Source organism: Pseudosulfitobacter koreensis (assembly GCF_024733015.1).
Lineage (GTDB): Bacteria > Pseudomonadota > Alphaproteobacteria > Rhodobacterales > Rhodobacteraceae > Pseudosulfitobacter > Pseudosulfitobacter koreensis.
This window is the reverse complement of sequence record NZ_JANKJG010000008.1, coordinates 113,743-168,974: the sequence shown is the minus strand read 5'-3', so window position 1 is coordinate 168,974 and position 55,232 is coordinate 113,743. Positions and strand designations below refer to the sequence as shown.

Sequence of the window (55,232 nt, the reverse complement as noted above, 5' to 3'; positions counted from 1 at the left end):
CGGAATGGCGATCAGGGGACGCGCGTTCTTGTCGGCACCGGGCAGGGGGATCGACCGGAACAGCGCCTGTGTATAGGGGTGCTGCATCTCGTCGAACACATCCTCGATGCTGCCGCGCTCTACCGCTTCGCCCGAATACATCACGCAGATGCGGTCGCAGGTTTCCAGAACAAGCCCAAGGTTGTGGCTGATGAACAACATGGAGGTGCCGTATTTCTTGCCCAGATCCTTGACCAACTCGACCACCGCCGCCTCGACGGTGACATCCAGCGCGGTCGTGGGCTCGTCGAGGATCAGCAGCGACGGCTCGGACATCAGCGCCATCGCGATCACGATGCGCTGTTGCTGTCCTCCTGACAACTGGTGGGGATAGGCATCCAGAATACGCTTGGGGTCGGGCAGCTTCACGTCGGTGACCACTTGCAATGCGCGCGCGTGGGCCTCTTTCTCACTCATGCCCGCGTGGATCATCGGCACTTCCATCAACTGCCGCCCGACCTTCATCGCAGGGTTCAACGAGGCCATCGGCTCCTGATAGATCATCGCGATTTCCGACCCGCGAATGTCGCGCAGCTCGTCCTGGGTCATCGCCCCCAGATCGCGGCCCTTGAACTTGATCGACCCGCCCACGACGCGCCCGTTGACGCCCAAGTCCTGCATCACCCCCAAGGCCACCGTGGATTTGCCGCAACCGCTTTCGCCCACCAGCCCCACGGCCTCGCCGGGTTGTATGCTGACCGAAAAATCCATGACCGCAGGAATTTCCCGCAGCCGTGTGAAAAACGAAATCGACAGCTTGTCGATCTCCAGAATGGGGCCGTCATAGGCGTCCTTGACCATCATCGCTCTCCCTTGCCGCAGCGCCCATTGGGCTTCTTTTGGCTATAAATATCCCGGGGGCTCCGGGGGCAGAGCCCCCGAAACGCCGTCCCTCGTCAGTCGCGCAAGGATTCCTCGCGCAGCCCGTCGGCCAGCAGGTTCAACCCCAGCACCAGCGTCATCAGCGCGAATGCCGGCACCATCGCCGCATGCGGGTAAAGTGACAGCAACCGCCGTCCCGAGTTGATCGTGGTGCCCCAGTCAGGGCTTTCGCTTTCCAGTCCCAGCCCGAAAAAGCCCAGCGTGCCCAGCAGGATGGTGCTGTATCCGATCCGCAGACAGAAATCGACGATCAGCGGCCCGCGGGCGTTGGGCAGGATCTCCCACAGCATGATGTACCAGGGTCCCTCGCCACGGGTCTGCGCCGCCGCCACATAGTCGCGTGTCTTGATGTCCAGTGCCAGGCCCCGCACGATCCGAAACACTGTCGGCGCGTTGACGAAGACCACCGCGACAAAGACCGTCAGCAACCCGCTGTCCATGTCGATCCAGTCCGCAAACTCCGGTAGGCCGGGGATGCGGTAGCTGTCATTGGCCACGATGGCCCCGTCGTTCGATATCAGCGACAGATAGCCCCAGATCAACACGCCCAAGACCACGATCAGCAGCGGTGTGCGCAGCGACGGCTGCGTGTAATAGCGCGAATTCAGCAGCACTGCGCAGAACACGATGGGAAACGAGAACAGCACGGCCGCCATATAGTTGGGAATGCCGGTCATCACGATTTCGGGCGTGACCAGCAGGTAGAACAGCAAGATCACCGGAAACGCCAGGATCAGGTTGGCCAGAAACGACAGGAACGTGTCCAGCCGCCCGCTGTAATAGCCTGCGGGCAGGCCCAGCGTGATCCCGACCATGAAAGCGAACAGCGTCGCGAAGGGTGCGATCTTGACCACGATCCACGCGCCCTTGATCAGCCGCGAGAAGACGTCGCGTGCCAGGTTGTCGCCACCCAGCAGGAACCACTGGTAATCGTCCGGCTCGGCTCCGCGCAGGGGTGTGCCGGGCAACGCGTTTTTCATCCCCGAAAACTGGCTGAGCGGATCATGGGTAATCAGCATGTCGAACGCCCCGCCCATGACGCCCGCGAACACCCAGAACATCACCAGACCAAAGCCGATCATGCCTATGGTGCTGTCGAACAGCTTGCCATAAAGCCCCAACTTGCGCTTGAAGGTGATCGACACCGCAAAGGTCGCGATCAGCGCGATCCACACCGGCAGCATGTTGCGCGCAAGCCCCCCGATGATGCCCGCCCCGGTGCCCATAGCGATGCCGCCCACCACGTAAAGCAGCACGACCACCACCAGCGCCAGAAAGCTGTAGTATCGCGCCTGCGCCGTCATGCCGGTCATGCCCAAGGGCGCCATCAGCGTGCCATCGGCGTTCACACCTAATGGCCCGGTGTCGCGGGCAAAGATCGACACCGCGATGCTGGCGATGACCGATAGGATCAGCGCCGCCGCGACTGCGAAAAAGACCACGTTCAGCCCGCTCAGGGCGCCTGTCCAGGTCAGTTGTTCCATCTAGCAGACCTCCCTTATGATATGCGGATGCGCGGGTTCAGGATGACATAGCCGATGTCCGAGATCAGCTGCGTCATCAGCACCACGATCACCGACACGACCGACACCGCCAGCAGCAGTTCGATATCGTTATTGCCCGCCGCCTGCACCAGAACCCAGCCGAACCCCTTGTAGTTGAACAGGGTTTCCACGATCACCACACCGTTCAGCAGCCAGGGGATCTGCAGCATGATCACCGTGAAAGGTGCGATCAGCGCGTTGCGCAGCGCGTGTTTCAGCACGATGTTGCGAAAGCTGACGCCCTTGAGCCGCGCGGTGCGGATATATTGCGCAGTCATCACCTCGGTCATCGACGCGCGGGTCATGCGGGCGATATAGCCCATGCCGTAAAGTGCGATTGTCAGCACCGGCAGGGTGAAATTCTCGAAGGTCGCGTTTTCCATCGCCGATGTCGCCGACCCCTTGAACCACTTCAGCCCAAAGGCGGAGGAGGAAAACACCGCGATGAAGATCACGCCCGACACATATTCAGGCGTCGCCGTCGTCGCGATCGAGAATGTCGACAGCGAGCGGTCCAACGGCGAGCCCTCGCGCATGCCCGCCAGCACCCCGATCAGCAGCGCAGAGGGCACCATGACCAGCAGAACGAACCCCATCAGCTTGCCCGTCTTGCCCAGACGTTCCAGCACGATGCCGCCCACGTCGTCCTTGAACACCGTGGATTGGCCCCAATTGCCTTGCAGCACCCCGCAAAAGGTGCGGCGGTCTTCGGGTGGCGTGCCTTCGGCAAAACAGCGCCCGGTGACGGTGCCGTCGGGCGCTTCGGTCACCCAGCCCGGAACCACGCCCAGCCAGCGGCCGAATTTCACCGGCATCGGGTCGAGATAGCCGCGTTTTTCCAGATAGCTCGCGACAGCCTCGTCTGACATGCGAAAATTGCCTTGGGTCTTGGCCAGTTTTTCGAGGTTCGGATAGAGGTTGGTCAGAAAGAACACGATAAAGGTCAGGCACAAGGCCGTCACGATCATCACGCCCAGACGTCTGAGTATAAATAGTCCCATGCATGCCCCTGTCGGTAGGCTGAAGCGGGTTGATCCCGCCGGTGATTTCGAGCGGCCTTGGCGGCGCGGCCCGGTTCAATTGTTGTGGAATGGTCGCGATGACCTTTTGTGCGCCAGATGGGTGGCGATCCTGCTCCCCTGTTCGATTGCCCCGCCGAGCGTCGGATTGCTGGCCGGTGATATACCCTGAGAACGAAGTGGCGCAGAGTAGGCGAAATGCAAACTTGTTGTCCTATCAGGCAATACTGCGGCCTGCGCGTCAACGCATGGTTTGGGAAATCACGTCACGAAAACGACATTTCCAGCATCTGAAAGCGACATGGGCGCAGGGAATCGGCACAACATCACCTCGCCTCAGTGCCCGCGCGCGATGCCTGCCTTGCGCAACTGGCTGGGGGTCTTGCCGGTTTGCGTCTGGATATAGCGGGTGAAATAGGCCGCACTGCCAAAGCCCAAGTGCCGCGCGATGTCCTGCATCGGCACGTCGGTGTCGACCAGTGCGGTGCGCGCGGCGTGCAGGATGCGCTGGCTCAGGATGTCGGCGGCGGTGTGGCCCGTGGCCGCCTTGCAGGCGCGGGCCAGATGGGTGCCGGTCACGCCCAGTTCCTCGGCGTGTTCGGACGCCGACATGCCGTTTGCATGATGGTGCGCGACGCGTGCGCAGAACCGCGCCGACAGCCGCGCGGCACCGTTCATCTTTTGCGGTAGGTGCGCGTCTTCGGCCATCTGGCGGCGCAACCAGACCGAGACCAGCGCCATGTACCCGTCCAGCGCATCCTGCGTCAGGCTGCGCTGTGCTGCGGCTTCGCGGCCGGCGGCGTCCAGAAATCCCGTCAGCTCTGCAATCGGTCCGGCCTCGCGCATGCGCAACTGGCGCGGGGTCTGGGGCAGGCGCACGTCGGTGCCGTCGGGGATGGTGGCGACCATCCCGATGCTCTGGCGGCTCAGTTCCAGCGCGAACAGATCGCCCGCAGGCACGAAGATCGCATTGTGCGCGCCCACGCCGCGCCGCGTGCCGTTCAGCAGCAGCCGCCCCTGACCGCGTGTGGTCCAGAGCAAAAGGTGATAGGGCAGATCATGCGCCAGCGTCCAGCGCCAGTCTTGCGCGCCGCCGGTCGGGGTGATCGTGTTGATGCGTATGGCGCCCAATGTCATAAGGCGACCAAAGCGTAATTATCTTATAATTGCAATAACTCAGGCGCATATCCCCAGAAGCCCGGTAACAATATGGTGATATTGCAACCTTGTTCGTCACGCCGATGGGTCGATCCAATGCCATTTCGCCATTTTCGACCGCTGCCAGGTGCGCTGACGCTTGGCATATTGGCGCGTGGCGATCACCGCAGCCTTTCGGGCAGCGTCCAGCGTGATTTCGCCCCTGGCATGGGCCATCAGTTCCGGCACACCGATTGCGCGGCAACTGGGCAGATCCGGGTCATAGCGGTCGCGCATCGCCGCAATCTCGTCCAGCGCGCCGTGCTCCAGCATCATGTCGAAACGCTGCCCGATCCGCGCGTTCAGCCAGTCGGGCGAACTGCCAAGTGCAATGCAGGTGGCAGCGCCCACAGGCAACAGCGGCGGCGGCGTGTCGTCGTGCCAGTCGGCCAGCCCGCGCCCGGTTCCGTGCAGCACCTCCCAGGCGCGCTGCACGCGGGCGCGGTTGTTGGTGTCGATCCGTGCGGTGGTCGTTGGATCAAGCGCCGCCAGCAAATCGGGCAGGGGGATCCCATCCGCGGTCTTGCGCAGATCGTCGGGCGTGTGCGGGATGTCCGCCAGCCCCTTGGTCAGCGCAGTGAAATAGAGCCCCGTACCGCCCACGACAATCGGACGTTCGGGGCCCTCAAGCAGCGGTGCAACCTCGCGCAGCCAGTGACCGGCGGAATAGGCCGCATCATAAGCCACGTGCCCGTAGAGCAGATGCGGCGCGCGGGCCAGATCGGCGGCACCGGGGCGCGCCGTCACCACCTGCCAGCAATCATAGACTTGGCTTGCATCGGCGTTCACGATCACGCCGCCCTGCGCCTCGGCGATGGCCAGCGCCAGCCCCGATTTCCCGCTCGCGGTCGGCCCTGAAATCAGCACGGGTCGGCCCGGATCCACGGCAGACAGATCAAGTGGCCCCAAAGCGTCCATTTATTGCCGATACCCTTGCGCTGTGCATTGAACTGAGCCGGGTTTTAGGACAGTTTGCGGGCGAACAAAACTGCCCAAAAGCCGGAGAACCCAATGAGCGACGCGATCCAACCTGCCTCGGACGTCACTTTCAAACGTGTGATGCTGAAAATTTCGGGTGAGGCGCTGATGGGCGATCAGGGCTTTGGCCTGCATCCGCCCACCGTCGAACGCATCGCCCGCGAGGTGCAGTCGGTGCACGCCCTTGGCGTCGAGATCTGCATGGTCATCGGCGGCGGTAACATCTTTCGCGGCCTCCAAGGCTCGGCGCAGGGGATGGAGCGGACCACCGCCGACTACATGGGAATGCTGGCCACGGTGATGAACGCGCTGGCAATGCAATCATCGCTTGAGGGTCTGGGCATCCACACGCGGGTGATTTCGGCGATCACCATGAACGAGGTGGCTGAACCCTACATCCGCCGCCGCGCCGTGCGCCATCTTGAGAAAAAGCGGGTCTGCATCTTTGCCGCGGGCACCGGCAACCCCTATTTCACCACCGATACCGCCGCGACCCTGCGCGCCAACGAGATGTCCTGCGAGGCGATCTTCAAGGGCACCAAGGTCGACGGCGTCTATGACAAGGACCCGGCCAAACACGCGGATGCCAAACGTTACGACAGGGTCAGCTTTGACGACGTGCTGCAAAAACGGCTGGGCGTGATGGACGCCTCTGCCATCGCACTGGCGCGCGACAACAACCTGCCGATCATCGTTTTTTCACTGGACGAACCGGGCGGGTTCAAGGGCATTCTTGCGGGCAAGGGCACCTATACCCGCGTGCATGGTTGACCCGTTACTGCCCGTCAAAAGCGAAACCCCACTGGCCTTCGGGCGCTGAGTTGATCTATACCCGCACCACGCCCGCGGAAGGGCGCGCGCGACCAATAAGGGGAAAACCTCATGTCCGATGACTTTATGCTGGATACCGACGATCTGAAACGGCGCATGGATGGCGCGATTTCGTCGCTGAAAACTGAATTCGCCTCGTTGCGCACGGGCCGTGGGTCGGCGTCGATGCTGGAGCCCGTGATGGTCGAGGCCTATGGCCAGCGCACGCCGATCAACCAGGTCGGCACCGTCAACGTGCCAGAGCCGCGTATGGTCACGATCAACGTGTGGGACAAATCCATGGTCAACGCCGTGGAAAAAGCCATTCGCGAAAGCGGTCTGGGCATCAACCCGCAACTGAACGGCACGATCATCATGCTGCCGATCCCCGAGCTGAACGAAGAGCGCCGCCGCGATCTGTCGAAGGTGGCGGGTCAATACGCCGAACACGCCCGCGTCAGCATCCGCAACGTGCGCCGCGACGGCATGGACCAGATCAAGAAGGGCAAGGCCGACGGGCTGTCCGAAGACGACCAGAAGCTTTGGGAAAGCGAAGTGCAGGACATGACCAACAGCTATATCAAACAGATCGATGACGCGCTGGAGAACAAGCAAGCGGAAATCATGCAGGTCTGATCGGCCTTATTGCCGGGTCGGGGTCTATTTGCACCCCGGCGACCAGTCTCGATCCCGTATTGAAGACCCCTTATTGAACCCCAAGGAGCATTGCCATCTCTGACCCCGTTTCAACCGGCCCGCGCCATGTTGCCATCATCATGGACGGCAATGGACGCTGGGCGACCCAGCGCGGGCGTCCGCGCCTATTCGGGCACCGGGCCGGGGCCAGACGGGTGCGCGAAGTCGTGGAAAGCTGTCCCGATGTCGGGGTCGAGTATCTGACGATCTTTGCCTTCTCGACCGAAAACTGGCGTCGGACACAGGTGGAAGTCGCGGGCCTGATGAGCCTGTTTCGCATGTATATCAGCCGTGAGGCGCGCGCGTTGGACCAGTTCGGGGTGCGGGTGCGTTTCATCGGTGACCGGGTGCGGCTGGATGCCAAGCTGGTCACTCTGATGGACGATCTGGAAAAGCTGACCTGCAACAACACTGCCGTGCATCTGACCATCGCTTTGAACTATGGCAGCCGGGACGAAGTGGCCCGCGCCACCAAGCGGCTGGCACGTGACGTTGCGGCAGGCAATCTGGACCCCGACGACGTAAACGAGGAAACCTTGCCCAAGTACCTTGATACCTGCGTGCTGCCCGACCCGGATCTGGTGATCCGAACCTCGGGCGAGGCGCGGATATCGAACTTTTTGCTGTGGCAGTCGGCCTATGCAGAATATGAATTCATCGACACGTTGTGGCCGGATTTCACCAAAGAGGAATTCGCGCAGCTTTGTGCGTCTTACGGAGGCCGCGACCGTCGGTTCGGAGGTGTGAAGACATGAACACAAGCGATACAAAGTGGTCCGACCTGGCCGTGCGCATGGGGTCGGCTTCGGTGATGATCATCGTGGGCCTGGCCGGCGTGGCCATTGGCGGACATCCATTCAACGTGCTGGTCGCACTGATCTGCGGGCTGTGCGTTTGGGAACTGGTGCGGATGCTGGCGCCCCGCGCGCCTGCCGTCGCGCTGCAACTGGCGCTGCTATCTGGCGTTGCCCTGCTGGTGTCGGCCTATCTGCCGGCGGGCTGGGCGCTGCCGATCCTGTTGGCCCCGATGATGGTCGGCTTTGGCCAGTTGTCGCAGCACCGCACAATCTTCATGTCCTACGCGGTTCTGGTGCAGCTTGCGGGCTTCGGCATCATGCAGCTCCGCGATGAACTGGGCTTCGGCTGGATGCTATGGCTGGTCGTGGTCGTGGTGGTCACCGACGTGGTGGGCTATTTCGCCGGTCGCCTGATCGGCGGGCCCAAGTTCTGGCCACGCGTCAGCCCCAAAAAGACATGGTCGGGCACCGCTGCAGGCTGGATCGGCGCAGGTGTCGTCGGTTGGATCACCGCCATCCTGACCGGGGCGACCAGCGAAATGATCGGTATTTCCATCGCCATTTCAATGGCCTCGCAGATGGGTGACATCGCCGAAAGCGCGATCAAGCGGCACACCGGCGTCAAGGACAGCAGCACGCTGATCCCCGGTCACGGCGGCATGCTGGACCGGTTCGACGGCATGATGGGGGCCTCGGTGTTTCTGTTGATCGTCGGGCAGATCATTGGCTTTCCGCCCGGACTGGTCTGACCTGCCATGGCGCGCAGGCGCATCAGCATTCTGGGGGCCACGGGGTCCATCGGGCAGAACACCATTGATCTGATCAAGCGGGATCTGCCAGCCTATGAGGTCATCGCCCTGACCGGCGCGGGCAATATCGCGCAACTGGCCGCCGATGCGCGTGTTCTGAATGCGCAGGTGGCCGTGACCGCGGACGAAAGCCGTCTGGACGATCTGCGCGATGCGCTTGCCGGATCGGGCATTGCCGCTGCGGCGGGGCAGGCGGCCCTGTCCGAGGCTGCCGCGCGTCCCGCAGATTGGGTGATGTCGGCCATCGTCGGTGCCGCAGGGTTGGCACCGGGCATCGTGGCGCTGCAACAGGGGGCGACGCTGGCGCTGGCCAATAAGGAATCACTGGTCTGTGCGGGGTCGCTGATCCTGGAAACCGCCCGCCAGCACAATGCGCGCCTTTTGCCCGTAGACAGCGAACACAGTGCCATCTTCCAGGCGCTGGTGGGCGAGGATATGGCGGCGGTCGAGCGCATCGTGATTACCGCATCAGGCGGGGCATTTCGCGACTGGCCGCTGGACGATCTGCCGAACGCGACACTGGCGCAGGCGTCGAGCCATCCCAACTGGGACATGGGGCAGCGGATCACCATTGATTCCGCCTCGATGTTCAACAAGGCGCTGGAAGTCATTGAGACGCGGGAATATTTCGGCGTTTCACCTGACAAGATCGAAGTGCTGGTTCACCCGGAATCGATGATCCACGCGCTTGTCGGATTTCATGACGGCGCGCTGATGGCCCACGTCGGCCCGCCCGACATGCGCCACGCCATCGGCTATGCGCTGCACTGGCCCGAACGCCGGGTGCTGCCCGTCGAACGGCTGGACCTTGCGGCCATCGGCAGCCTGACATTCCGTGCGCCTGACATGGCCCGCTGGCCCGCACTGCGGCTGGCCCGCGAGGTGATGGCGCGCGGCGGTCTGGCGGGCGCGGTGTTCAACGCCGCCAAGGAAACCGCGCTGGACGGGTTTATCGCGGGGAACCTCGCTTTTACCGCCATGGCCGAGATTGTCGAAGAGGTTCTGACGCAGATGGACGCGTCGGGTGGTCACATTGACGCCTCGATGACACTTGATAACGTCGCAGCCGCTGACCATCTGGCACGCATGGCCGCGCGCGACATCATAGAAAAAAGAGCAGGGTAGAGATTTGGACATCATTGGATTGCTTCCGCAGGTCGGTGGCCTGCTCTGGACCGTCGCCGCATTCATTCTGGCGTTGAGTGTCATCGTGACGATCCATGAATACGGCCACTACATCGTCGGACGCTGGAGCGGCATTCATGCCGACGTGTTCTCGCTGGGGTTCGGGCCGGTGCTTTACAAACGCACCGACAAGCGCGGCACGCAGTGGCAGATCGCGGCGCTGCCCTTTGGCGGTTATGTGAAGTTTGCCGGTGACGCGAATGCGGCCTCGGGCAAAGACGTCGATGCGATGGAGGCTGCAGGCACAGATGCCGCAGCGCTGCGCCGCACCATGCACGGCGCGCCCCTGTGGGCGCGGGCGGCCACAGTCGCGGCGGGCCCTGTGTTCAATTTCGTGTTTTCGATCCTGGTCTTTGCCGTGATCCTGCTGACGGCAGGCGTGGCCCGCGACCCGCTGACCGTGGGCGAATTGCGCCCGTTGCCCGCCGAGATGAACCAGCTGCAGACCGGCGACACGGTGCTGGAGATCGCAGGCGAACCTGTGCCGTCGATCGAGGACGAAGCCTATAGTGCGTTTCTTCAGAACCTGCCAAAGACCGAGGTGCTGGACTACCGCGTGGTGCGTGACGGCACCGAAATGGACGTGCAGGGGCCCTATATTTTTCCGCCGCTGATCGTCGCCCTCAGCCCGCGCAGTGCGGCGGTGGCTGCCGATCTTGAGGTCGGCGACGTGATCGTCGGCGTGGACGGCACGCCCATCGTGGCCTTCGACCAGTTGAAAATAGTGGTCGAGGCGTCGGACGGTGCCCCCGTGGCGCTGCGCGTCTGGCGCGACGGCGAAGTTCTGGACAAGACACTGACCGCCAAGCGTATCGACGAGCCGCACCCCGACGGTGGCTTTGTCACCTATTGGCGCATCGGCATCCAGGGCGGCATGGCGTTCGAGTTGGGCACCGAAGCGCGGGGTGTCGGCGAAGCGTTCAGCGGTGCGGTGGGCCAGACCTGGCAGATCATCACCGGATCGCTTTCGGGTCTGGGTCACATGATCACCGGAGCGATCAGCACCTGCAACCTTTCGGGACCTATCGGCATCGCCCAGACGTCGGGCACGCTGGCCAGTCAGGGCGCGGAATCATTCGTGTGGTTCATCGCCGTGCTCAGCACCGCCGTGGGTCTGCTGAACCTGTTTCCGATCCCGGCACTGGATGGCGGTCACCTGGTGTTCTACGCCTACGAGGCGGTGATGAAACGCCCGCCCAGCGATGGCGCTTTGCGGATCCTGATGGGGATCGGCCTGACATTGGTGCTGACGCTGATGATTTTCGCCCTTGGAAACGACGTGTTCTGTCCCTGAGCCCTTGGGAAGGCGGCGATTGCCGCATTCTCGCCACAATTGAACAAACTGCCGCCTCATTCCTTGCGTAGGCCAGATCGCGGACAAGGGGATATGGATTATGCAAACTCTTCATTCTGGGTACAAAGGCCTGAGCCTTCTGATGCTTTTGAACTGGGATCGCGCGCTTTATCTGGCGACGATCGCGGGGTCTTTGTGGCTGGGCGCCTTCATCGGCAGCCTGTAAGGGGCGGCCCTTGGGCCAAACGACATTACAACCTGTAACAGCTCGCCGTTCGCGGCGAGCTTTGTCGTTTTGACAAGGCTCTGCATCTTGGGTACTCAGAAGACCAATGGGTGTCTAAAAGAATGGGTCAAAACCATGAGACTGGGGTTAGAGGGCGGTGCTGCCAAGCGACATAGTCGTGTATCCATCGCCACGGGGCTTTTGCGAGCCTTCGTTTTTTTTGCAGCGATAGCAGCAACATATACAATTGGCACGACACAAGCGCAGGCACAGTCCTATCGCTTTGACAGTGTGGTCATCGAAGGCAACGCAAGGATCGGCCAGTCCGCCATCCTGAGCCAGGCCGGAATCGGACGCGGCCAGACATTGACGGCAGGACAGTTGAACGACGCCTACCAGCGGCTTTTGTCCAGCGGTCTGTTCGAGAGCGTCGAGATCAACCCACAAGGGAGCACCTTGCGGATCACCGTGGTGGAACTGCCGACCATCAACCGCATCAGTTTCGAGGGCAACCGCCGGATCAAGGACGACGCGTTGACCGCGTTGGTCAGCTCGTCCGAGCGCCGGGTGTTCAACCCCAGCCTTGCCGAAAAGGACGCCGCCGCCATCGCGGAGGCCTATTCCAACGATGGTCGTCTGGCCGCACGCGTCACGCCCCGCGTGATCAAGCGCCGCGACAACCGCGTCGATCTGGTGTTCGAGATCTTCGAAGGCGATGTGGTCGAGATCGAGCGTCTGAGCTTTGTCGGCAACCGCGTCTTTTCCGACCGCCGTTTGCGCCGCGTACTTGGCACCAAGCAGGCAGGCATTTTCCGTTCGCTGATCAAGGCCGACACATTCGTCGCTGACCGGATCGAGTTCGACAAGCAGATGCTGCGTGATTTCTACCTGTCGCGCGGCTATGTCGATTTCCGCATCAACTCGGTCAACGCCGAGCTGACGCGCGAACGCGACGGCTATTTCCTGGTGTTCAACGTGCAGGAAGGCCAACAGTTCAAGTTCGGCCAGATCACCACCGTCAGCGAAATGCCGGGCGTCGATGCCGACGCTTATCAGGCGGTGACGAAAATTCGTCCCGGCGTGGTCTATTCGCCCGCGCTGGTCGAGCAGGAAATCTCGCGCATGGAAGCGCTGGCGATCCGCAACACCGTCGATTTCATGCGGGTCGAGCCGCGCATCACCCGCAATGACCGCGATCTGACTCTGGACGTGGAATTTGTCATCAGCCGTGGCCCGCGCGTCTTTGTCGAGCGTATCGACATCGAAGGCAACACCACCACGCTGGACCGTGTTCTGCGCCGCCAGTTCCCGGTGGCCGAAGGCGACCCCTTCAACCCGCGCGAGATCCGTGAAAGCGCGGAACGCATCCGCGCGCTGGACTTCTTCGAGAGCGCCGAAGTCAACGCCCGCGAAGGCTCCAGCCCTGAGCAGGTCATCGTCGATGTCGATGTGGTCGAAAAGCCCACAGGCTCGCTGAGCTTTGGCGGTACGTTCTCGTCCGCGAACGGCTTCGGTCTGGCAGTGTCCTTTGTCGAGCGCAACTTTGTCGGTCGGGGCCAATCCCTTTCGCTGGAATTCTCGACAGCGGAAGAGGCCGAAGCTTATGGCCTGACGTTCCGCGAACCGGCCCTTCTGGGACGCGATCTGGCCTTCGGGCTCAAGCTGCAATACGGCTCGACCAACAGCAGCTTTACCTCCTACGACACCGAGCAGTACATCATTGAGCCCTCCTTGGGCTTTCCGGTCAGCGAAAATGGCCGTCTGCAGGTGCGCTATACCGCCGAAAGCATCGAGATGGAGGAGCGTACACCGCCCGAAAACGGTGCGATCATCACCAACGAGATTGCCGCGGGTGCGCAAATGCGGTCTTCGGTGGGCTATACCTACACCTATGACACCCGCCTGTCGGGTCTGGACCCGACGGCCGGCGTGTTGCTGCAGTTCGGTCAGGACTTTGCAGGGCTTGGCGGCGACAGCGAATTTATCCGCACCACCGCCAAGATCGTTGGTCAGAAACGTATCCTGAACGACGAGGTGACGCTGACTGCCACGCTGGAAGGTGGCGCGCTCAGCTGGCTTGGTGGCACGAACCGCGCGGTTGACCGCTTTATCCTCGGCCCAAGCATTCTGCGCGGGTTCGAGCCGGGCGGCATCGGTCCGCGCGACCAAAGCGGTGGGTTCGACAACGCGCTTGGCGGCAACCTCTATCTTGCGGCGCGTTTCGAGGCGGAATTCCCGCTGGGTTTGCCGGAAGAATACGGCATCCGCGGCGCGGTCTTCTACGACGTTGGCAACCTGTGGGATCTCAGCGATGTGGATCTGAGCGGGGGCAATGTCGTCGGCGAAGACGGCTCTTTCCGCCACGTGATCGGTGTCTCGATCCTGTGGGACACGCCGGTCGGACCTTTGCGTTTCAACTTTACCGACGCGATCAAGAAGGAATCCTTTGACCGCGAGCAAAGCTTTGACCTGACCCTCTCGACCACGTTCTGAGGACCTTGATGCGACGTCTTTCGCGCATCTCTCTGACCCTGCTGGCATCGCTGCTGGCAGGGTCTTTTGTTGCCGCCCAGCAACAGCCCGGCCCACAGCAGCCGGGTCCACAACAGCGCGGTGTCGTACAATCGCCGATCCTGACCGTGGACACCGACAGGCTATACTCGCAAAGCGCCTTTGGCCTGCGTGTCGCGCGCGAGATCGAAGAACGTGGCGCGGCACTGGCCACCGAGAACCGCAGCATCGAGGCGGAGCTGGCCGCCGAGGAGCAGGAACTGACTGACAGGCGCAAGACGATGGAACCCGATGCATTCCGCGTTCTGGCCGACGCCTTCGACGAAAAGGTGCAACAGACGCGTCGCGCCCAGGAGGCCAAGGGGCGCGAGCTGTCACAGCTGCTGGAGAAAGAGCAGATTACCTTTCTGAACGCAGCGGCACCGGTGCTGGAAACGCTTATGCGCGAGTCCAACGCCGCGGTTATCCTTGAACGCAGCAACGTGTTTCTCAGCGCCAATGCCATCGACATCACCGAGGCCGCGATCACGCGGATCGACACGGCTCTGGGCGACGGGGCAGACTAGCCGCCGCATCCCGGCTTGCTTGCCCCGTCACACCGGGCTTGGTAGGTAACGGGCCTGATACACCATAGAAAGAACAGCCTATGACATCCGAGCTTCTGAGTGCCGACATCCATCTGATCCAGCGCATCCTGCCGCACCGCTATCCGTTCCTTCTGGTGGACAAGGTGGTCGACATCGACGGCTATCAGACCGCGCGCGGCATCAAGAACGTGACGATGAACGAGCCGCACTTTCAAGGCCATTTTCCGGGCAAGCCGATCATGCCGGGTGTCACCATCGTCGAGGCGATGGCGCAGACCGCCGCCGTTATGGTCGGCACCGCGCTGAACATGGCAGACCGCAACATGCTGGTCTATTTCATGGCGATCGAAGGCTGCAAGTTCCGCCGCATGGTCATTCCGGGTGATGTTCTGGAACTGAAGCTGCAAACGGTGCGCGGCAAGCCCGGCGGCAAGGTCTGGAAATTCTCGGGCGTGGCCGAAGTCGACGGCGAGATGGCCTGCGAAGCGTCCTTCACCGCTATGATGGATCTGCCGAAAGATGTGGTGGCCAAGGACGCCGAGGCATGAGCGGCATCCACCCCTCTGCCGTGATCGAGGACGGCGCGCAGATCGACCCCAGCGCCACGGTCGGCCCCTTCTGCCTGATCGGTCCCGAGGTCGTTCTGGGCCCCGATGTCGAACTGAAAAGCCACGTGGTCGTGACCGGGCGCACCACGGTGGGCGAAGGCACGGTGATCTTTTCCTTCGCGGTGATCGGCGAAATTCCGCAGGATCTGAAGTTCAAGGGGGAAACCTCTGCCCTGGAAATCGGCAAGCGCAACCGTATCCGTGAACACGTCACGATGAACGGCGGCACCGAGGGTGGCGGCGGCGTAACGCGCGTGGGCGACGACGGGCTGTTCATGGCAGGCTGCCACATCGCCCATGACGCGCGTGTCGGCAACCGTGTGATCGTGGTCAACAGCGCCGCCGTCGCAGGGCATTGCGTGCTGGAAGATGACGTGATCATCGGCGGTCTTGCGGGCATCCACCAGTTCGTACGCATCGGGCAGGGCGCGATCATCGGCGCTGTCACGATGGTGACCAACGACGTCATCCCCTACGGTCTGGTACAGGCACCGCGCGGCGATCTGGACGGGCTCAACCTGGTCGGGCTGAAACGTCGGGGCGTGAAACGCGCCGATATCACCGCGCTGCGTGCCGCGTTCCAGATGCTGGCACAAGGCGAGGGCACGTTCCACGACCGCGCCGAACGTCTGGGGATGGAAACCGAAAGCGATTACGTCAAACAGATCGTCGATTTCATCCTCGGCGAATCCGACCGCTCGTTCCTGACGCCGAAGTAAGACCATGACGCTGGCGTTGATCGCGGGAACCGGGCAGATGCCCAAGGTGGTGGCAGAGGCGCAGGAGATCCCGCCGCTGGTCTGCATGCTTGAGGGCAACGCGCCGGACGGGCTGGTGCCGGACGTGACATTCCGTCTGGAAACGCTGGGCTCTCTGCTGGTCGATCTGGGCACGCGCGGCGTGACGGATGTGTGTTTTGTCGGCGGGATCGCGCGGCCTGAACTGGACCCAGGTGCGCTCGACGCCGAGACAGCGCCGCTGGTGCCGCTGTTCCAGCAGGCGCTGAAGCAGGGCGATGACGGCGCGCTGCGCATCGTGCTGGATATTTTCGAAAAGACCGGATTTGCCGTCCGCGGGGTCGAAGATCTGGTGCCCGCGCTGTTGGCCGAGGGGGGCGTTTATTCCCAAGCCTGGCCAGACGCACAGATGCGTCGCGATGCCGAAGTCGGAGCCGAGCATATCGCACTGGAGGGCGCGCGCGACATCGGGCAGGCCTGTGTCGTGGCCGGGGGCCGCGTGATCGGGATGGAAGACGCCGCAGGCACCGATGCGCTGATTGCGCGGATGGCCGACAGATCGAACGACGCCCGTGCAATCCTGTTCAAGGCCCCCAAACCGGGTCAGGAACGCCGCATCGACCTGCCCACCATCGGCCCCGACACCGTGGAAGCCGCCGCCAAGGCCGGTTTCGCCGGTATCGTCATCGACGCGGGCGACGTGCTGGTGCTGAACCGCGCACAGTGCGTTGAACTGGCCGACAGGCACGGGCTGGTCCTGTGGGCGCGGACGGGCGACTGATGCGGGTGTTCATCATCGCGGGCGAGCCATCGGGCGACAAGCTGGGCGGCGCGCTGATGGCGGGGCTTAAGACCCTGGTGCCGGACGTCACGTTCGACGGCATCGGCGGGGACGAGATGCAGGCCCAGGGCCTGACAAGCCGTTTTGACATGTCCGAGCTCAGCATCATGGGCATCATGGAGGTGCTGCCCAAGTATCGCCACCTGAAACGCCGCATCGCCCAGACCGCGCAGGCGGTTACCGATACGGCACCGGATGTGATGATCACCATCGACAGCCCCGATTTCTGCCTGCGCGTCGCACGTCTGGTCAAGGCGTCTGGCACCACCCGCACCGTGCATTACGTCGCCCCGACGGTATGGGCATGGCGGCCCAAGCGCGCCGTTCACATGGCGCAGGTGATCGACCACGTGCTGGCCCTGTTCCCGTTCGAGCCGCCCTATATGCAGGCTGCCGGGATGGACTGCGACTTTGTCGGGCACCCGGTGGTGTCCGAACCGCAGCCCACCGCCGAAGAGGTCGCGCGCTTTCGTGTGCAATACGGGATGGAGGCGGCCGATCCGCTGCTGCTGGTCCTGCCCGGATCGCGCCGGGGCGAGGTCGCGCGTCTGGCCCCGCGTCTGGGGGCCGCGTTAAAGCCGGTACTGCAAGCACACCCCAAGCTGCGCGTGGTGGTGCCCGCCGCGGCCCCCGTGGCGGGGATGGTGATCGACGCGGTGGCGGGCTGGCCGCTGGTGCCCAAGGTGCTGGACCCGCGCGGGCTGGACGTGGAAACGGCAGCTTCCGCCAAACGCGTGGCCTTTGCCGCGGCGGACGCGGCGCTGGCCGCATCGGGCACCGTGGCGCTGGAACTGGCGGCGGCAGACACGCCGATGGTCAGCGCCTATGACATGAACTGGCTCAGCCGCCGCATCGTGCAGCGGATGATGCAGATAGATACCGCCAATTTGATCAATATCGTTTCTGAAACCCGCACTGTCCCTGAGTTCATCGGGGCAAACTGCCGGTCCGATCTGATCGCAAGGGGAGTGCTGGACCTGCTCAATGACCTCGAGCCCCAGCGCGCGGCGATGCAGACCACGATGGATTTGCTGGGCCGCCAGGGCGAAGACCCCGGTTTGCGCGCCGCGCGGGCAGTGCTCGCGCGGCTCTGAGGGGCTGTTCAGGCCTCTTGATCAGCCCTTGTGTATCCACCCGCCGCCAAAGATGCGGCTGCTGTCACGGTCATAGAACACGCAGGCCTGGCCGGGGCTGACGCCCTCTTCGGGCAGGGTCAGCTCGACTGTTGCCTCGGTGTCCGAAATCGGGCGCAGGATCGCGTCGGTCGGTGGCCGGGTCGAACGCACGCGCACCGCAATCGGCCATGCGCTGCGTGACATCATCGGCTCATCCCCCAGCCAGTTGATCTCGCGCACCGGCACCGTACGGGTCGCCAGCATCTCTTTCGGGCCGACCACGACACGCGCGGTATCGGCGTCCAGCTTGACCACATAAAGCGGATCGGCAAGCCCGCCGATGCCCAGACCGCGCCGCTGCCCGATGGTGTAGTTGATCACGCCGTCGTGGCTGCCCAGTACCTTGCCGTCCATATCCACGATCTCGCCCGGAGCCGCAGCTTCGGGTCGCAACTTGCGGATTACGCTGGCATAATCTCCATTGGGCACAAAACAGATGTCCTGGCTGTCAGGCTTGTCCGCTACGCTTAGCCCGTATTTCGCGGCCAGCGCGCGGGTCGCGTCCTTGGACGGCAGATGGCCCAGCGGAAAGCGCAGATAGTCCAGTTGCTGCGCAGTGGTCGAGAACAGGAAATAGCTTTGGTCGCGCGCAGCATCGGTGGCGCAGTGCAGTTCGGCACCGCCATCGCCCATCTTGCGCTGGATGTAGTGGCCCGTGGCCATGCAGTCGGCTTCCAGATCCTTGGCGGTTTCCAGCAGGTCCTTGAACTTGACCCGCTCGTTGCAGCGGATGCAGGGCACGGGTGTCGCCCCGCCCAGATAGCTGTCGGCGAATTCGTCGATCACCGCGTCCTTGAACACGTTTTCATAGTCCAGAACGTAGTGCGGAAAGCCCATTTCTTCGGCCACGCGGCGGGCATCGTGAATGTCGCGTCCGGCGCAGCAGGCACCCTTCTTGGCCAATGCGGCCCCGTGATCGTATAGCTGCAATGTGACGCCGACCACGTCATAGCCTTCTTCGGCCAGCTGTGCGGCCACGACCGAACTGTCGACGCCCCCCGACATGGCAACGACGACTCGGGTGTCGGCGGGCGATTTGGCAAAACCCAGCGAATTGAGCGGGTGTGCAGTATCAAGTGGCATGACAAACTCCGGGAAGGTCAGGCAATATATAGGAAAATCCTAATTACTCTCAAGGGGCGGTTTCATCCGGCCTTAAGATCGAAACGCTCAGGGTTGCCCAGATAAGGCGCAACACGAGACAGTCATGTATCTGAAAAAAGTCGACGGTCCAAGGGCGGTCACACTGCTGGACGGATCTGTGATGACACAGGCCGACCTGCCCGAACCCGGAACGCGGCGCTGGGTGGCATCGCGCAAGGCTGCAGTGGTGCGCGGGGTGCTTTATGGTCTGATAAGCCAGGGGGCGGCGCTGGAACGCTATGGCATCAGCGCCGAAGAGTTCGAGAATTGGGTTCGCGCAGTCAGTCTGCACGGCGAAGAAGCGTTAAAAGCAACCGCGTTGCAGCGGTTCCGATGCGCCAAACCGGAATAAATGTAAAATTCTTGGTGACAACCAGAAGTTGACGCCCGTAAACTTGCAGTTGGTAACCGCTGATTAACCTTTTTTCTACAGGGTGAGGAAACTGCCTCATTATTGACGTGATCTGGAGAGTTTTATGCGCGTTCTGCTTGTTGAAGATGATCCCACGACTTCCAAGAGCATCGAGTTGATGCTGACCCATGCCAACCTGAACGTCTATGCGACGGATCTGGGCGAAGAGGGGATAGATCTGGCCAAGCTGTATGATTACGATCTTATCCTGCTGGATCTGGACCTGCCCGACATGAACGGCCACGATGTGTTGCGGCAATTGCGGCTGGCGCGCATCGAAACGCCGATCCTGATCCTGTCGGGGTCGGACGACACCGAAAACAAGATCAGGGGGTTCGGGTTCGGCGCAGACGATTATCTGACCAAACCCTTCCACCGCGAGGAACTGGTCGCGCGCGTCCACGCCATCATCCGCCGGTCCAAGGGACATTCGCAATCGGTGATCGAAACCGGGCTTATTTCCGTGAATCTGGACGCCAAGACCGTCAGCGTGGATAACAAGTCGGTGCATCTGACGGGCAAGGAATATCAGATGCTGGAACTTCTGAGCCTGCGCAAGGGCACCACCCTGACCAAGGAGATGTTTCTGAACCACCTTTACGGTGGCATGGACGAGCCCGAGTTGAAGATCATCGACGTGTTCATCTGCAAGCTGCGCAAGAAACTCAGCACGGCGACGGGCGGGCAGAACTATATCGAAACCGTCTGGGGCCGAGGTTATGTCCTGTGCGATCCTGAACCGGGCGTGCTGGGCGGGACAAGCGGTCAGCGGCTGGCAATCGGCGCCTGATCCTCTGCCTGCATCCTCGAGGGGAAGGGTGCGGACCTCAAAGACCACCACTCACGCTGAAAAAACCGACCGGAATGAACTGGACCTGCCCCCGTCACGCTTCTATCTCTAGGGCGCGACATCACGAACAGGCGGGTCCCCACGTGTCCGACACCATCATCATCGCCGACATGACCAAGGAGCAGGCGCGCGCCGAACTGGCCCGTCTGGCCGACCTGCTGAACACGGCGAACCACGCCTATCACACCGAAGATGCCCCGCAGATCAGTGATGCCGACTATGATGCGCTGAAACGGCGCAACACCGAAATCGAGGCGCGTTTTCCCGAGCTGAAACGCGACGACAGCCCCAGCGATCAGGTGGGGGCCGCGCCTGCCGAGGGATTCTCGAAACTGCGGCATGCGGTGTCGATGCTGTCCTTGTCGAATGCCTTTGACGCGGAAGACGTGGAAGATTTCGATGCGCGCGTGCGCAAATACCTGGGTCTTGGCACTGATCCGCTGCGCTACACTGCCGAACCCAAGATCGACGGGTTGTCCCTGTCTTTGCGCTATGAAGACGGCGAACTGGTCTCTGCGGCCACCCGTGGCGACGGGCAGGTTGGCGAAAACGTCACCGCGAATGCCCGGACCATCGACGATATCCCGCAAAGCGTAAAAGGCGCCCCCGCCGTGCTGGAAGTGCGCGGCGAAGTCTACATGAGCCACGAAGATTTTAAGGCCCTGAACACCCGCCAGACCGCGCGCGGCGGCAAGACATTCGCCAACCCGCGCAATGCCGCCGCCGGATCGCTGCGCCAGCTTGATGCGTCGATCACCCGTGCGCGCCCGCTCAGGTTCTTTGCCTACACCTGGGGCGAGATTTCCGAGCCGCTGGCCGACACCCAGATGGCCGCCATTGCGCGGCTGGCGAAGATGGGGTTTCAGACCAATCCGCTGACAGCGCTTTGCGACGTACCCGCCGACATGCTGGCCCATTATGCAAAGATCGAACAGATGCGCAGCCAGCTTGGCTATGACATCGACGGCGTGGTCTACAAGGTCGATGATCTGGCCCTGCAGGGCCGCCTGGGATTCCGCTCGACCACGCCACGCTGGGCCACCGCTCATAAATTTCCTGCCGAATTGGCCTGGACCCGGCTGGAGGCGATCGACATTCAGGTGGGCCGCACCGGCTCGCTGAGCCCCGTGGCGCGGCTGGCCCCGGTGACGGTGGGCGGGGTGGTCGTGTCGAACGCCACACTGCACAACGAGGATTACATCGCGGGCCGCGATTCCAAGGGCGGCGAGATTCGCGCCGGCAAGGACATCCGCATCGGCGACTGGGTGGAGGTCTACCGCGCGGGCGACGTGATCCCGAAAGTGGCGGACGTCGATCTGACCAAACGTTCCGACACATCCGAGCCCTATGTTTTTCCCAAAACCTGCCCGCAATGTGGCAGCGACGCCATCCGCGAACCGGGCGATGCGGTACGGCGCTGCTCTGGCGGGCTGATCTGTCCGGCACAAGCTGTGGAAAAATTGAAACACTTCGTGTCACGCAGCGCCTTCGACATCGACGGACTGGGTGCAAAACAGGTCGAGCAATTCCACGCTGACGGCTGGATTTCCGAGCCTGCCGACATCTTCACGCTGCGTGACCGCTATGGCACGGGCCTGCAACAGCTTAAAAATCGCGAGGGCTGGGGCGAAAAATCGGCCACCAACCTCTTTGATGCCATCGACGCGCGCCGTGATATCGAACTGGCGCGGCTGATTTTTGGCCTGGGCATCCGCCATGTGGGCGAGGCGGCGTCGAACCTGCTGGCGCTGCACTACGGCAGTTGGGAGGCCTTCGCCGATGCGATGGACGCCGCCGCCGACCCCGCAAGCGAGGCCTGGGGCGATCTGACCGGCATCGACGGCGTGGGCGCTGTCATGGCCGGATCGTTGACCGCGGCCTTTGCCCAAGACACCGAGCGCGCCGCCATCGACCGGCTGGTTGCGCACCTGCGCGTGCAGACCGCCGAACGCCCCGACACTTCGGGCAGCCCGGTGGCAGGCAAAATCGTGGTGTTCACCGGCACGCTCGAAAGAATGACCCGTGCCGAGGCCAAGGCGCGGGCAGAAAGCCTGGGCGCGAAAGTTTCGGGGTCCGTCAGCGCAAAGACCGACATTTTGGTGGCGGGTCCGGGCGCAGGCTCCAAGGCCAAGAAAGCGGGCGAACTCGGCATCGAAACACTGGATGAAGACGGCTGGCTGGCGCTGATCGAGGGCGCATGAGCGGCCGTCCCGAACGGCTTTTTCCGCTTTTTGCCGAGACGCAGACGCTGGAAGGGGTCGGCCCGAAAACTGCGGAACTTCTGGGCCAGGTCGGCATCACCACGCCGCGCGATCTGCTGTTTACCCTGCCGCACACCGGCATCGACCGCACCCCGCGCGCAACGCTGAAAGACGCGCTGCTGCCCGGAACATATACGGTGATCGTCACCGTGGGCCGCCATCAGCCGCCGCGCAATCGGGGCGGAGCCTACCGGATCACGGTCGAGGACGCGGAGACCGCCTTTCAGATCGTGTTCTTTCGCGGGCGCGCCGATTTCCTGACGAAACAACTGCCTGAAGGGGGGCGGCGCGTGGTCTCGGGCAAGGTCGAGATGTTCGACGGCATGGCGCAAATGCTGCATCCCGAACACATCCTGCCCGAAGTCCAAGCGAGCGAGATCCCCGCGTTCGAGCCGGTCTATCCGCTGACCGCCGGCGTCACACAAAAGGTGATGTGGAAGGCGACGCGCGGCGCGCTGACCCGTGTGCCGCAGATGGACGAATGGATTGACCCCGGACAGATGAAACACGCGGGTTGGCCGGGGTTTGCAGACGCCGTGGCACAGGCTCACGCGCCGCAATCCCTGCGCGATATCGCGATCACGGCACCCGCGCGCGAACGACTGGCCTATGACGAATTGATGGCCCATCAGATCACGCTGGCGCTGGCCCGTGCCGTCGAACGGCGCAAGCCGGGGCGCGCCAGCATCGCCACGGGTGCGTTACAGCGCAAGGTTCTGGCGGCGCTGCCCTACCGGCCGACGGACGCGCAGGAGCGCGCGATTGCGCAGATAACCGACGACATGGCGCAGCCGCAGCGGATGAACCGGCTGTTGCAGGGCGACGTGGGCGCGGGCAAGACGCTGGTGGCGTTCATGGCGCTTTTGGTCGCGGTCGAGGCGGGCGGGCAGGGTGTGATGATGGCGCCGACAGAAATCCTTGCGCGTCAACACCTTGAGGGGCTGCAACCCCTGGCAGAAGACGCGGGCGTGGTGCTGGAACTGCTGACAGGCCGCGACAAGGGGGCCGAGCGGCGCGCCAAGCTGGCCGCTTTGGCGGACGGACGCATTCGCATTCTGGTCGGCACCCATGCGGTGTTTCAGGACGACGTGGTGTTTCACGATCTGCGGCTGGCGATTGTCGATGAACAGCATCGCTTTGGCGTGCGGCAGCGTATGGCGCTGGGGACAAAAGGCGCGCAGGCGGATGTGCTGGTGATGACCGCCACCCCGATCCCCCGGTCGCTGTCGCTGGCGCAATATGGCGATATGGACGTGTCGGTGCTGGACGAAAAGCCGCCCGGTCGCAAGCCGATCCGCACCGCACTGGTCAGCACCGGACGCATGGACGAGGTGATCGACCGTCTGCGCGCGGCAATTGCCAAGGGGCAGCAATGCTATTGGGTCTGTCCGCTGGTCGAGGAGAGCGAGGTGGTTGATCTGACTTCGGCAGGCGAGCGGTTCAAGAGATTGCGCGCCGCCTTGGGCGAAGGGGTGGTCGGGTTGGTGCATGGCCAGATGCCGCCTGCGGAGAAAGACGCGGCGATGGCAGCGTTTCAGGCAGGCGAGACGTCGGTGCTGGTGGCCACCACGGTGATCGAAGTGGGCGTGAACGTGCCGAATGCCACGATCATGGTGATTGAGCGCGCCGAGATTTTCGGGCTGGCTCAGCTGCACCAGTTGCGCGGACGTGTCGGGCGGGGCGAGGCGGCGTCGACCTGCCTGCTGATGTATCAGGCACCGCTGAGCGAGACAGGGCAAAAGCGGCTGGAGGTTCTGCGCGAGACCGAAGACGGCTTTGTAATCGCAGAGACCGATTTGCAGATGCGCGGGGCCGGTGATGTGATCGGCACGGCACAATCCGGGCTGCCGCGCTTCGCCGTGGCTGATCTGGAGCGTCAGGCCGGATTGATGGCCATCGCGCAAAGCGATGCACGCAAGCTGTTGGCAGACGATCCCAAGCTGACGACGCCACGCGGACAGGCGGCACGTCTGTTGCTTTGGCTTATGCGGCAGGACGAGGCCATTCGTTTGATTTCAGTGGGTTAACCTGTGCACCCCTTCGTGATGTTCCTGTAAGTTCACAAATGTTCCCATAAAGTTCTTTACAAAGCGTTAAGGATGTGAGAACAAAGGAGCAACAAGGAACGGGAGATGCCAAGATGACCACCATGCGCATGATCAAATCCATTGCCACCCGCGCGGAAAGCACGTTGCTGCAAGATGCAGTGGGCGCTGCGGCTTTGATGGTGATGCTGCTTGTCGGATTGCACCTGCCTGCCTTTGTCTGATTTTCTGCCTGCGATTTTTCGTGCCGACTGTCTGGCGTGTCCGTCCCAAATAGACACGTTTTAACGGGATTGCCTGTCCCACGTTAACCAAGGTCCGCCTTGGCCAGATCGTCCGGGTCCCACACGATGACCGCGTCCCTTGCGCCGCCATTCCATACCGGAATGTGCGGCGTTTTTTTGAACGCTGCAGATCGGAACGCATAGGCCAGCCACTGCGCACGGCTGGCGCGCCTGACTTGGCTCACGCAGATTGGTTCACAGTTTCACAAGTTTCGCGTCAGCCCTAGGCGCAGTCGGCCTGCATCGCCTGTTGCATCGCCTCGGCGGTGGCCTCGATGCTGAGCAGGATCGAGGCGTGTCGGTTGCGATAGTCCTGCGCCGGTTCCAGCACGCGAAACCCGTCGAAGGGGGCGTCGGGCACTGTGCCATCTCCCTTCAGCATCGCACGCAACTGGTCGCGGGCGGTTTCGATCTCGGGCAGGGTGCGTCCGATCACGGCGCCGCCCGTCACGGCAGCCGCCGCCTGACCCAGCGCGCAGGCCTTCACGTCCTGGCCAAAGGCCGCGATCACGCCGTCCTCAACACTGACATCGACCGTCACCGTCGATCCGCACAGCGGCGCGCGTTTCTTGACCGTGGCACCAGGGGCCGCCAGCCTTTCGCGGTGTGGAATATCGGTTGCCAGCGCGAGGATCTGGCCCGAGTAGAGTTTGATGAGGTCGCTGTCAGCCATGTCCGCTTTCCTTTCGGTGCACCCTGATACATAAGCGTCCCGGCCCGAGATGCAAAAAGGTTTTGCCCGAATGTCCGACCAAAGTTTCGATCCGTTGACACTGACCTACAATGACGCGGGGTTGATCCCTGCGATTGCGCAGGATGCGGCTACCGGCGAAGTGCTGATGATGGCCTGGATGAATGCCGCCGCAGTGGCCCGCACGCTGGAGACCGGCAAGGTCACCTATTGGTCACGCTCGCGGCAGGCGTTCTGGGTCAAGGGCGAGACGTCGGGCCATGTTCAGGAACTGGTCGATTTCCGCTTTGATTGCGACAGCGATTGCCTGCTGGTGACGGTCAACCAGACCGGGCCTGCGTGCCACACGGGGCGGCAAAGCTGTTTTTACCGCGCAGTGCGGGGCGGTGAAGTGGTCGCGCTGGAAGCAGCCCCCAAGGCCTGACGCGCGGGCAGGCCGATCATTGCGCAAATGTCGTTCGGCGTGGCACCCTCGGCGCGGTATCTGGCTATTGCGCGCGCGTCGTCGCGTTTGGCCAGCCGTTTGCCTGTCTCATCGCGGATCAGCCGGTGATGGTGGTAAACGGGCGTCGGCAGGTTCAGCAGGCGTTGCAGCACGACGTGGATGCGCGTCACCTCGGCCAGATCGGCACCGCGCACCACATCGGTGATGCCTTGGGCTGCATCGTCCAGTACGACCGACAGGTGGTAAGAGGTGCCCATGTCGCGGCGCGCCAGCACGATATCACCAAGGGTCTGGGTCAGGTCTTCATTCGTGAAATCCACTGTGCCTGCAGCCTCGCCTGTCTCGGTATAGCGCAGTTCCCGCAGCAGAGGCAGCGCGCGGGCCATGTTCAGGCGCAGCGCTGCGTCGTCCGGTATCGGCGTGTCAGGGTCAGCCACATGGCGACAGGTGCCGGGATAGATCGGGCCGTCGGGGCCTGTCAGCACCACGCCCTCTTGTGGAGCAGACAGCGCCGCCTGAATGTCGCGGCGGTTGCAGGTGCAGGGGTATATCAGGCCTGATTTCCATAAGGTATCAATAGCTTGTCGGTATATCTTCATGTTTTTTGACTGGCGAAGCACTGGCGTTTCCCACGTCACCCCCAGCCACGTCAGATCCTCGTATATCTGCGCCTCGTACTCGGCTCGCGCGCGCGACGTATCAATGTCCTCGATCCGCAGCAGGAAACGCCCCTGTCGGTCCTGCGCCAGGTCATGCGCCAAAAGCGCGGAATAAGCGTGCCCCAGGTGCAACGGACCCGTTGGAGAGGGCGCAAAACGGGATGTGAAAATCAAGACTTTTCAATCACATATACGGTTGCATTCAAGTCGATGCCGGGCAGGTGCGGCCCGTCTTTGCGGAACAGCAATTGCGCTGCACCGCAGTCGGTCCATTCTGACATCGCCCCCTCATAGGCATGCTCTTGCAAGGTGCGGCCATTCAGCGAAAACACTAGCAATCCGCGCTTGGGCAGGTTGCGCATCAGCGTGTGGAACGCACCCGCCGGGGCAGCGCCCGCGCCGATCGCGCCCACGGCTGACATCAGCGGATAGGCACCATCGTCAAAGGGCAAGGCAGCACCCGCCTCGATCTGATCGAGGCTGCGGTACACCCCCTTGTCGCGGGCCACGGCCAGCATGCCGGGCGACAGATCGACACCGTCGATCACCTGAAACCCGGCCTTTTGCAGCGCCTGACCCGACAGGCCGGTGCCGCAACCGAAATCCAGGATCGGGGCGTCGGTATCGCGCGCATACTTGCGCAGGGCCGCCGCACAGCGCGCGGGCGTGGCATAGCCTTGGTCGGCCAGCTCGGCCTCGTAACTGGTTGCCCAGTCGTCGTAAACTCGGCGTGTTTCGCCCGCATCGCGAGCATCGTAGATCTTGTTCAGAAAATTGGACATGCACCAAAGCTAGTGTTTGATCGCCTTTGCGTCCAGTCCGGTGTCACGCGATGGCTGCCTGCGGGGCCAGCCAGTCCTGCCAATCCGCCTTGGCCCGGTCGGTGTAGGCCTTGTAGCGGTCCTTGCGGCCGCGGCGTCCGCCCTTCAGACCATCGACGGGGGGGAAGAGGCCAAAGTTCACGTTCATCGGCTGGAACGTCTTGGCCTCGGCTCCGCCCGAGATGTGCGTGATCAGCGCGCCCATCGCGGTGGTGTCGGGTGGCGTCTCCAGCGATCCGCCCAGCAGTTCGGCGGCGGCCATACGCCCCGCCAGCAACCCCATGGCCGAGGATTCCACATAGCCCTCGACGCCGGTGATCTGGCCCGCAAAGCGCACATTGGGCCGCGAGCGCAGGCGCATCTGGCCGTCCAGCAGCGTCGGGCTGTTCAGAAACGTGTTGCGGTGGATGCCGCCCAGACGGGCAAAGCTCGCGTTTTCCAGGCCGGGGATCATCTTGAACACTTCGGTCTGCGCGCCGTATTTCATCTTGGTCTGGAAACCGACGATATTATAGAGCGTGCCCAGCTTGTTATCGCGGCGCAATTGCACCACCGCGTGTGCCTTGACCTCGGGCTGGTGCGGATTGGTCAGGCCCACGGGCTTCATCGGACCGTGGCGCAGGGTCTCGCGGCCACGCTCTGCCATCACCTCGATGGGCAGGCAGCCGTCGAAGTACCCGGCGGTCTCGCCCTCGTGAAACTCGGTCTTGTCGGCGGCCAGCAGCGCGTCGATGAAAGCGTCATACTGCGCCTTGTCCATCGGGCAGTTCAGATAGGCGGTGCGCTCTTCCTCGGTCTCGCCCTTGTCATAGCGCGACTGCATCCAGGCGCGTTCCATGTCGATGCTGTCGTGGTAGACGATGGGTGCGATCGCGTCGAAAAACGCCAGCGCTTCGGCACCTGTCTCGGCTGCAATGGCCTGACCCAAGCTTGAAGATGTCAGCGGGCCGGTGGCGATGATCCAGGTGCCGTCCCGGGGCAGCTCGGTAATCTCGCCGTATTCGACCGTGATGTTCGGATGCGCCATCAACGTGTCGGTGACGGTCTGCGCGAACGGCTCGCGGTCCACGGCCAGCGCGCCGCCGGCGGGCAGGCGGTGTTTGTCTGCCGTCGCCATGATCAGCCCATTTGCCGCGCGCATTTCCCAATGCAGCAGGCCGACGGCGTTCTGTTCACTGTCGTCCGACCGGAACGAGTTGGAACAGACCATTTCGCCCAGAAGGCCAGTCTGGTGGGCGAACGTGCCGACCTGGGGCCGCATTTCATGGATGACGACCCGCACGCCCATGTTGGCGGCTTGCCATGCTGCTTCGGACCCGGCCATGCCGCCGCCCACGATATGAAGGGTATCTGTCATGCAGCCCATGTAGGGCAGCACGCGGCCATGCGCAACGGGGCGCGCGCAGGCATCACCGGCATGTGGTCAGGGTCTGCAAAGCTGAGAAGGGGAATTTTGGGGTCGCCGCTGCGGGAATGGTCGGTCAGAGAGAGCTGACCTGGAGGGACCTTCCGCCCACGGCGACCCAAAATCGTATGAGCCATCTGGCTTGTCTACTTTGTGACACAGTCTTGACAGATTTGCCAGAGATTCCACCGGAACAATCGCAACCGATTTGGAAACAATCAGGAATCCCATGAAATGCAGTGAAAAATCATGTAATTACACAATTCCGGCGATTTTGCCCTACTGTTCCCACTTGGGATCACGCTTGTCCAGAAACGCCGCAATTCCCTCTTCGGTGTCCCGGTGCAGCATGTTTTCCACCATGACATTGCCGGTGTGCGCATAGGCGGCATCGGTGGTCATCGACAACTGCTCGTAGAACGCCTGTTTGCCGATTTTAACCGCCGTGCTCAGCTTGCCCGCGACGGTCTCGGCCAGTTTCAGGGTTTCCGCCGTCAGTTGCTCGGGCAGCACCGTGCGGTTGATCAGCCCAAGCGCCTCGGCGCGCTCGGCTTCGATGAACTGGCCGGTGGTCAGCATCTCGAAGGCCTGTTTGCGCGGGATATTGCGGGTCAGGGCCACCATCGGCGTCGAGCAGAACAGCCCGATGTTCACCCCGTTGACGCCAAAGCGCGTGCCGGTGGCGGCGATGGCCATATCGCAGGTGGCGACCAGCTGACAGCCCGCGGCGGTGGCTATTCCGTGGACCTGCGCGATCACCGGCTGGGGCAGGGACTGCACCCGCGCCATCATCGACGCGCAGCGGTTGAAGAGATCGGCGAAGTATCCGCGCCCGCCATCGGGTTTCTGTCGGCCTTCGGTCATCTGTTTCAGGTCGTGTCCGGCGCAGAACGCCTTGCCGCTGCCCGACAGAACCACCACGCGGATGCCTGGCGTCTCGGCGATTTCGTCCAACGTGGTATGCAGCGCCAGTATCATCTCGTCAGAGAGCGCATTCAGCCGCTCGGGCGCGTTCATCGTCAAATGTGCCACGCCATCCGTGACCTTACGTTCAAGAATTGCCATCTTGCCCTCCTGCGGTGTCGCTGGGACCTTAGGGCAGGGACGAACAGAGGAAAACCCATGCAAACAGTCATGACCGCACAAGATCTGATGGCCTTCATGGTCGCCGAATTCGATCAGGTGGCAAACGACTTTATCGTCGAGGAGGTGGGCGGCGGAAAGATCCGCGTGCGCATGGCGGTGGGCGAGCGGCACCTGCGCCCCGGGGGCACCGTGTCGGGCCCGTCGATGTTCGCGCTGGCGGATGTGTCGGCCTATCTGGCGACGCTGGCCCTGATCGGGCCCAAGGCGCTGGCGGTGACCACCAATTGCTCGATCGACTTCATGCGCAAGCCCATCGCGGGCGTCGATCTGGTGGCCTATGCCACGGTTCTGAAACTGGGCAAGCTGCTTTCGGTCACGGATGTATTGATACATTCGCACGGGATGGACCAGCCGGTGGCGCGGGCGACGCTGACCTATGCGATCCCGCCGCGCTGAGGGTGTCACATGAAAAGACCGCCGGGACGGACCCGGCGGCAAGGAAGAGGACTGGCCTGCGTCACAGGGAAGTTACGCCTGCCAGAATACCCGACGCTGCTCGATAAGAGCGGCGCGCGGGGTCAGTCCCACATCGTCCAGCTGCGCATCGGTCAACTGGCCCAGGGCCAGGCGTGTGCGGCGGCGTGTGGCCCATTTCGACAGGACAACAGCCAGCTTGATCGCGACGACGGAAACGACCGGCAGCGTGCGCGTGTCGCGCAGGTGCATCAGGATGTCGGCGGGCAGGGCGTTGGTCTGTGTCATGGGAAATCTCCTTTGGCTTTTCCGATGAATTGTATTGACACAATTTGGCGTTATTGCCATGGTTATTGATACAAAGACTGGTACAAGGAATCTACGGAAACATTGTAATGGATACAATTTGGCCCGAATCCCTGCCAACCGGCGGCGGACCCAAGTACAAGGCCGTGGTGCAGATCATCCGCGACGCGGTGTCGGGCGGGGTCATGCCCGAGGGCACGCGTCTGCCGCCGGTCCGCGATCTGGCGTGGCAACTCAAGATAACGCCGGGCACTGTGGCCCGCGCCTATACCATTCTGACCGACGAGGGGCTGCTGAACGCCGAAGTCGGGCGCGGTACCTTTGTCGCGCCACCCGTGGACGACGATGCAGCCTTCGCCCCGCCGATCGAAATCGACAGCGCCGCTCATAATCGCGAGGCGCAAAGCTGGCGCGTCAACATGGTCTCGCCGCATCTGCCCAGCGTCGGGCAGGCGCAGCTGATCCGTTCCTTGCTGGCTGATATTGCGCGCGATCCGCCCTCGGGGATGATGCACTACCCCGACCGCACCAACGCGCGCCCGGCGCGCGAGGCCGTGGTGACGTGGCTGGCTGCCGCTCAACTGGGGCACATGGATCAGGGCGACGTGGTTCTGGCCAACGGGGGCCAAAGCGCGATCCTGCTGCTGTTGCAGGCGCTGCTGAAGGGGCGCAAGCCCGTGGTTCTGGTCGAGGAGCTGTCCTATCCCGGTTTCCGCCGTGCGGCCGAACTGGTGCGCGCCGATGTGGTCCCCGTGGCGATGGATGCGCAGGGCGTCATTCCCGAGGCGCTGGCCCGCGCCGCCGCCACCCATGATGCACAGGTGTTCTGCACCTCGCCCGAGGTCCACAATCCCACCTGTCTCTTCACCCCGCTGGAGCGGCGTCTTGAACTGGTCGAGGTGGCCCGCGCCCATGACCTTCAGATCATCGACGACGATTGCTATCAGATCGCCGCCGCCCGTGCCCCGTCCTACCGGATGCTCGCGCCGGAACGCGGCTGGTACGTCTCGTCGATCTCGAAATCGCTGACGCCCGCGCTGCGTGTGGGCGCGGCGATTGCCCCGCACGGGCGGGCGGCGCCGCTGCGCCGTGCGGCGGAACATGCGTTCTTTGGCCTGCCGACGCCGATGCTGGATCTGACGGCGGCGCTGCTGGCGCATCCGCAATTGCCCGCGCTGACGGCGCAGGTGCAGGCGGGGATCAACCAATACGTTCAGGCGGCGGTGAACATCCTGGGCGGCTATGACCTGCGCTGGCGCGAGAACGTGCCGTTCGTGTGGTTGCCGCTGCCCGAGGGCTGGCGCGCCACCGCGTTTTGCCAGGCCGCCGAAGCCCAGGGCGTGCAGGTGCGGGCGGGCGAGGAATACGCCTGCCGCGACGCGCGCAGCCCGCATGCGATCCGCTTTGCCATCAATGCGGGCGTGCAACTGCACACCTTCGAGGCAGCGGTGGGCCGGTTGCGCGCGCTTCTGGACAATCCCCCCGACCAGATCAACGTCTGATGGTGGGGTAATATAATACCTTATTTGCAAGTCTTTGAATTGCAATGGTTTTAAAAGATTTGCGCCGCTTGACCGCCCGTGCGCGTGCTATATAACCCGCCCATCGCATACCAGGGTCACGTCCCGCGTGCCCCGCAACAGCAAACAGGAAACTCCTGCTCATGAAAACCTTTACCGCAACACCTGCGGACATCGACAAGAAATGGATCCTGATCGACGCCGAAGGCATCGTTCTGGGCCGTCTTGCCACGATCGTCGCAAGCCGCCTGCGCGGCAAGCACAAGCCGTCGTTCACACCGCACATGGACATGGGCGACAACGTGATCATCATCAACGCTGAAAAAGTGCAACTGACTGGCAAGAAACGCCAGGAAGAGCATTTTTGGCACACCGGCCACCCCGGTGGCATCAAATCGCGCACCAAAGAGCAGATCCTCGAAGGCGCGCACCCCGAGCGTGTGGTCACTCTGGCCGTCAAGCGGATGCTGCCCGGCAACCGTCTGAGCCGTCAGGTCATGACCAACCTGCGCGTCTATGCTGGTGGCGAACACCCCCATGAAGCGCAGAACCCCGAAGTTCTCGACGTCAAGTCGATGAACAAGAAAAACACGCGGAGCGCATGAGCATGGCTGACGAAATCAACACACTCGAAGACCTGCAAGCTGCCGTGACCGAAAACGTCGGCGGCGTGCAAGGCACCGAAACCGATCTGACCCCGCGCGAGCCCGTCCGTGACGAATTCGGCCGGTCCTACGCCACAGGCAAGCGGAAAGATGCGGTTGCCCGCGTCTGGATCAAGCCCGGTTCGGGCAAGGTCACCGTGAACGGCAAAGAGATGAAGACATACTTTGCCCGCCCGGTTCTGCAGATGATCCTGGCCCAGCCTTTCACCGTTGCCGGTGTCGAAGGTGAATTTGACGTGGTCGCCACGGTCAAGGGCGGTGGTCTCTCTGGTCAGGCCGGTGCGGTCAAGCACGGCGTGTCCAAGGCGCTGCAACTTTATGATCCCAGCCTTCGTGGCGCGTTGAAAGCCGCAGGCTTCCTGACACGTGACAGCCGCGTTGTGGAACGTAAGAAATACGGCAAGGCGAAAGCCCGTAAGAGCTTCCAGTTCTCGAAGCGCTAAGTCGTTTCAGCCGGACAAGATTGGAAAAACCCGCGCCAGACCGGCGCGGGTTTTTTCGTTTCGGGGTGTTTTTGGTACGAAACGACGCAGAATCTGTACAAGAGTGCCTGTCCGTTTTCGTCAGGCCAGCGCGGGTTTTTAGCGTTTCTGTACAAAAAGGCGCACAATCTGTACAAGATTGCGCGCCTGTCGACGTCACCCGGCGAGGCCGAGTTCAGCCGCCGAATTCATAGGCCACGGTCAGGCCCAGCAGGCCGTCGCCGTCGTTGGTGTCTTCGTAGAGAACCTGGAACGCGGTGCTGTCGTTGATCGCATAGACCGCGCCCAGCTCGCCGTAGACATTATCGTCGCGGTCGGAATTTCCGACCAGACCGACCAGCGACCAGCGGTCGTTCAGGGCGGTTTCGAACGCGAATTCCTGATCGCTCTTGCCAGTGTCGGGATCAAAGATCACGGCGAAGGCTCCGTCGACAGTTTGAGTGATCGGGAAAGCCAGCGATGCGGTGATTTCTTCGGCGTGACCGTTTGTGTTGTTCAGCCAGATGTAGCCATAGGTCAGATCCCACGACATGCCGTTGGCAAAGTCGGCACCGTAGCCCAGGTTGGCTTCGTATTCGACGTCGTCTGCCGGGTCCTGGTAGAGCGTGGTGATGATCAGGCCGGCGTGGAAACCGGAGTAGGCGAGTTCGACAAAGGCTTCGACTTCGTTCTCGGCGTGGTCGAAATCGTCCGAGGTGGCAAAGCGTGCGGTCGCGGCGATACCTGCGGTCCACGACAGGACCGGGCGGTCCTGCGCCGGATCAAATATCGGATCGGCACCGACTGCGATGTTTTCCTGCGCCGATGCGCCAGTTGCGAGCACAATCGCGGAAGCACCCGCACAGATGAGGGTTTTAATCGTCATGATATCACTTTCTAAGGGAGGGTCCCTGGCTGATCGGGAGGATGTGCTGGGACTGATAAGTAAGTGACCATTTCACTAGGGTACTGTCGGGCGGCCTGCAACGCCAAAGCGACGGCTTCGGTCGCGCCGAACCCGTTGGTCGAAGTTTGCGCCTAATCTTGATGCAGTCAGTCGGCCTTGATGTACCAATCATCGAAACGCGAGACGTGCTCATGCACGCGCGCGTAGCCCTCGGACGTCAGAAGCGCGTGGATGTCTTCACGCTGCGGGGCATAGTTGTGCTCGATGCTCATCACCTGAAAAGACCAGCGGTCGAAATCGACGGCGTTCAGGATGTCGAATTCGCTGCCTTCGGTGTCGACCGACATATAGTCGATGACATCCGGCGCGCCGTGTTCCGCCAGCATGTCGTTCAGCGAAATCGTGGTCACGTCATAGGACGTGCCGCGCAGCTTGCGCGAACTGGGCACGAAGCTGGAGATGCCCGAGTTTTCGCCGCGCGGCGCTTCGGTGAACTGCAAGGTCTCGGCTGATGCGCGCCAGACGCAGCGCTTTTCGATGGCGCAATTGCGGTTTGCCACCAGTTCGGCCTGCCAGTTGCGCGCAGGCTCGGCAACGATGCCCGTCCAGTCAAAGGCGTTTTCCATCAGCCAGGTGTTGTTCAGCTCGACGCCATTGGTGGCCCCGAATTCGACGAAGAACCCGCCGCGTTTGAAGTCCAGGTGGGACAGCGCGAAGAGGTCCTGGCGCAGTTGCGATTTGGAGCGGTCCAGAAGGTCGACGCAGCGGCTGCGATATTCGGGCGAGGTCGCCTTGATGAATTCCAGATCGAAATACCCGTGTTCGCGCGCCTTGAGATCGCGCAGGCGGTCCTTGCGGGTGAGGGTCGCGTTCGAAAAGATGTTCGGCATTCAAAAATCACACAAATTCGGGTCTACTCATAGTTGATAGGTGAGGCCCATTGGTGCGGCAAGCATTAACTGTCCGGTGCCACCAGACCCAAGCCGCGCAGGTAGATGCCGATGCCGCTTTCCAGCAGGTCTTCGGGTGGAAAGGGGCTGGCGCGGCCGGGGCTGTTGCGGGCGAAGAGTTCGACCACGCCGTGGCTCATCGCCCAGATGTGGGCGCTGAACATGGAGGCGGGCGGGCGTTTGTGCGCCGGGATATGCTGCGACAGGTCACCTGCGGCCTTTTCCAGCACCCCGTTGGCGCGGGTGGCGGCGGCGGCCAGTTCCGGGGTGCGGTTGATCGAGATGCCGCTTTCGAACATCGCGATGTAATGGCCGGGATGCTTGCGGGCAAAGGCCAGATAGGCGCGTCCCGTCGCCTCGAATGCCGCCAGGGCCGAAGGCTGGCCGGATTGATAGGCATATTCCATCAGGTCCGAAAACATCTCGTAACCCTGAAGTGCTGCTTCGGCGATCAGATCCTCGCGGCCCTCGAAGTGGCGGTAGACGGCTGCGGGGGTCACACCGGCCTGCTTGGCTGCTTCGGACAGGGTAAAGCCGGTGGGGCCCTTCGCCTCGATCAGCTCAAGCGCGGCATCGACCAGCGCCTGCCGCAGGTTGCCGTGATGATAGCCGCGTTTAGACATCCCAGATGTCCGGGCCGCCGCAGATGGATGTGTCGATCTCGCCGATGGCTTGTGTGTCCTTGTTGGCATAGTCCAGCCCGTGCAGGACTGAGCGGATCGCCGTCAGCCGCGCGCGGCGCTTGTCGTCCGAACGCACGATGGTCCAGGGCGCCGCGTCCGAATGCGACCGGTCCAGCGTTTCGCGGATCGCCCCGCTGTAGTCGTCCCATTTCGAGAGGCCCTCGATGTCGATCCGGCTGAGTTTCCACTGTTTCAGCGGGTCGGATTCGCGGTCCATCATCCGGCGCAGCTGTTCGGCACGGCCCACGTTCAGCCAGAACTTGAACAGGTGAATGCCGTCTTCGACCAGCATTTCCTCGAAGGGATGCACCTGCTGAAAGAAATGCGCGCGCTGCGTGTCGGTGCAAAAGCCGAAGACATGTTCGACCACACCGCGGTTGTACCAGCTGCGGTCATAGAACGCGAGGTTGCCCGCACTGGGCAGGCGTCTGGCATAGCGCTGGAAATACCATTCGCCGGCCTCGGTCTCGGTCGGTTTTGCAAGCGCTACCACATGCGCGCTGCGCGGGTTCAGGTTTTCGCGAAACCGCTTGATCGTGCCGCCTTTGCCTGCGGCGTCGCGGCCTTCGAACACGCAGACCACGCGCGCGCCGGTGTCCTGCGCCCAGGCCTGCATCTTGACCAGTTCGATCTGCAATTTTTCCATCTGCTTGTCGTAGGCCTTGCCCGACAGGCGTTCTGAATGGGGATAGCTGTCCGAGAGGATGTCATCCTTGTCGGCGCGTGAAATCGCCTTGCGGATGTGTTCGGGTGCGCCTTGGGTGGCGTAGGTGCTGATCGCCCCGTCGAATGGTTTGCTCACGGCGCAGGTTCCCTTTTATGTGACTGCTCTTAACATCAATATGGTGTCTAAGGGCGGTTAACGCAAACCCGCACGTTGTGCGGCACGGTCGATGGCATCGACCACCGCCTGCGGATCGACGTGGTGCGGCATGTGGCCGACGCCGGGCAGCACGGTCAGGTTGGCATTCGGCACCTGCTGCGACAGCGGGACCGCGTGGACGTGCAGCGGCACGGTGTCATCCGCATCGCCGTGGATGATCTCGAACGGCATGGACAGCGTGGGAAACTCCGGCTTCATCGCCACCATATGCGGGCGCAGCGTGTTCACCTGGCGCACGTTGGCGCGCAGGGTGACGCGGCGCATCGACAGGCCCGCACCGATATAGTCGGCATAGGTCTGCGGTGCGGCCTGCGGGGCGAATATGCTGTCGATGCTGACCTTGACGTAGGCGCGCGGGGTGAAGGCGGTGATCAGCGGCACGGCCAGTGCACCGCCCCAAGGCGACCCCAGCACGGTATAGAACGGCCCCAGATCGCCGGGCCAGGGCTGCGCCACACCCGCGACCATCACCACGGCGGCGGTGTCATCGGGGCGCGCCAGCGCCCAGGCCAGCGCGACAGAGCCGCCAAAGCTGTGGCCCAGCACGATCGGGTTGCTGACGCCCAGCTGATCGGCAGCGCCCTGCAACAGGGCTGCCTGAACCTGCGGCGCGGTGCCTTCGCTGGCCCAGGCCCCGTTCGAGGCGTCGGGCGGCAGGGCGGTCCAGCCCAGTCCGGGGCGGTCGAGCAGGATCACGCGGTAGCGGTCGGTCAGCCGTTCGGCAAAGTCGAAGGTGAAGTCGCGCATATTGCCGCCCGCACCGTGGATCATCACCAGATCGGGGCCTTCGCCCATCACCAGCGCGTGCACTTCGGTGCCGTTCACGTCCAGGATCTGTCCCAGCGGGGGATGCGTGACTTCGGCGCGCGTTTCGCGCAGATAGGCTGCGATCTGCACGGTGGCCACGAAGACCAGCCCGAGAAGGGCAATCCAGATCAACGCCTTATGTCCCAATTTTAGCCAGATCGAACGGCGTGGACTGGTAGATTTCATTGATCCAGTTCCCGTACAAGAGATGCGCATGGCTGCGCCAGCGGTTCTGCGGCGGCTGGCTGGGGTCGTCGTTGGGGTAATAGTTCATCGGCACGTTGATTTCGGTGCCTGCGGCCACGTCGCGGTCGTATTCCTGTTTCAGCGTGTCGCTGTCATACTCAAAGTGGTTGAAGATATAGAGCGCGCGGTGCGCTACATCCTCGACCAGACAGGGGCCGACCTCGTCGCTGCCCAGAAGCGTGCGCAGCCCGGTCGCGGCATCGACCTCGGCCTGGCGCATTTCGGTCCAGCGGCTGACGGGGATCACGCAATCATCCGAGAACCCCCGCAGATAGGGCGAGGCGGGTGCCAGATTCCGGTGCCGGAAACAGCCGAATGCCTTCTTGTCCAGGATGTGTTTCTGCACCCCGTGAAAATGGTTGATCATCGCCATGCCGCCCCAGCACACGCCAAAGGTGGAATGCACATTGGTCTGGGTCCAGTCCATCACCTGCTGCAACTCGTCCCAATAGCCGACCTCGTCGAAATTGAGATGTTCGATCGGCGCGCCGGTGATGATCAGCCCGTCGAATTTCTCTTCCGTGACCTCGGAAAAGGGGCGGTAGAAACTCTCCATATGCTCGGCGGCGGTGTTGCGGGTGTTGTGCTCGGACATGCGGATCAGGCTGAACTCGATCTGCAGCGGCGTGGCCCCGATCAGACGGGCAAACTGGGTTTCGGTCTGGATCTTCTTGGGCATCAGGTTCAGCAGAGCGATCCGCAGCGGGCGGATGTCCTGGCTGGCGGCCAGTTCCTCGTCGACAACCATCACACCCTCGCGGGTCAGCACGTCGTAGGCGGGCAGGGTGGATGGGATCTTGATGGGCATTGGCTTGGGTCCGGACTTGTTTGGAGAAGGGTCAGATAGGGTCTTGGCTGCGCCGCTCAAGGGCGTCGGCGATCAGGTCGGTGAAATCGGCGGGGCTGTTCATGGCCGCCACTGCGTCGGCGGTGACGGTGACGCCCCAGCGCGACATCGCCTGATAGCGCGGCTGACGGTGGGCCAGTGCGCGCGCATAGGTCCAGCGGATAAAGGCGTCGGGGTTCACCTTTGCCTCGGAGAGCCCTGTTTCCGCTAGGTATTCCTGCCAGCACTGCAACAGGAACGCGGGCAGGTAGGCCATCGGTTTCGGGGCCTTGTCAAAGCGGCGGATCAACTCTGCGGTGTGGGCATCGCTGCCCTTGATCCAGACGGGCAGGCAGCAGGCCGACAGTTCCGTCATCAGCGGATCGTGATCGTCCGTTGCATCGACCCATTCGCAGATCGACCCGCCGGTGTCGCAGATGAAGTGCGGATAGCCATAAAGCGCGCGGCCGCGTCCGGCGAAATAGGCGGTGTCCTGCAGGGCGTTGATCTCGGCCTTGCGGAACTGTTCCTGACGGCGCGTGTATTCGGCGATGGGCAGACCGCCGAGCGCGGGATCGCCCGGTTTGCCCAGATAGGTGGCGACGGGTGAGAGGTTGTCGAACGTGATGTTGGAGCCGATGTAGATGCTGTCTGTCATCAGCAAATCGCGCAGGAACGGTACTTTCATCGCCTCGGCCTTGGCGTTGTCGGCGATGAATTCGCCCATGTAGCGCGTGCCGATGCGGTAGTCGATCGAGTAGTGGAACCACGCGCCGGAGGCACGCAGCAGCGTCGACATATGGGTCTTGCCCAGGCCGGACATGCCATAGACGAGCACTCGTTTTTCGCTGGCATCACGCCAGCTTGCGGCATCTGGATAAAGCATCGGTCGGGGTCCGTCATCTGTTTGGGGACGTTCCTACCCGAGTGCTGCAAGAGACGCCAGTTCGGCCCCGTGCACAAACGGAAAAACCCGCAGCTTGTGGGCTGCGGGTTTCAGGTCTCGTGCCGGTGAAGGGCGGGATCAGAAGCTGTAGCCGACCTTGACGCCGATGGCGACGGCGTGGTTGTCCTCGAAGTTTGCGGCGGTTGAAAGCCCGCCATCTATCGAGGTCTGTGCATCACCGATGTTGACGTAGCGGATGCCGGTGGTGATCTTCATGTTGTCCTGGGTATAGACTGCCGCGAGCGCGAGGCTCTTGTTGCCGTCCGTGGGCCCGAGGTTGCTGGCAAAGCCGCCGTTGGACTTTTCATAGCCGACCGAGGCGGAGACCGACCAGTTGTCGTTCAAGCGCCGACCGACACCCAGCGAATAGGTGAACACGTCGTTGTCGTAGCTGACGAGCGAGCCGCCGCCGCTGACCGTTCTATAGTCCGCCGGGCTGATGTCGAAGGCGGACCATTCGGCCCAGCGAATGCCGCCGAACAGCAGGGTGTCTTTCGCGATGCCGCTCTGGAAGTCCAGGTTGACCGATTGCGGTGTTTCAATCTCAGTAGTTGAAGTGTTTGATCCAAGTGCCGAATTTTCGGTCGTTTCAACGTCGTGCTCGATACTCGAGTTATATGTCAAAGCGACACGCAATGCGATATCAGGTCTTTCGTATGCGACACCGGCTACATAGCCGACGCCGATATCCCGGTCACCGTTTACACTATATGGTCCGCTGGGAATAAAAGGCACTACGGCCGTCGCTTCGATGCTTTGAACGCGCAGACCGCCATGGACGCTGAAGTTGTTCGCGAACTTGTAGCGCAACAGGCCTGTAAGTGCGTGCGAGTCCAGATCGGCGCTGGCTCCGGCTGCGTAATAGCCTGTGCCTGTTGGATAATCCACGGACGCGCCGAAGGGCTGATCGTAAATGATCGCATAGGACAGGCGGTCGTTGATGTCTGCCTTGTAGGCCGCGCCAAGCTGCAGGTAGCTGGATGTCATGTCGCCCGAGCCAAAACCGCCCAAGCCTGCCACGGCGGTGCCAGAGGTGTCGGGCGAAATCGAGCCGAGGCTGAACTCGGCATAGCGGCCGGCCTCGAACAGGGCCATGATGGATTGGCCGGAACGGTCGATGCCGCCCGCCTGCGCCGTGCAAGCCGAGCCCAGCAGCGCCGCAATGGCGATGGTCTTTACTGTCATGTCACTCCTCCCCAGAAGCTGCTCCGCAGGGTGAGTACGGGCGGAGCTAAGCCAGCAAAGCGTATTCAACCGCGTTCCGTCAATTCCTGACGCAAAGGAAAGGGGTTGCGTTTACGCGTGGTCACTCTGCTCAGACGTGCGGGGGCGGATGCGTTTCCATACGCGTCCGTCCAGAACAATGAGCCCCAGCGCCAGCAATCCAAAGCCCGCATAGGCGTTCGGACCAAGCGTTTCATCGCGCACCCATGCGCCGAGGGTGATGGCCACGGGCGGGATCAGCAGGGTGACGATCATCAGATTGCCGCTGCCTGCCATCTGCAGCACGCGGTAGTAGAGCAGATAGGCTCCGGCGGTGGCGATGATCGCGTAATAGGCGATGGCCAGCAGGGTGTCGGGCGCAAGTGCCAGCGTGATCGGCCCCTCGACTGTCCAGGCCAGTGGCAGGGTGATCAGGCTGGACCCGGTCAGCATGCCCGCTGCCGCCAGCGCCGGGTGCAACCCGCCCAGATGCTTGCGCGCCCAGACGCTGGCCAGCGCATAGCTGGCGGCACCGGCAAGGACAGCGAGTTGTGCGAGGCTTTGCAGATCGAAACTGTGCAGATTGTCCAGACCGATGGCGGTGACCACCCCGGCAAAGCCCAGGGCCACGCCAAAGGCGCGGCGCGCCGTCATGCGTTCGTCCGCGAAGAACAGCGCTGCGGCCAGAACGCCGAAGATCGCGGTGGCGGCGTTGAAGATCGATGTGAGGCCGCTTGCGATGTGCAATTGCCCCCAGGCCATGAGGCCGAAGGGGATGACGTTGTTCAGAAGGCCCATGACCAGAAACGCGCCCCAGATGCGCAGGTCGCGGGGCAAGGGAATGCGCCGCAGGGCCACGACACCCCACAGCGCCAGCATCGCCCAGCCGGTGCGGTGTGCTACGGCGGTCAACGGCCCGATCTCGTCCAAGGCAATGCGGATCGACAGGAACGAGCCGCCCCAGATGGCCCCGAGAAGCAGCATTTCGGCCCATGCACGGCCGGATATGGATTTTTGATCTGTCATGGCCACAGTCCTAGCGATGCGATGACGCCCGGACGATCCGAAAACTGCGCAATCAGCGGCGGCGGGTCTCGAACCAGATGTTCATGTAGTTGCCGGCAAAGATCACCGCGGCACCGACGAAGACCCAGACGTCGATGGCTTCGGCATAGAGCAGCATGCCCACGACTGCGATGGTCGGCAGGCGGATGAAGTCGATGGGCACCACCACGGTCGCCGGTGCGATCTTCAGCGCATTGGTGAGGCAGAAGTGTGCGAGCAGACCCGCCAGCCCGATCAGCACCAGCCAGGGCAGGGTTGCCGCGGTGGGCAGCATCACGTCGCCGTCGTATCCCGCCATGGCCACGCCCATGACAACCTGCATCGCGGTCAGCCAGAACAGGATACAGGTGATCGACTGGGTGCGCGTCAGCCGCTTGGTGAACATGATGGTCAGCGCAAAGAAGATCGCCGCACTGGCCGCCGTCACCACGCCCGCATTGATCGCACCGACATCCGGGCGCGCCACGATCAAGATGCCGCCAAAGCCCATGAGGGCCGCCAGCGCACGCACCAGCGTCAGACGTTCGCCCAGGATCAGCGGCGACAGCACGATCACCCAGATCGGCGAGGTGAACTCGAGCGCGAAGACCTGCGCCAGCGGGATCACGGTGACCGCATAGAACCACAGGTTCTGGCCGGTGAAATGCGCCACGTTGCGGATGAGATGCGTGCTCATCTGCTGGGTGTTGATCTGCCGCCACGTACCGGTCAGCCCCGCCACAAGGCAGACGATGACCACGCCCACGAGGCTGCGGTACATCATGATCTCGAATGTATCGAGTTCGTAGGCCACCTCGCGCCCCGCCACGGCCATTGCGGAAAACGACGCGATGGACCCGCTCATCCAGAGGGCGGCCTTGAGGATGGGGTTCATGGGGTCAGGGCCCTGACTTTGATGGGGGCTTGGATGCAGGCTTGGATGTTGCGGGCAGCCCCGCGTGCGTGGCTGCCGCAGTGGCGTTTATTCCCACTCGATGGTGCCCGGAGGTTTCGAGGTGATGTCGTAGGTGACGCGGTTGATGCCCGGCACCTCGTTGATGATCCGTGTGGCGGTTTCGCCCAGGAATTCGTGGGTGAAGGGGTAATAGTCGGCGGTCATGCCGTCCACGGAGGTCACCGCGCGCAGGGCGCAGGCGAAATCGTAGGTGCGCCCGTCGCCCATCACGCCGACGGTGCGCACGGGCAGGATCGCGACGAAGGCTTGCCAGATCTCGTCATAAAGCCCGTGCTTGCGGATCTGGTCGATATAGACGGCATCGGCCTCGCGCAGGATGTCGAGCTTGGCGCGGGTGATCTCGCCGGGGCAGCGGATCGCCAGACCCGGACCGGGGAAGGGGTGGCGCCCGATGAAGCTGTCGGGCAGGCCCAGCTCGCGACCCAGCGCGCGGACCTCGTCCTTGAAGAGCTCGCGCAGCGGCTCGACCAGTTGCATGTTCATCCGCTCGGGCAGGCCGCCGACGTTGTGGTGCGATTTGATGGTGACCGACGGACCGCCAGAGAACGAAACACTTTCGATCACGTCGGGGTAGAGCGTGCCCTGGGCCAGGAAATCCGCGCCGCCGATCTGCTTGGCGTATTTCTCGAACACGTCGATGAAGAGGCCGCCGATGATCTTGCGCTTGGTCTCGGGGTCGCTGACACCTTCGAGCTTGCCCAGGAACAGTTCGGATTCGTCGGCGTGGATCAGCGGCAGGTTATAATGCTCGCGGAACATGCCCACGACCTGTTCGCTTTCGGCTTTGCGCATCAGGCCGTGATCGACATAGACGCAAGTGAGCTGTTCGCCGATGGCCTCGTGGATCAGCACGGCAGCGACGGAACTGTCGACACCGCCGGAGAGCGCGCAGATCACCTTGCCGTCGCCGACCTGATCGCGGATGCGCTGCACGGCTTCGTCGCGGTAGGCGTCCATCGTCCAGTCGCCCTTGAACCCCGCCAACTTGACGAAATTCTGATAGAGCGTCTTGCCGTTGGGGGTGTGGTGCACCTCGGGGTGGAATTGCACGGCGAAGAAATTGCGCGCAGGATCGGCGGTGATGGCGAAGGGCGCGTGGGGCGAAGTGCCGAACACCTCGAAGCCGGGGGCAAGGGCGCTGACGTGGTCGCCGTGGCTCATCCAGACCTGTTCGCGCTCTTCCAGGAACCAGCCGTTCAGCCAGTCGAGGGGCTTGGCCCCCTTGGAGACATAGGCGCGCCCGAACTCTGCCGTGCCCTGACCGCGTTCCACCTTGCCGCCGAGGCAATGCATCATCACCTGCTGGCCATAGCAGATGCCCAGGATCGGCACGCCCAGATCGAAGACCGACATGGGCGGCATCGGCGCACCTTCGGCAAAGACCGAAGACGGGCCGCCCGAGAAGATCACCGCCTTGGGCGCAAAGTCCGCAAGGAAGGCGTCGGTCACCATGTTGAACGGGTGGATTTCGCAATAGACGTTCAGTTCGCGCAGGCGGCGCGCGATCAGCTGCGTTACCTGGCTGCCGAAGTCGATGATCAGGAGGCGGTCATGGGAGCTTTGTTTCATGCGAACCTGTTAAGGCTGTGGGCTGGCTGTGGCAAGCGCCTGACGGGGCTCTGCCCCGGACCCCGGAGTTTATTTTGCAAGATGAAGCGGGTCCGGCCCGCGATATGTCGTTTTTTGCCGCTGGCTGCCGTTCAGAGCGTGCGCCGGGCGACGGTGCTGGGCTAATCAGCGGGTCAAGACAGGCACCCGCACAGACGAGGGAATGGAATCATGACGGATACAGCAACATCTGGACGGCGCGGACGCGGTGGCGGTGGCGCTGCACGGCGCGCCGAGCGCAGCGCAGTGTCGTTCGAGACGGCAAAGTACATCGAGCGCAACATTCCCAACTTTGAAGTGCTGACCGAGGAAGCGCTGGAGATCATCGAGACCAACGCCGAGATCATCTTGGAAGAAATCGGCGTGAACTTTCCCGACAACCCGGCCGCCCTGCAACGCTGGCGCGATGCGGGTGCGGATGTGGACGGGGAGCGCGTGCGCATCCCCAAGGGTCTGGCGCGCGAGTTGTGCAAGACGGCGCCCAGCGAGTACACTCAGCATGCGCGCAACCCCGAGCGCAATGTCGTCGTCGGCGGGCGCAACCTGGTGCTGGCCCCGGTTTACGGCCCACCCTTCGTGCGCGATGCCGCCGGTGGACGGCGCTATGCGACGCTGGCGGATTTCCAGAAGTTCGTGAAGCTGGCGTATATGTCGAAGTGGCTGCACCATTCGGGCGGCACGGTCTGCGAGCCTACGGATGTGCCGGTGAACAAGCGCCACCTCGACATGCTTTATGCGCACATGACCCTGTCGGACAAACCGTTCATGGGATCGGTCACCGAGCCGAGCCGTGCGCAGGATTCGGTGGATATGTGCGGTGTGCTGTTTGGCGAGGATTTCGTGCAGCAGAACACGGTGATGACCTCGCTGATCAACATCAACTCGCCGATGACCTTTGACGATGTGATGATGGGCGCGCTGGAAGTCTATGCGCAGAACAATCAGGCCTGCATCATCTCGCCGTTCATCGTGGGCGGTGCCATGGCGCCGGTGTCGGTGATGGGCACGCTGACGCAGGTATTGGCCGAAGTGCTGGCGGGCATCGCCTATAGCCAGCTTTGCCGCAAGGGCGCGCCGGTGATCTTCGGGGCGTTCGTGACGTCCATCGACATGAACTCGGGTGCGCCGACCTTTGGCACGCCGGAAGCGTCGCACATCACCTATGGTGCGGGGCAACTGGCGCGGCGTATGGGGCTGCCGTTCCGCTCGGCGGGATCGTTCTGCGGATCGAAACTGCCCGATGCGCAGGCGGCCTATGAGACGTCGAACTCGCTGAACATGGGGCTTTTGTCGGGTGTGAACTTCATGCTGCACGCCTGTGGCTGGCTGGAAGGCGGGCTGGTGTCGTCCTTCGAGAAATTCGTGATGGACGCCGACCAGCTGGGCGTTCTGCACCACCTGGCCCGCGGCGTTCAGATCGACGAGAACGCGCAGGCGATGGACGCGATTCGCGAGGTCGGGCCCGGCGGGCATTATCTGGGATGTGCCCACACGCAGGCGAATTTCAAATCCGCGTTCTGGAAATCGGACCTGCTGGACTACAAGCCCTATGAGACCTGGCAGGACGACGGCGCGCGCGACACGCAGGCGCTGGCCAGCATCCGTGTCGAGAAGATGCTGAACGACTACCAGCAGCCGGCAATCGACCCGGGCATTGTCGAAGCGCTGGATGCCTTTGTGGCCAAGCGCAAGGCGGCTGAACCGGATTCGTTCATGTAAACACCGCTTCGCGCGCCGCCCTGTCAGCTCAGGGCGGCGCGCATTACACGGGCCTCGGCCACGATGGCGATCAGCACGTCGATGTGGCGCGTCAGGCTATAGCTCGTGTCATCCGCCTTGCGCTGGGCATTCAGCGCCGATTCCATTTCCATCAATTGCATCAGCGCCGCCCCGTAGCGGGGCAGCGTGCCGTAGCCCAGCAGGCGCGGCAGATGCACGTCGCGCCGGTATGTGTCGGCGCCGAAACGCGCCGCGCGCATCAGCAGGCGCGGGCGGTGAATGGCGGAAAGCATCGACAGGATATCTTGCATGGGGTTTTGTCCTTTGCGCTGGCGTGTCTGGGGCCGGTTTGGGGCTCGTCGGAAGCCGTCGAGCCGTCACATTGGCACAGCCGCACAGGGTGTTGCGTGCATCCCCCCAGCAGCGTCCGCCCCTGTCACCAGAGTTTATGATTTGGCAACAATGATTGCCCTGATCGCGATTTGTTAAGAAATGCGTAACCAGTGCACTTCTAGGTTGTGGGGATAAGTCTGTGGATAACGATGCGGGCAAATGTCAGGGGAAGACACATGAGGACCGACCGATATGCCGATCAACGGTCGTTGATCGCAGATACGCCAGCCTGGGTGCCGGAGGCGGCGCAGACCTATCTGGCGCACACCGAAGCGGGGCTGACCATACGCGCATTGGCACGGATCGCGGGCTGCCATGCCTCGACGGTGCTGCGGCAGGTCAGGCGGCTGGAAAGCCGGCGCGATGATCCGCTGGTCGATGCTGCCCTGCACAATCTGGGTGCCCGATTTTACCGCGAAGGCCCTGCCGCCCGTGCGGGTGTCTTGAAAATCAAGGAGGGTCTGAACATGAATGAACCTGGCGACAAATGCGAAATTTCCGGCGCGGACAACGCGGATAACATTGCCCGCGACGCGCTGCGTGTGCTGCGACGGATGTGTGAAAAAGGCGCGGTCCTGGCGGTGGCCGGTGATCTGGACAAGGCCGTGGTGGTGCGCGACGGCACCACACGCACCGCCGTGGTCGACCGCGCGGTGGCCGAGGCGATGGCGCTGAAGGACTGGATCGCGGCAGACGGGCAGGGCCGGATCATACGCTACCGGATCACGGCGGCGGGGCGTGCGGCGCTGACGCAGATGCTGCGCGATGCGGGCGAGGAAGCGATGCTGGCCGATGGTTTTGCCGAAGCGCGCGCCGATTTTGCGGGGCAGCCGCGGCAAGGGGGTGATGTCGATCGAGGCGATGATGATGCCGGCACCCCGCGGATGCGCTACACCCTGTCGGAATCGCCGCTGACCGCGCTGGCGCGGCGGCGCGACAAGGATGGCACGCGCTTTCTCGGCAAGGATCTGGTGCGTGCGGGCGAGCGTCTGCGCGAGGATTTCGAGCTGGCCAACATGGGCCCCCAGGTCGCGCAGAACTGGGACCGGTTCCTGACGGCTGGAACGCAGGGCTCTGCACGCCACGATGGCGGCATTGGCCGTGGCCCGGACGGCGCGCGCCGCCGCGTGTCGGCTGCGCTGAGTGATCTGGGTCCCGGTCTGTCGGATGTGGTGCTGCGCTGTTGCTGCTATCTGGAAGGGCTGGAGACCGCCGAAAAGCGTCTGGGCTGGTCGGCACGGTCGGGCAAGATCGTGCTGCGGATAGCACTTATGCGGCTGAAACGGCATTACGACGAGGTTTCGGGGCCGGGGGGTGGCATGATCGGCTAGGCCATCGCGCCACAAAAAAAGGGCGCCCCGGAGATGATCCGGAGCGCCCCTTTCGTTTGCATGACCGGTGCTTAGGCCAGATCGAAGCGGTCGGCGTTCATCACCTTGGTCCAGGCGGCGACAAAGTCGCGCACGAAACGCGGTGCCGCGTCGTCCTGACCGTAGATTTCAGCCAGCGAGCGCAACTGCGCATGCGAGCCGAAGACCAGATCGGCGCGCGTGCCGGTCCAGACCACATTGCCGGTCTTGACGTCGATGCCTTCAAAGGCCGAGTGCTCCTCGTTCTTCGCGCCCCAGCGGATGTCCATATCCAGCAGGTTGGTGAAGAAATCATTGGTCAACTGGCCGGGGCGGTCGGTCATCACGCCCGCCGTGCTGTCGCCGTAGTTGGCACCCAGAACCCGCAGGCCACCGACCAGAACGGTCATTTCCGGCGCTGTCAGGTTCAGCAGCTGCGTGCGGTCCAGCATCAGCTTTTCCGCCTTTACGGTGATGCCGTCGGCCACATAGTTGCGATAGCCGTCGGCCACCGGTTCCAGCAGGTTCATGCCGTTCACTTCGGTCTGTTCCTGCGTGGCGTCCACGCGGCCCGGCATGAAGGGCACATCGACCTTGTGGCCCGCATCTGCCGCGGCCTTTTCAATCGCGGCCACACCGCCCAGCACGATCAGGTCGGCCATCGAGACGCCCTTGTCGCCACTGTTGAACGACGATTGCACGCCCTCCAGCGCAGTCAGCACCTTGGACAGTTTCGCAGGCTCGTTGACCGGCCAGTCTTTTTGCGGGGCCAGACGGATGCGCGCGCCGTTGGCGCCGCCACGGTGATCCGACCCGCGATAGGTCGAGGCCGAGGCCCAGGCGACCGACACCAGTTCCGACACCGAAAGACCGGTGGCCAGGATGTCGGATTTCAGCTTGGCGATGTCCGCCTCCCCAAGGGGGGCGAAGGTCGGCGCGGGCAGGGGGTCCTGCCAGATCAGATCCTCGGCGGGAACGTCCGGGCCCAGATAGCGGGATTTCGGCCCCATGTCGCGGTGGCACAGCTTGAACCAGGCGCGGGCGAAGGCGTCTGCAAACAGCTCGGGGTCGGCGTGGAAGCGGCGCGAGATCTTGGCGAAACCCTCGTCCAGCTTCATCGACATGTCTGCCGTGGTCATCATCGGCGGGTGTTTCTTGTCGGGGTTGTGCGCGTCGACGACCATATCGGCCTCTTCGACGTTCTTGGGCGTCCACTGGTGTGCGCCTGCCGGGCTCTTGGTCAGCTCCCATTCGTATTTGAACAGCACGTCGAAATAGCCCATGTCCCATGTGGTCGGGTTGGGTTTCCACGCGCCTTCGATGCCCGATGTGGTGGTGAATTCACCGACGCCGGTCTCGTGGCCATTGGTCCAGCCCAGACCCATCTGGTGCATGTCGCCCGCTTCGGGTTCGGGGCCGACATAGATCGGATCGCCCGCACCATGCGCCTTGCCGAAGGTGTGACCGCCCGCGACCAATGCGACGGTCTCGTCGTCTTCCATGCCCATGCGGCTGAACGTGTCGCGCACGTCATAGCCCGATGCGATCGGGTCGGGATTGCCGTCGGGGCCTTCGGGGTTCACATAGATCAGACCCATCTGCACGGCGGCCAGCGGGTTGTCGAGCAGGCGGCCCTCGCCATAGCGGCTGCCGGGCTTGTCCGATGTGGCCAGCCATTCGTCTTCCGCACCCCAGTGGATGTCTTCCTCGGGCTCGTAGATGTCGACGCGACCGCCGCCAAAGCCGAAAACCTTGCCGCCCATCGATTCGATGGCGCAGTTGCCTGCAAGGATCATAAGGTCGGCCCACGAAATTGCGTTGCCGTATTTCTTCTTGATCGGCCACAGCAGACGACGCGCCTTGTCGAGGTTGCCGTTGTCGGGCCAGGAGTTCAGCGGCGCAAAGCGCTGGTTGCCGGTCGCCGCGCCGCCACGGCCATCGGCCGAACGGTAGGTGCCCGCACTGTGCCAGGCCATGCGGATGAACAGCGGGCCGTAGTGCCCGTAGTCCGCAGGCCACCACGGCTGGCTGTTGGTCATCAGTGCGAACAGGTCCTGCTTGACCGCGTCAAGGTCCAGCTTGCCGAAGGCTTCGGCGTAGTCGAACTCTTCGCCCAGCGGATTGACCAGCGCCGAGTGCTGGCTGAGGATCTTCAGGTTCAGACCATCGGGCCACCAATCACGGTTGGTGACCTGTTTCTTGCTGTTGAAAGGGCATTGCATTTCGCCGTCCATGAGGAAGTCTCCGTCTGTTACAAACTAAGTCGCTGTCGATGTGACCCTGGCTGGCCGCTTGGGTCTTTCTAGAATCAATCTAAACTATGCGGGCGGAGGGTGAAATACCTCAGGCAAAATATCGCACTGAAATAATCGTGTTTCTGGCGGTGCGCCTGTAATTGCTGGGCTTTTCATGCAGAACTGCGGCGAAATAGTGCACTCAGCGCCTGCGCATAGCTGCCATGCGCAGGCTGGTGTTCATTGGGTTGCGCCCTATGCTATAGACAGTTGAACGTTAAACCATCCGACGAAAGCGATGCCTGATGCGCGATCTGAAAATCCCCGAGCAACGCCACCCTGAAAAGGCGCGTCGCCCCGACAATCCGCAGCCGAAAAAGCCGGACTGGATCCGGGTCAAGGCGCCGGGGGGTCAAGGCTATGCCGAGACGCGCAAGATCATGCGCGACAACAATCTGACCACGGTCTGCGAAGAGGCGGGCTGCCCCAACGTTGGCGAATGCTGGAGCCAGGGCCACGCCACCATGATGATCATGGGCGAGGTCTGTACCCGCGCCTGCACATTCTGCAACATCGCCACCGGCAAACCGCCAGAGGCGCTGGATGCGTTCGAGCCGGGGCGCGTGGCCCATGCGGTTGAAAAGCTGGGTCTGAACCATGTGGTCATCACCAGTGTCGACCGTGACGATGTGACCGACGGCGGGGCGGATCACTTTGCCCAGACCATCCGTGCCATCCGCCACCGCAGCCCCGGCACCACAATCGAGATTCTGACGCCGGATTTCATCCGCTGCGATCCTTCCGTGCTCGAAGTCGTGGTCGAGGCGCGCCCCGACGTGTTCAACCACAATCTCGAAACCGTGCCGGGCCTCTACCCGGAGGTGCGCCCCGGCGCGCGCTATTTCCACAGCCTGCGGCTGTTGCAGCGGGTCAAGGAACTGGACCCCACGATGTTCACCAAATCGGGCATCATGGTGGGCCTGGGCGAAGACCGCCAGTCGGTCATTCAGGTGATGGAAGACATGCGCGCCGCCGACATCGACTTTCTGACCATCGGGCAGTATTTGCAGCCCACGCCCAAACACCACCGCGTGGACCGTTTCGTGCATCCGGATGAATTCGCAAGCTACGAAAAATCCGCCTATGGCAAGGGGTTCCTGATGGTCTCGGCGACCCCGCTGACCCGCTCTTCCTATCACGCGGGCGACGACTTTGCGCGCCTGCGGGCCGCGCGGCTTGCCAAGTTTGGCTGAGACGGATGCCGCGGCGCAGGACGCCGCGCGCACCCGGCTGATCGGGATCGTCTTTGGCCTGGCCGCGGTGGTCATGTGGGCGCTTTATTTCGTCTATGCCCGCGCGGCGGCGCAGACGGGCCTGAAGCCCATCGACCTGATATTGCTGCGCTATCCTGTGGCGGCGCTGATCCTGTTGCCCTGGCTGATCCGCAAGGGCTTCGGCGATCTAGGCGGCGTCGGTTGGGGGCGTGGCGTGGTCGTGGCCCTGTTCGTCGGCCCGCTGTTCCTGATGTTCGGCGCGGGCGGTTTCCATTTCGCCCCGTTGGCGCACGGTGCCGTGATGCAGCCCTCGACCGCCGCACTGGTGGCGACGGGAGTAGCGATTCTGGTCCTGGGGGAAAAGCTGACTGCGGCGCGCATCACCGGCATCGCGATGGTGCTGGGCGGCATCGCGCTGATTTCGCTGACCGGCACGACCGAAGCCGCGCCCGACGCGTGGAAGGGGCATCTGATGTTCATGGTCGCGGGCGGGTGCTGGGCCGGTTTCACCATCCTTGTGCGGGTCTGGCGCTTGGGCGCCATCGCGGCGACGGCGGCGGCCTCGGTCCTGTCGGCCATCGTCATGGTGCCGGGTGTTCTGCTTTTCGGCACGTTCGAGCGTCTTGCCGCATTGCCCATCGAAACGCTGATCCTGCAAGTCACCGTGCACGGCCTTATGGCGGGCGTGCTTGCGATGGTCGCCTATGCGCGTTCGGTCGCGATGCTGGGCGTCGGGTCCGCTGCACTGTTCCCGGCAGTGGTGCCTGCCGTAGCACTTATCCTGGGTATTCCCCTTGCGGGCGAAGTCCCCACAGCCCCCGAATGGCTGGGGGCGGTCCTTGCCACCACGGGCCTTGCCGTGGCGCTGGGGGGTATTCCCGGCCTGCGCCGCGTCGGCGCCTGAGCTTCATCTTGCCAGAAAAACTCCGGGGGGAGGTGCCTTGTGGCACCGGGGGCAGAGCCCCCAATCACCACCTCAGGGCCGCGCGCGCGTCGCCGTGGCCCAATCCGGCCACCAGCCCATCTTTTCGATGCCCCAGATCATCAGCAGCACCGCGATGATGCCGAACACCAGTGCGATCCGCCCCGGCGACGGCGGGTTGCGCGCCCAGCGGGTCATGCGCACGAACCAGATCGGATTCATGTGAACCGCACCTTTCCGATAAAGCTGAGGTTGCGGTTGCGCTGCGCGAAGTCGATGCCGTAGCCCACGACAAATTCGTCGGGTATTTCGAAGCCGGTCCAATCCGCCTTCATGTCGATTTCGCGGCGCTCGGGCTTGTCCAGAAGCGCGATGGATTTCAACCGCGCAGGCCCGCGCGAGCGCAGCAGGTTGATGACGTGGTGCAGCGTGTGCCCGGTGTCGACGATATCTTCGACGACCAGCACGTCGCGCCCTTCGATGGCGCCGCGCAGATCCTTGAGGATACGCACCTCGCGGCTTGATTCCATGCCGTCACCGTAAGAAGACGCCTCGAGGAAATCGACCTCGATCGGCAAATCCAGTTCGCGCACCAGATCGGCGATGAACACGAATGATCCGCGCAGCAGGCCCACCACGACCAGCTTGTCGGTGCCTTCGAACTCGGACTGAATCTCGCCGCACAACTCTTCGATCCGCGCGGCGATCGTCTTGGCCGAAAGCATCTGATCAATCACATATGGCTGTTCAGTCATGGTGTTCCTCTTGAACTCAGGTGTGTTTCGTAACACATGGGTATGAACCTTTGCCATAACTCATAGCGTGATGCCTACACATTCCGAAACCCGTTTCCTGCCCTATACCGCCCAACAGATGTACGATCTGGTGGCCGACGTCGGCTCTTATCCGCAGTTCCTGCCGTGGTGTTCGGCAGCGCGTGTGAAGTCGACCACTGACAAGGGCGATCACAGCGTGATGGACGCCGATCTGGTGATCAGCTTCAAGGTGTTCCGCGAACGCTTTACCAGCCGGGTGACCCTCTACCCGGATGAGAACAGGATCGACACCGAATATCTTGACGGTCCGTTCCGCTATATGAAGTCGAACTGGTCGTTCACACCGGCCGAAGGCGGCTGCGACGTGCATTTCTTCGTCGATTTCGAGTTTCGCAACCGCGTGTTGCAGGGCATCATCGGGGTCGTGTTCAACGAGGCGATGCAGCGGATCGTCCGCGCGTTCGAACGGCGGGCCGCAGCGCTTTACGGCTAGCGCTCCGCCAGATCTTGGGGGAGGCCGCCAGTATGGCAGCGACAGGGATCACGGATCAACTGGTTGAATTTGCAGGCACCGTGCCCGACCGCGATGCGCGGACGGTGCGCGCAGTTCGGCGGCGGGCAGGGCGCGCCCGCAGTGACGCCACCGCCGCCCGCGCCGATCTGGCGCGGCTCGCCGCCCTGATGGGCTAGGCTTCGGTGAGCGCACCCAGCAGCAGGCCCAGGGCATGATCGCGCGCCGCTGCGCGCACGCTTGCGCGGCCCCGTGCGCCGAATTCGACCGTCTGGGTGCGCACGCCGTCGGGGCCCGCCAGCCCGAAGCACACGCGCCCCTCGGGCTTGTGTTCGGACCCGCCGGGGCCTGCGATGCCGGTGATCGACACGGCCAGTTGCGCGTGGCTGTGCGTCAGCGCGCCGGTGGCCATCTCGGCGGCGATCTCTTCGGATACGGCCCCGTATGTGTCCAGCGTGGATTGCGCGACGCCCAGCATCTCGACCTTGGAGGCGTTGGTATAGGTGACCATCCCGCGGTCGACCACCGCCGACGATCCGGGGATGTCGGTCAGCGCCGCCGCGACCATGCCGCCCGTGCAGCTTTCTGCCGTGGCGATCATCACGCCGCGCGCCTTCGCGGCCTCCAGCACGGTAACTGGCAGGCTCATCGCATCAGTACCCCGTGCGCCAGACCGGCCAGCAGCACGACACAGATGGCGGCAAAGACACCTGCGATCACATCGTCGACCATCACGCCGAACGGATCGCCGCGCCGGTCTGCCCAGCCCACCAGCCAGGGCTTCCAGATGTCGAAGAGGCGAAACAGCACAAAGGCCGCGACCCAGCCCGGCCACATCGCCAACATCGACACGCCGCTGTTCGCAGCCCCGATCGACAAGGGCAAGAGCGCGATCCACTGGCCCACGACCTCGTCCACCACGATCTCGGACGGGTCGTGGTTGTCCTGTCCTTCGGTCATGACACGCGTGGCCCACCAGCCGGCGGCATAGACCACGACGATGCCCGCCACCAGCAGCGGCCAGCCGCCCAAGATGTGCAAGAGCCAGGCCCAGGGCAGCGCCACCAGCGACCCCCAGGTGCCCGACGCCGGGCGGATGTAGCCGACGCCCAGAACGGTGCCGATGGCGGTTGCGAGTTTCCGGGTCATGTTTTCACCAATGTGCAGGTTGCAAGCGATGCGATGCCTTCGCCGCGGCCGGTAAAGCCAAGGCGTTCCGATGTGGTCGCCTTGACGGAAATGCGGTCTTCGCCGATGCCGGTGATCTCGGCCATACGCGTGCGCATGGCGGCGCTGTGCGGCCCGATCTTGGGGTGTTCGCAGATGATCGTGCAGTCGATGTTGCCGATGGCAAAGCCGTTTTCGCGGGCCAGATCGACGCTGTGCTTGAGAAAGATGTGGCTTTCGGCCCCTTTCCACTGCGGATCGGAGGGCGGGAAATGCTGGCCGATGTCACCCATCGCCAGCGCGCCATAGATCGCATCGGTGACAGCGTGCATTGCCACATCCGCA

The 55,232-nt window shown here is 62.9% G+C and carries 60 protein-coding genes (2 of these 60 only partly in view); 29 read left to right on the top strand and 31 right to left on the bottom strand.

Annotation, left to right across the window (positions count from 1 at the left end; genetic code table 11):
- The 5 genes from NTA49_RS12235 to miaA all read right to left on the bottom strand — a co-directional run.
- Positions 1-840, bottom strand: partial view of a dipeptide ABC transporter ATP-binding protein gene (locus NTA49_RS12235; RefSeq protein ID WP_261368291.1) — the 5' portion only. 1,245 nt of this gene lie to the left of the window's left edge; only the first 840 of its 2,085 coding nucleotides appear in the window; it begins with the start codon at positions 838-840; the stop codon falls past the left edge of the window.
- Positions 841-935: 95 nt separating this feature from the next.
- The gene (locus tag NTA49_RS12230) at positions 936-2,405 is read right to left on the bottom strand and encodes an ABC transporter permease (RefSeq protein ID WP_258295069.1); all 1,470 of its coding nucleotides are present in this window, start codon (positions 2,403-2,405) and stop codon (positions 936-938) included.
- Positions 2,406-2,419: 14 nt separating this feature from the next.
- Entirely contained in the window at positions 2,420-3,466 is a 1,047-nt protein-coding gene (locus NTA49_RS12225) for an ABC transporter permease (protein WP_258295068.1), read from the bottom strand.
- A 354-nt stretch (positions 3,467-3,820) separates the two neighbouring features.
- The gene (locus NTA49_RS12220; RefSeq protein WP_258295067.1) at positions 3,821-4,621 is read right to left on the bottom strand and encodes a helix-turn-helix transcriptional regulator; all 801 of its coding nucleotides are present in this window, start codon (positions 4,619-4,621) and stop codon (positions 3,821-3,823) included.
- Positions 4,622-4,717: 96 nt separating this feature from the next.
- Positions 4,718-5,599 carry a tRNA (adenosine(37)-N6)-dimethylallyltransferase MiaA gene (gene miaA, locus NTA49_RS12215; protein ID WP_261368285.1) on the bottom strand — a complete coding sequence of 294 codons (882 nt, stop codon included), beginning with the start codon at positions 5,597-5,599 and terminating at the stop codon, positions 4,718-4,720.
- 93 nt (positions 5,600-5,692) lie between these two features.
- Between miaA and pyrH the strand changes: the two genes are divergently transcribed.
- The 13 genes from pyrH to lpxB all read left to right on the top strand — a co-directional run bounded on the left by pyrH (position 5,693) and on the right by lpxB (position 17,854).
- Positions 5,693-6,430, top strand: coding sequence for a UMP kinase (gene pyrH, locus NTA49_RS12210; protein WP_258295065.1), 738 nt, complete (start codon positions 5,693-5,695; stop codon positions 6,428-6,430).
- Positions 6,431-6,541: 111 nt separating this feature from the next.
- The gene (gene frr, locus NTA49_RS12205; RefSeq protein ID WP_258295064.1) at positions 6,542-7,105 is read left to right on the top strand and encodes a ribosome recycling factor; all 564 of its coding nucleotides are present in this window, start codon (positions 6,542-6,544) and stop codon (positions 7,103-7,105) included.
- Positions 7,106-7,194: 89 nt separating this feature from the next.
- Complete coding sequence (gene uppS / locus NTA49_RS12200; protein ID WP_332844290.1) at positions 7,195-7,920, top strand: polyprenyl diphosphate synthase; 726 nt, start codon at positions 7,195-7,197, stop codon at positions 7,918-7,920.
- A complete protein-coding gene (locus tag NTA49_RS12195) occupies positions 7,917-8,711 on the top strand; it encodes a phosphatidate cytidylyltransferase (RefSeq protein ID WP_258295063.1) in 795 nt (264 codons plus the stop codon). The genes uppS and NTA49_RS12195 overlap by 4 nt, the downstream gene beginning before the upstream one ends.
- A gap of 6 nt (positions 8,712-8,717) precedes the next feature.
- Positions 8,718-9,896, top strand: coding sequence for a 1-deoxy-D-xylulose-5-phosphate reductoisomerase (gene dxr, locus NTA49_RS12190; protein WP_258295062.1), 1,179 nt, complete (start codon positions 8,718-8,720; stop codon positions 9,894-9,896).
- A gap of 4 nt (positions 9,897-9,900) precedes the next feature.
- Positions 9,901-11,250, top strand: coding sequence for an RIP metalloprotease RseP (gene rseP, locus NTA49_RS12185; RefSeq protein WP_258295061.1), 1,350 nt, complete (start codon positions 9,901-9,903; stop codon positions 11,248-11,250).
- 100 nt (positions 11,251-11,350) lie between these two features.
- Entirely contained in the window at positions 11,351-11,476 is a 126-nt protein-coding gene (locus NTA49_RS12180; RefSeq protein ID WP_258295060.1) for a hypothetical protein, read from the top strand.
- Between the two features lie 135 nt (positions 11,477-11,611).
- Positions 11,612-13,969, top strand: coding sequence for an outer membrane protein assembly factor BamA (gene bamA / locus NTA49_RS12175; protein ID WP_258295059.1), 2,358 nt, complete (start codon positions 11,612-11,614; stop codon positions 13,967-13,969).
- A gap of 8 nt (positions 13,970-13,977) precedes the next feature.
- The gene (locus tag NTA49_RS12170) at positions 13,978-14,553 is read left to right on the top strand and encodes an OmpH family outer membrane protein (protein ID WP_258295058.1); all 576 of its coding nucleotides are present in this window, start codon (positions 13,978-13,980) and stop codon (positions 14,551-14,553) included.
- 80 nt (positions 14,554-14,633) lie between these two features.
- A complete protein-coding gene (gene fabZ / locus NTA49_RS12165) occupies positions 14,634-15,122 on the top strand; it encodes a 3-hydroxyacyl-ACP dehydratase FabZ (protein WP_258295057.1) in 489 nt (162 codons plus the stop codon).
- On the top strand, positions 15,119-15,901 hold the full coding sequence (gene lpxA, locus NTA49_RS12160) for an acyl-ACP--UDP-N-acetylglucosamine O-acyltransferase (protein ID WP_258295056.1): 783 nt from the start codon (positions 15,119-15,121) through the stop codon (positions 15,899-15,901). The genes fabZ and lpxA overlap by 4 nt, the downstream gene beginning before the upstream one ends.
- Before the next feature lie 4 nt (positions 15,902-15,905).
- Entirely contained in the window at positions 15,906-16,700 is a 795-nt protein-coding gene (locus NTA49_RS12155; RefSeq protein WP_258295055.1) for an LpxI family protein, read from the top strand.
- Complete coding sequence (gene lpxB, locus NTA49_RS12150) at positions 16,700-17,854, top strand: lipid-A-disaccharide synthase (protein WP_258295054.1); 1,155 nt, start codon at positions 16,700-16,702, stop codon at positions 17,852-17,854. Before NTA49_RS12155 ends, lpxB begins: the two co-directional genes overlap by 1 nt.
- Before the next feature lie 21 nt (positions 17,855-17,875).
- Here lpxB and mnmA read toward each other — a convergent pair whose 3' ends face one another.
- Positions 17,876-19,018, bottom strand: coding sequence for a tRNA 2-thiouridine(34) synthase MnmA (mnmA, locus tag NTA49_RS12145; RefSeq protein WP_258295053.1), 1,143 nt, complete (start codon positions 19,016-19,018; stop codon positions 17,876-17,878).
- 124 nt (positions 19,019-19,142) lie between these two features.
- On the opposite strand from mnmA, the gene sciP reads away from it, so the two are divergent.
- The 5 genes from sciP to NTA49_RS12120 all read left to right on the top strand — a co-directional run bounded on the left by sciP (position 19,143) and on the right by NTA49_RS12120 (position 24,870).
- Positions 19,143-19,430, top strand: coding sequence for a CtrA inhibitor SciP (sciP, locus tag NTA49_RS12140; RefSeq protein ID WP_258295052.1), 288 nt, complete (start codon positions 19,143-19,145; stop codon positions 19,428-19,430).
- 124 nt (positions 19,431-19,554) lie between these two features.
- On the top strand, positions 19,555-20,280 hold the full coding sequence (gene ctrA / locus NTA49_RS12135) for a response regulator transcription factor CtrA (RefSeq protein ID WP_258295051.1): 726 nt from the start codon (positions 19,555-19,557) through the stop codon (positions 20,278-20,280).
- A gap of 170 nt (positions 20,281-20,450) precedes the next feature.
- Entirely contained in the window at positions 20,451-22,541 is a 2,091-nt protein-coding gene (gene ligA / locus NTA49_RS12130; RefSeq protein WP_261368290.1) for an NAD-dependent DNA ligase LigA, read from the top strand.
- Positions 22,538-24,628, top strand: a complete 2,091-nt coding sequence (gene recG, locus NTA49_RS12125) for an ATP-dependent DNA helicase RecG (protein ID WP_258295049.1) — start codon at positions 22,538-22,540, stop codon at positions 24,626-24,628. The genes ligA and recG overlap by 4 nt, the downstream gene beginning before the upstream one ends.
- A gap of 113 nt (positions 24,629-24,741) precedes the next feature.
- A complete protein-coding gene (locus tag NTA49_RS12120; RefSeq protein WP_258295048.1) occupies positions 24,742-24,870 on the top strand; it encodes a hypothetical protein in 129 nt (42 codons plus the stop codon).
- Positions 24,871-24,953: 83 nt separating this feature from the next.
- Here NTA49_RS12120 and NTA49_RS12115 read toward each other — a convergent pair whose 3' ends face one another.
- Positions 24,954-25,115 (bottom strand): hypothetical protein, encoded by a 162-nt coding sequence (locus tag NTA49_RS12115; RefSeq protein ID WP_258295047.1) that lies wholly within the window; start codon positions 25,113-25,115, stop codon positions 24,954-24,956.
- A 38-nt stretch (positions 25,116-25,153) separates the two neighbouring features.
- Positions 25,154-25,603, bottom strand: coding sequence for an iron-sulfur cluster assembly scaffold protein (locus NTA49_RS12110; RefSeq protein ID WP_258295046.1), 450 nt, complete (start codon positions 25,601-25,603; stop codon positions 25,154-25,156).
- Positions 25,604-25,652: 49 nt separating this feature from the next.
- Between NTA49_RS12110 and hisI the strand changes: the two genes are divergently transcribed.
- Positions 25,653-26,045 carry a phosphoribosyl-AMP cyclohydrolase gene (gene hisI, locus NTA49_RS12105; RefSeq protein WP_408637143.1) on the top strand — a complete coding sequence of 131 codons (393 nt, stop codon included), beginning with the start codon at positions 25,653-25,655 and terminating at the stop codon, positions 26,043-26,045.
- On the opposite strand, the gene gluQRS is transcribed toward hisI, so the two are convergent.
- The 4 genes from gluQRS to NTA49_RS12085 form a co-directional block, all read right to left on the bottom strand.
- Entirely contained in the window at positions 25,988-26,899 is a 912-nt protein-coding gene (gene gluQRS, locus NTA49_RS12100) for a tRNA glutamyl-Q(34) synthetase GluQRS (protein WP_258295044.1), read from the bottom strand. The genes hisI and gluQRS overlap by 58 nt on opposite strands.
- The gene (locus tag NTA49_RS12095; RefSeq protein ID WP_258295043.1) at positions 26,896-27,507 is read right to left on the bottom strand and encodes a class I SAM-dependent DNA methyltransferase; all 612 of its coding nucleotides are present in this window, start codon (positions 27,505-27,507) and stop codon (positions 26,896-26,898) included. The genes gluQRS and NTA49_RS12095 overlap by 4 nt, the downstream gene beginning before the upstream one ends.
- Before the next feature lie 43 nt (positions 27,508-27,550).
- On the bottom strand, positions 27,551-28,903 hold the full coding sequence (trmFO, locus tag NTA49_RS12090) for a methylenetetrahydrofolate--tRNA-(uracil(54)-C(5))-methyltransferase (FADH(2)-oxidizing) TrmFO (RefSeq protein ID WP_258295042.1): 1,353 nt from the start codon (positions 28,901-28,903) through the stop codon (positions 27,551-27,553).
- 327 nt (positions 28,904-29,230) lie between these two features.
- Entirely contained in the window at positions 29,231-30,016 is a 786-nt protein-coding gene (locus NTA49_RS12085) for an enoyl-CoA hydratase (RefSeq protein WP_258295041.1), read from the bottom strand.
- 57 nt (positions 30,017-30,073) lie between these two features.
- Here NTA49_RS12085 and NTA49_RS12080 point away from each other — a divergent pair, with 57 nt between their 5' ends.
- On the top strand, positions 30,074-30,493 hold the full coding sequence (locus tag NTA49_RS12080) for a PaaI family thioesterase (protein ID WP_261368284.1): 420 nt from the start codon (positions 30,074-30,076) through the stop codon (positions 30,491-30,493).
- Between the two features lie 72 nt (positions 30,494-30,565).
- Here the strand turns inward: NTA49_RS12080 and NTA49_RS12075 are convergent, their stop codons facing one another.
- Positions 30,566-30,799: a DUF1127 domain-containing protein gene (locus NTA49_RS12075; protein ID WP_258295039.1), complete on the bottom strand. Its 234-nt coding sequence runs from the start codon at positions 30,797-30,799 to the stop codon at positions 30,566-30,568.
- Between the two features lie 107 nt (positions 30,800-30,906).
- On the opposite strand from NTA49_RS12075, the gene NTA49_RS12070 reads away from it, so the two are divergent.
- The 3 genes from NTA49_RS12070 to rpsI all read left to right on the top strand — a co-directional run bounded on the left by NTA49_RS12070 (position 30,907) and on the right by rpsI (position 33,445).
- Positions 30,907-32,319, top strand: coding sequence for an aminotransferase-like domain-containing protein (locus NTA49_RS12070; protein ID WP_258295036.1), 1,413 nt, complete (start codon positions 30,907-30,909; stop codon positions 32,317-32,319).
- 161 nt (positions 32,320-32,480) lie between these two features.
- The gene (gene rplM / locus NTA49_RS12065; RefSeq protein WP_089420380.1) at positions 32,481-32,942 is read left to right on the top strand and encodes a 50S ribosomal protein L13; all 462 of its coding nucleotides are present in this window, start codon (positions 32,481-32,483) and stop codon (positions 32,940-32,942) included.
- Positions 32,943-32,944: 2 nt separating this feature from the next.
- On the top strand, positions 32,945-33,445 hold the full coding sequence (gene rpsI, locus NTA49_RS12060; RefSeq protein WP_261368283.1) for a 30S ribosomal protein S9: 501 nt from the start codon (positions 32,945-32,947) through the stop codon (positions 33,443-33,445).
- Positions 33,446-33,659: 214 nt separating this feature from the next.
- Here the strand turns inward: rpsI and NTA49_RS12055 are convergent, their stop codons facing one another.
- The 11 genes from NTA49_RS12055 to guaA all read right to left on the bottom strand — a co-directional run bounded on the left by NTA49_RS12055 (position 33,660) and on the right by guaA (position 44,503).
- Entirely contained in the window at positions 33,660-34,349 is a 690-nt protein-coding gene (locus NTA49_RS12055; RefSeq protein ID WP_258295035.1) for a hypothetical protein, read from the bottom strand.
- A gap of 167 nt (positions 34,350-34,516) precedes the next feature.
- Positions 34,517-35,260, bottom strand: coding sequence for an FkbM family methyltransferase (locus NTA49_RS12050; RefSeq protein WP_258295034.1), 744 nt, complete (start codon positions 35,258-35,260; stop codon positions 34,517-34,519).
- 65 nt (positions 35,261-35,325) lie between these two features.
- The gene (locus NTA49_RS12045; RefSeq protein WP_258295033.1) at positions 35,326-35,943 is read right to left on the bottom strand and encodes a TetR/AcrR family transcriptional regulator; all 618 of its coding nucleotides are present in this window, start codon (positions 35,941-35,943) and stop codon (positions 35,326-35,328) included.
- Complete coding sequence (gene ppk2 / locus NTA49_RS12040; protein ID WP_258295032.1) at positions 35,936-36,805, bottom strand: polyphosphate kinase 2; 870 nt, start codon at positions 36,803-36,805, stop codon at positions 35,936-35,938. Before ppk2 ends, NTA49_RS12045 begins: the two co-directional genes overlap by 8 nt.
- Before the next feature lie 57 nt (positions 36,806-36,862).
- Positions 36,863-37,879 (bottom strand): alpha/beta fold hydrolase, encoded by a 1,017-nt coding sequence (locus NTA49_RS12035; RefSeq protein ID WP_258295031.1) that lies wholly within the window; start codon positions 37,877-37,879, stop codon positions 36,863-36,865.
- Complete coding sequence (metA, locus tag NTA49_RS12030; RefSeq protein WP_258295030.1) at positions 37,830-38,747, bottom strand: homoserine O-acetyltransferase MetA; 918 nt, start codon at positions 38,745-38,747, stop codon at positions 37,830-37,832. The genes NTA49_RS12035 and metA overlap by 50 nt, the downstream gene beginning before the upstream one ends.
- 31 nt (positions 38,748-38,778) lie before the next feature.
- A complete protein-coding gene (locus NTA49_RS12025; RefSeq protein WP_258295029.1) occupies positions 38,779-39,651 on the bottom strand; it encodes a hypothetical protein in 873 nt (290 codons plus the stop codon).
- A gap of 138 nt (positions 39,652-39,789) precedes the next feature.
- A complete protein-coding gene (locus NTA49_RS12020; protein WP_258295028.1) occupies positions 39,790-40,896 on the bottom strand; it encodes an OmpP1/FadL family transporter in 1,107 nt (368 codons plus the stop codon).
- A 111-nt stretch (positions 40,897-41,007) separates the two neighbouring features.
- The gene (locus NTA49_RS12015; protein WP_258295027.1) at positions 41,008-41,940 is read right to left on the bottom strand and encodes a DMT family transporter; all 933 of its coding nucleotides are present in this window, start codon (positions 41,938-41,940) and stop codon (positions 41,008-41,010) included.
- Between the two features lie 52 nt (positions 41,941-41,992).
- Positions 41,993-42,853, bottom strand: a complete 861-nt coding sequence (locus tag NTA49_RS12010) for a DMT family transporter (RefSeq protein ID WP_258295026.1) — start codon at positions 42,851-42,853, stop codon at positions 41,993-41,995.
- A gap of 87 nt (positions 42,854-42,940) precedes the next feature.
- Positions 42,941-44,503, bottom strand: coding sequence for a glutamine-hydrolyzing GMP synthase (gene guaA / locus NTA49_RS12005; protein WP_258295025.1), 1,563 nt, complete (start codon positions 44,501-44,503; stop codon positions 42,941-42,943).
- Between the two features lie 210 nt (positions 44,504-44,713).
- Here guaA and NTA49_RS12000 point away from each other — a divergent pair, with 210 nt between their 5' ends.
- Entirely contained in the window at positions 44,714-46,261 is a 1,548-nt protein-coding gene (locus tag NTA49_RS12000) for a trimethylamine methyltransferase family protein (RefSeq protein ID WP_258295024.1), read from the top strand.
- Between the two features lie 23 nt (positions 46,262-46,284).
- On the opposite strand, the gene NTA49_RS11995 is transcribed toward NTA49_RS12000, so the two are convergent.
- Positions 46,285-46,572 carry a DUF6477 family protein gene (locus NTA49_RS11995; protein ID WP_258295023.1) on the bottom strand — a complete coding sequence of 96 codons (288 nt, stop codon included), beginning with the start codon at positions 46,570-46,572 and terminating at the stop codon, positions 46,285-46,287.
- Between the two features lie 258 nt (positions 46,573-46,830).
- Here NTA49_RS11995 and NTA49_RS11990 point away from each other — a divergent pair, with 258 nt between their 5' ends.
- Complete coding sequence (locus NTA49_RS11990; RefSeq protein WP_258295022.1) at positions 46,831-47,985, top strand: helix-turn-helix domain-containing protein; 1,155 nt, start codon at positions 46,831-46,833, stop codon at positions 47,983-47,985.
- A 71-nt stretch (positions 47,986-48,056) separates the two neighbouring features.
- On the opposite strand, the gene katG is transcribed toward NTA49_RS11990, so the two are convergent.
- Positions 48,057-50,237: a catalase/peroxidase HPI gene (gene katG, locus NTA49_RS11985; protein ID WP_258295021.1), complete on the bottom strand. Its 2,181-nt coding sequence runs from the start codon at positions 50,235-50,237 to the stop codon at positions 48,057-48,059.
- A gap of 305 nt (positions 50,238-50,542) precedes the next feature.
- Between katG and lipA the strand changes: the two genes are divergently transcribed.
- Positions 50,543-51,490 carry a lipoyl synthase gene (gene lipA, locus NTA49_RS11980; protein WP_258295020.1) on the top strand — a complete coding sequence of 316 codons (948 nt, stop codon included), beginning with the start codon at positions 50,543-50,545 and terminating at the stop codon, positions 51,488-51,490.
- Positions 51,483-52,415 (top strand): DMT family transporter, encoded by a 933-nt coding sequence (locus NTA49_RS11975; RefSeq protein ID WP_258295019.1) that lies wholly within the window; start codon positions 51,483-51,485, stop codon positions 52,413-52,415. Before lipA ends, NTA49_RS11975 begins: the two co-directional genes overlap by 8 nt.
- 72 nt (positions 52,416-52,487) lie before the next feature.
- Here NTA49_RS11975 and NTA49_RS11970 read toward each other — a convergent pair whose 3' ends face one another.
- Both NTA49_RS11970 and hpt read right to left on the bottom strand, forming a co-directional pair.
- A complete protein-coding gene (locus NTA49_RS11970; RefSeq protein ID WP_258295018.1) occupies positions 52,488-52,655 on the bottom strand; it encodes a hypothetical protein in 168 nt (55 codons plus the stop codon).
- Entirely contained in the window at positions 52,652-53,188 is a 537-nt protein-coding gene (gene hpt / locus NTA49_RS11965) for a hypoxanthine phosphoribosyltransferase (RefSeq protein WP_258295017.1), read from the bottom strand. Before hpt ends, NTA49_RS11970 begins: the two co-directional genes overlap by 4 nt.
- Before the next feature lie 70 nt (positions 53,189-53,258).
- Here hpt and NTA49_RS11960 point away from each other — a divergent pair, with 70 nt between their 5' ends.
- Positions 53,259-53,702, top strand: coding sequence for a type II toxin-antitoxin system RatA family toxin (locus NTA49_RS11960; protein ID WP_258295016.1), 444 nt, complete (start codon positions 53,259-53,261; stop codon positions 53,700-53,702).
- A 32-nt stretch (positions 53,703-53,734) separates the two neighbouring features.
- On the top strand, positions 53,735-53,899 hold the full coding sequence (locus NTA49_RS11955; RefSeq protein WP_258295015.1) for a hypothetical protein: 165 nt from the start codon (positions 53,735-53,737) through the stop codon (positions 53,897-53,899).
- On the opposite strand, the gene NTA49_RS11950 is transcribed toward NTA49_RS11955, so the two are convergent.
- The 3 genes in view from NTA49_RS11950 to ispF are tightly spaced (each overlapping or abutting the next) and all read right to left on the bottom strand, a layout consistent with a single transcriptional unit that may run on beyond the window.
- Positions 53,896-54,369: a CinA family protein gene (locus NTA49_RS11950; RefSeq protein ID WP_258295014.1), complete on the bottom strand. Its 474-nt coding sequence runs from the start codon at positions 54,367-54,369 to the stop codon at positions 53,896-53,898. The genes NTA49_RS11955 and NTA49_RS11950 overlap by 4 nt on opposite strands.
- Positions 54,366-54,869, bottom strand: coding sequence for a phosphatidylglycerophosphatase A family protein (locus NTA49_RS11945; RefSeq protein ID WP_258295013.1), 504 nt, complete (start codon positions 54,867-54,869; stop codon positions 54,366-54,368). Before NTA49_RS11945 ends, NTA49_RS11950 begins: the two co-directional genes overlap by 4 nt.
- Positions 54,866-55,232 carry the 3' portion of a 2-C-methyl-D-erythritol 2,4-cyclodiphosphate synthase gene (gene ispF, locus NTA49_RS11940; protein WP_258295012.1) on the bottom strand. 113 nt of this gene lie beyond the right edge of the window, so 367 of the gene's 480 nt are visible here — the last part of the coding sequence; its start codon lies beyond the right edge, outside the window; its stop codon occupies positions 54,866-54,868. The genes NTA49_RS11945 and ispF overlap by 4 nt, the downstream gene beginning before the upstream one ends.

Coding starts and splice junctions, on each gene's coding strand:
- NTA49_RS12045 (WP_258295033.1), bottom strand. CDS start 35,943: ATGTCTAAACGCGGCTATCATCACGGCAACCTGCGGCAGGCGCTGGTC.
- guaA (WP_258295025.1), bottom strand. CDS start 44,503: ATGAAACAAAGCTCCCATGACCGCCTCCTGATCATCGACTTCGGCAGC.
- trmFO (WP_258295042.1), bottom strand. CDS start 28,903: ATGACAGATACCCTTCATATCGTGGGCGGCGGCATGGCCGGGTCCGAA.
- NTA49_RS12050 (WP_258295034.1), bottom strand. CDS start 35,260: ATGCCGAACATCTTTTCGAACGCGACCCTCACCCGCAAGGACCGCCTG.
- NTA49_RS12095 (WP_258295043.1), bottom strand. CDS start 27,507: ATGTCCAATTTTCTGAACAAGATCTACGATGCTCGCGATGCGGGCGAA.
- recG (WP_258295049.1), top strand. CDS start 22,538: ATGAGCGGCCGTCCCGAACGGCTTTTTCCGCTTTTTGCCGAGACGCAG.
- miaA (WP_261368285.1), bottom strand. CDS start 5,599: ATGGACGCTTTGGGGCCACTTGATCTGTCTGCCGTGGATCCGGGCCGA.
- NTA49_RS12015 (WP_258295027.1), bottom strand. CDS start 41,940: ATGACAGATCAAAAATCCATATCCGGCCGTGCATGGGCCGAAATGCTG.
- lpxB (WP_258295054.1), top strand. CDS start 16,700: ATGCGGGTGTTCATCATCGCGGGCGAGCCATCGGGCGACAAGCTGGGC.
- NTA49_RS12180 (WP_258295060.1), top strand. CDS start 11,351: ATGCAAACTCTTCATTCTGGGTACAAAGGCCTGAGCCTTCTGATGCTT.
- dxr (WP_258295062.1), top strand. CDS start 8,718: ATGGCGCGCAGGCGCATCAGCATTCTGGGGGCCACGGGGTCCATCGGG.
- hisI (WP_408637143.1), top strand. CDS start 25,653: ATGCAAAAAGGTTTTGCCCGAATGTCCGACCAAAGTTTCGATCCGTTG.
- NTA49_RS12010 (WP_258295026.1), bottom strand. CDS start 42,853: ATGAACCCCATCCTCAAGGCCGCCCTCTGGATGAGCGGGTCCATCGCG.
- NTA49_RS12170 (WP_258295058.1), top strand. CDS start 13,978: ATGCGACGTCTTTCGCGCATCTCTCTGACCCTGCTGGCATCGCTGCTG.
- lpxA (WP_258295056.1), top strand. CDS start 15,119: ATGAGCGGCATCCACCCCTCTGCCGTGATCGAGGACGGCGCGCAGATC.
- ligA (WP_261368290.1), top strand. CDS start 20,451: ATGACCAAGGAGCAGGCGCGCGCCGAACTGGCCCGTCTGGCCGACCTG.
- rpsI (WP_261368283.1), top strand. CDS start 32,945: ATGGCTGACGAAATCAACACACTCGAAGACCTGCAAGCTGCCGTGACC.
- NTA49_RS12020 (WP_258295028.1), bottom strand. CDS start 40,896: ATGACAGTAAAGACCATCGCCATTGCGGCGCTGCTGGGCTCGGCTTGC.
- fabZ (WP_258295057.1), top strand. CDS start 14,634: ATGACATCCGAGCTTCTGAGTGCCGACATCCATCTGATCCAGCGCATC.
- NTA49_RS11995 (WP_258295023.1), bottom strand. CDS start 46,572: ATGCAAGATATCCTGTCGATGCTTTCCGCCATTCACCGCCCGCGCCTG.
- frr (WP_258295064.1), top strand. CDS start 6,542: ATGTCCGATGACTTTATGCTGGATACCGACGATCTGAAACGGCGCATG.
- hpt (WP_258295017.1), bottom strand. CDS start 53,188: ATGACTGAACAGCCATATGTGATTGATCAGATGCTTTCGGCCAAGACG.
- katG (WP_258295021.1), bottom strand. CDS start 50,237: ATGGACGGCGAAATGCAATGCCCTTTCAACAGCAAGAAACAGGTCACC.
- pyrH (WP_258295065.1), top strand. CDS start 5,693: ATGAGCGACGCGATCCAACCTGCCTCGGACGTCACTTTCAAACGTGTG.
- NTA49_RS12225 (WP_258295068.1), bottom strand. CDS start 3,466: ATGGGACTATTTATACTCAGACGTCTGGGCGTGATGATCGTGACGGCC.
- sciP (WP_258295052.1), top strand. CDS start 19,143: ATGTATCTGAAAAAAGTCGACGGTCCAAGGGCGGTCACACTGCTGGAC.
- NTA49_RS11955 (WP_258295015.1), top strand. CDS start 53,735: ATGGCAGCGACAGGGATCACGGATCAACTGGTTGAATTTGCAGGCACC.
- NTA49_RS11960 (WP_258295016.1), top strand. CDS start 53,259: ATGCCTACACATTCCGAAACCCGTTTCCTGCCCTATACCGCCCAACAG.
- mnmA (WP_258295053.1), bottom strand. CDS start 19,018: ATGCCACTTGATACTGCACACCCGCTCAATTCGCTGGGTTTTGCCAAA.
- NTA49_RS11970 (WP_258295018.1), bottom strand. CDS start 52,655: ATGAATCCGATCTGGTTCGTGCGCATGACCCGCTGGGCGCGCAACCCG.
- NTA49_RS12110 (WP_258295046.1), bottom strand. CDS start 25,603: ATGGCTGACAGCGACCTCATCAAACTCTACTCGGGCCAGATCCTCGCG.
- NTA49_RS12025 (WP_258295029.1), bottom strand. CDS start 39,651: ATGCTTTATCCAGATGCCGCAAGCTGGCGTGATGCCAGCGAAAAACGA.
- NTA49_RS12035 (WP_258295031.1), bottom strand. CDS start 37,879: ATGAAATCTACCAGTCCACGCCGTTCGATCTGGCTAAAATTGGGACAT.
- NTA49_RS12155 (WP_258295055.1), top strand. CDS start 15,906: ATGACGCTGGCGTTGATCGCGGGAACCGGGCAGATGCCCAAGGTGGTG.
- lipA (WP_258295020.1), top strand. CDS start 50,543: ATGCGCGATCTGAAAATCCCCGAGCAACGCCACCCTGAAAAGGCGCGT.
- NTA49_RS11990 (WP_258295022.1), top strand. CDS start 46,831: ATGAGGACCGACCGATATGCCGATCAACGGTCGTTGATCGCAGATACG.
- NTA49_RS12055 (WP_258295035.1), bottom strand. CDS start 34,349: ATGACGATTAAAACCCTCATCTGTGCGGGTGCTTCCGCGATTGTGCTC.
- NTA49_RS12230 (WP_258295069.1), bottom strand. CDS start 2,405: ATGGAACAACTGACCTGGACAGGCGCCCTGAGCGGGCTGAACGTGGTC.
- NTA49_RS12000 (WP_258295024.1), top strand. CDS start 44,714: ATGACGGATACAGCAACATCTGGACGGCGCGGACGCGGTGGCGGTGGC.
- NTA49_RS12195 (WP_258295063.1), top strand. CDS start 7,917: ATGAACACAAGCGATACAAAGTGGTCCGACCTGGCCGTGCGCATGGGG.
- ctrA (WP_258295051.1), top strand. CDS start 19,555: ATGCGCGTTCTGCTTGTTGAAGATGATCCCACGACTTCCAAGAGCATC.
- NTA49_RS12220 (WP_258295067.1), bottom strand. CDS start 4,621: ATGACATTGGGCGCCATACGCATCAACACGATCACCCCGACCGGCGGC.
- bamA (WP_258295059.1), top strand. CDS start 11,612: ATGAGACTGGGGTTAGAGGGCGGTGCTGCCAAGCGACATAGTCGTGTA.
- NTA49_RS12085 (WP_258295041.1), bottom strand. CDS start 30,016: ATGGCAATTCTTGAACGTAAGGTCACGGATGGCGTGGCACATTTGACG.
- NTA49_RS12070 (WP_258295036.1), top strand. CDS start 30,907: ATGGATACAATTTGGCCCGAATCCCTGCCAACCGGCGGCGGACCCAAG.
- NTA49_RS12080 (WP_261368284.1), top strand. CDS start 30,074: ATGCAAACAGTCATGACCGCACAAGATCTGATGGCCTTCATGGTCGCC.
- rplM (WP_089420380.1), top strand. CDS start 32,481: ATGAAAACCTTTACCGCAACACCTGCGGACATCGACAAGAAATGGATC.
- NTA49_RS11950 (WP_258295014.1), bottom strand. CDS start 54,369: ATGAGCCTGCCAGTTACCGTGCTGGAGGCCGCGAAGGCGCGCGGCGTG.
- metA (WP_258295030.1), bottom strand. CDS start 38,747: ATGCCCATCAAGATCCCATCCACCCTGCCCGCCTACGACGTGCTGACC.
- NTA49_RS11945 (WP_258295013.1), bottom strand. CDS start 54,869: ATGACCCGGAAACTCGCAACCGCCATCGGCACCGTTCTGGGCGTCGGC.
- NTA49_RS12120 (WP_258295048.1), top strand. CDS start 24,742: ATGACCACCATGCGCATGATCAAATCCATTGCCACCCGCGCGGAAAGC.
- NTA49_RS12075 (WP_258295039.1), bottom strand. CDS start 30,799: ATGACACAGACCAACGCCCTGCCCGCCGACATCCTGATGCACCTGCGC.